The sequence below is a fragment of the Kribbella sp. CA-294648 genome (assembly GCF_050943845.1).
Lineage (GTDB): Bacteria > Actinomycetota > Actinomycetes > Propionibacteriales > Kribbellaceae > Kribbella.
In genome coordinates this window covers 4,357,561-4,414,299 of record NZ_CP191981.1, presented here as the reverse complement: position 1 = coordinate 4,414,299, position 56,739 = coordinate 4,357,561, and the positions used below count along the sequence as shown (strand labels likewise).

The following is a 56,739-nucleotide window of genomic DNA, read 5'->3' as shown; positions in this document are numbered from 1 at the left end:
GCGCCTCCGCGACGACGCTGTTCTGTACGTCGATCACGACCAGCGCCGAGTTCGGCCGGTCCCCCAAAGTCGTCATGTCCGTCTCCTTCACCCCGCACGCTCAACTGTCCGCCCATGCTAGAAAGCAGCACCGACAGTTTGCGGCAAAGTAGTCAGCTGGTGAGCAGTTTGTTTGCGAGGATGGGGACATGCGGGCTGACCGGTTGGTGGCGACTCTGTTGCTCATGCAGGCGCGGGGGCGGGTGACCGCGGCCGAGCTCGCCAAGGAGCTGGAGATCTCGGTGGCCACCGCGCGACGCGATCTGGAGGCGTTGTCGACGGCCGGCATCCCGGTCTATCCACAGCCGGGGCGCAATGGTGGATGGTCGCTGCTGGGCGGCGCCCGGACAGATCTCAGCGGTCTCAACGCGACCGAGGCGCAGGCGTTGTTCCTGCTCGTCGGGCCGGCTGCGTCCGTCGCGCCCGAGGCCAAGGCCGCACTCAGGAAGCTGGTCCGCGCCCTGCCGGACACGTTCCGCGCGGACGCTGAGGCGGCGGCCGAGGCGGTCGTCATCGATCCGGCGCGCTGGGGTGAGCACACCAAGGAGCGGCCCGAGATGGTGCGTCACCTGCAGGATGCCGTGGTCCGCCGGGTGAAGGTCAGACTCCGGTACTCCGGCCGCGGGCGCGCCGAGTCCGAGCGGCTGGTCGATCCGCTCGGGCTGATCGACAAGGATGAAATCTGGTACCTGATCGCGGGCACCGAGAAGGGTCAGCGCACCTTCCGGGTGGAGCGGATCAAGGAGGCCGAGCTCACCGAGGTACGGGCTGAGCGGCCGGCTGACTTCGATCTGTCGGAGGCGTGGAGCCGGGTGGTCGAGGAGATGGAGCAGCAGCGGTCGCTGATGGCGGCGACGCTGCTGATCGAGGAACGCTTCCTCTGGGTGATGCAGGACCGGCACGGGCGGCACGTCGAAGTGGTGGGTCCGGTCGAGGACGGCCGGATCAAGCTTCGCCTCACCGCGCCCACTCCGCTGATGATCGCGCAGCACCTGGCCGGCTGGGGCGGCATGATCGAAGTACTGGATCCGCCGTCCGTGCAGGCGGAGCTGGCCCGGCTCGGCAAGGAGCTGGCGACTCGCTACAGCGGGACCGTGTAGATGATGAAGCCGCGGTTCTCGGCGACCTGGTCGTAGAGCCGGCGGGCCGTCGCGTTCGACTCGTGGGTGGCCCAGTAGACGCGTCCGCAGTGCTGTTCGCGGGCCCAGTCGGTGACGGCTTCGATCAGTGCGCGGCCGACGCCACGGCCGCGGGCCTGCGGAGCGGTGAAAAGGTCTTGCAGGTAACAGGAATCCGGCGAGGTGGTGCTCGCGTGGGTGAGGAAGTGCGCGATCCCGACCACGTCGCCGTCGATCCTGGCGGCCAGGGCGTGCATCCGGGTGCCGGCGGTGAACTCCGCCCATGAGTCGTCGAAGAACTCGTCCGGCATGGTGCGTCCGTAGAACTCGTTGTAGCCGGCAAAGAGCTGTTGCCAGGTACTACGGTCTGCCGGTTCGAGCGCGCCGATGGTCACGATGCCGGGATTGTCGGTCACTTGTGCTTCCTCTGAGGTTCGGTGACGGATGGGGACCGCTCGATGACGGGTGGTGGGCGTCCGGTCCGGTCGGCGGGCGGTTTGGTCACCGTTTCATACCGGCGGGCCGGGCCGACCCGGGGTGCTGAGTAGGGTGCGGTGTTCGGTTTTGTCCCAAATCGAGTAACAGGATTCTTCGTGACCACTACCCCTCCCCAGCCGCCGCAGCAGAACCCGTTCCAGCCCGAGGGTGGCGGCTACGCTCCCCCGCCCGGCCCCCCGCAGTACCAGCCGCCGGTTCAGCCGGGCCAGCCGCAGTACGGCCAGGCCCCGCAGGCGCCGTACCAGCCGCAGCAGGGTCAGCCGTACCAGCCGGGTCAGCCGCCGCAGCAGGGTCAGCCGTTCCCGGGGCAGCCTTTCCAGGAGCAGCCTTTCCAGGGGCAGCCGCAGCAGCAGTTCCCGCAGTACGGGCCGGGTGACCAGCAGGGCGCGCAGTACCAGCAGCCTCAGCAGGCGCCGCAGTACGGGCAGCAGCAGCCGGGGCAGTTCCCGCAGGGGCAGCAGTTCGGTCAGGGGCTGCAGTGCCGGTTCTGTGGTGGAGTGCCGGCCGTCGACGCCACTGTGCGCGGCCACCAGGGCTTCGTGATCGTGATGCGGTTCCTGAAGCTGCAGGGCCCGTTCTGCAAGACCTGTGGTGTCGCGACGACTCGTGACATGACGGGCAAGAGCATGGTGCAGGGCTGGTGGGGTATCGGCTCGCTGATCATCAACCCGATCACGATGCTGATGAACCTCGTCACCTTCTCGAAGTTCAGGAACCTGCCCGAGCCGGCGCCGGGTGCGCCCGGCCGGCCGATGAACCCGGGCAAGCCGCTGTTCAAGCGCCCGGTGGCGCTCGGCCTGCTGATCCCGATCGCGGTGTTCGGCCTGATCGTGTTCAGCAACCTGAACAAGGCGTCGTCGGCCGACGTCGGCTCGTGCGTGTACAACAAGGGCACCTCGGCGAAGCCGAACGTGAAGGTCGTCGACTGCACGTCCAGCGACGCGAAGTACAAGGTGGTCGGCAAGATCCCGGGTGTCGCCGACAGCAGCGCGTGCGCGAGGTACGAGGAGTCGACGGTGTCGTACACCGACGAGCGCGGCTCCTCGAAGTACACGCTCTGCCTGGCACCTAACTAACCAGTACTGCGCTCCGTCCCGGGGCGGAGCGCAGTCGCCGGTCAGACGTAGTAGCCCGCGAGCGGCACCAGCGCCTCGTCGTACAGGGCTGGGCCTTCCATCGGCACCGGTGGGAAGCCGCCGCCGGGTTTCAACGCGTTGATCTGGTCGCCGGACAGCGCGTAGACGACCCGGCCGAGTCCCGACCGCTCGATGGCGCCGGTGCACATGCCGCACGGCTGGCAGCTGGTGTACATCGTCGTACCGGCTGCTGTCTCGGCGTCCAGCTCGCGAGCCGCCCACTTGGCCAGTTTGAGCTCGGGGTGGGCGCTGATGTCGCTGTCGGTGATGCTCGTGTTGTGGTCCTCGGCGATCACCGTGCCGTCCGGGCCGACCAGCAGCGAGCCGAACGGCGGGTTGCCGGACTCTCGGGCGGTCGCGGCCAAGGCGATCGCGCGGCGCAGGAAGTCCTCTGCTTCGGGGGTCACGAGTGCTCCGTTCCTCGGTGGTTCCAGGACGCCGCGACGGTCGCGAGATCCTTCCAGGCGTACTCCGGCCGTTCGGTTTCGGCCGGGTCGCCAGCGAACGGGTCCAGTACTACGGACGTGGCGCCGAGCGACCGCAGTTCGTCGAGGTCACCCAGCACCTGGTCGATCGACCCCTCGCCCGCGACCCGCTCTTCGTCGGGCAAGGCGGAAGCGGTGAGCCGCAACACGATCCGCGGCGCGAATGCCGGGACGGGCCGACCTTCTTCGGCGGCGAGTTCGGCCAGCCGGTCGAGTTTGGTGCGCATCCAGTCGACGCGCTGGCGCAGCGGGTGCCATGCGTCGCCGAGCCGGACCGCGCGGCGCAGCCCGGCGTCACTCCCGCCGCCAACCCAGATCGGGATATCGCCACTGCGGTAGTCGGCGTCGTTCTCCCACGCTTGGCGCACGTCGCGGATCAGCTCGTTGGTCAGCCGCCCACGCCGCTCGAAGTCGACGCCGAGCGCCTCGAACTCCTGCCGCGCCCAGCCCACCCCGAGGCCGAGCACGAACCGTCCGCCGCTGAGCTGGTTCAGGTTGGCCGCCATCCGGGCCACCAGCAACGGATGCCGGTACGGCGCGATGAGCACCGTCGTCCCGAGCCCGATCCGGGTGACCCCGGCCAGCCAGCTCAGCAGGGTGAAGGGTTCGTAGAAGGGCGCCGGGTACTGCGTGGCGACATCGGGGGTGATCGCGACATGGTCCGACACCAGCAACCGGTCGTACCCCAGCCCTTCGACGGTCCGCGCCCAGTCGCGCAGCCGCCCCGGATCTGTACCAGGCCCGAAATTGGGCACATTCACACCAAGTTCCACCCCTTCAGGCTATCCAGCCGAAAGGGTCGTCCTGAAGGGATTTCCCAGCGAAAAGGGGCGGCAAGGCCGTGGATTCCCCGGTAGATTGGCCGGATGACCGAGAGCTTGGATCAGACCGACTGGGCCATCCTGGTCGAGCTGCAACGCGACGGCCGCGTCCCACTCACCGAACTCGGCCGCCGGGTCAACCTCAGCGCATCGGCGACCACCGAGCGGCTGAAGCGACTGGAGTCCACCGGAGTGATCCGCGGCTACCGCGCCGACGTCGACTTGGCCAAAGTCGGGTACGCCGTACTGGCCGTAGTACGGCTGAAGTATCCCGGCAACAAACACGAGCCGTTGAGAAAGCTCCTGCGCGAGCGAAACGAAATCCTCGAATGCCTCCGCACCACCGGCGACGACTGCTACACCCTCAAGGTCGCAGCCGGCTCGATGGAACACCTGGAACAGCTGGTCAACGAACTAACCGAGTTCGGCACCACCACCACAAACCTCGTCTACAGCCAAACCCAGCCCTACCGCGGCCCGCAGTCCCCACCCCCGGAGGTGTAGTTAGGCGGGCGGTGCCGGGTTACTCGTCAGGTCGAGCCGGATAGCTTCGGCGGCGGCCTGAACGCGGGTCCGTACACCGAGCTTCTCGAAGATGTGCGTGACGTGCACGCTGGCAGTCTTGGGGCTTATATAGAGCGTCGCACCGATCTCGCGATTTGTCCGCCCGGCCACGAGCAAGGCAAGCACCTGACGCTCACGCGCGGTCAGCGTGGGGTGCGGGTCTGTGCTGGCCTCGCGATGCTCGGTCACAGAGTCGTCGAGATGGATGCGGGCGATCTTCGCCAGCTCCTGAATCTGGCCGAGCAGGGGTGCCGCGCCGAGCTGCTCGGCGATCTGCCGCGCCGCTTCCAGCTCAGTGGTCGCCCGGCCGCGGGCGCCAAGTCGCCCGGGCTGAGCCAGCAGAGCCTCGGCTGCCCTCAGTCGAGCTTGCGCCTCCCAGTACGGCCGACCGAGTGACGCCCATTCCCGTGCGGCGGTGAGCCACGGTGCCGGGTCGGGCCTGCCGCGGAGCCGGGACCGTTGACCGTCGACGATCGCAGCCACCGCTGCGGCCTCGACCCCGGATACCGCCCGCCGAAGGAGCATCACGAGTCGATCGAAGCCGTCGGGTGACTGCGACGCGACCGCTGCTTCGAGGCCGATACGTAGGAGCCCTCCGGCCACCAGTTCGTCTTCGGTGTCGTGGCTGAGCTCGGCGGCGTCCAGCGCAAGGGCCAAGGCCTCGTGCGGGCGTTGCTGAAGTAGCCGCAGCTGGGCCTCGGTCTCTGCGTAGTCGCGCTTGTCTTGCGGCTGATCGTCGACCGTGAACAACTCCTGTCCTCGCTGCAGTTCGACGGCGGTCTGTAGGTTCCCGCGTGCCATGTGGATCAGCGCGAGCTGGCTGTCCTTGAACGCCGGTCCGGACGGAGGCCGGCCTCTGTCATCGCGGGTCAAAGCCTCATCCCATCGGCCGGCCATGTAGAGGTTGTAGACGGCGTTCGACTCGAGTATGCCCTCAAGCCAATGCTCGTTGACCATCAGGCGCCGGAGCTCGGACTGGATCGTGTCCGCTACGGCCACGACCTCGTCGGTGTCGCCGCGCAGACCATGAGCGTAGGTCAGCGCCATTGCCGCCCAGGCCAGATCCTCGGGCTCGGCGAGGTCGCGAGCGATCGTCAGCGCGGCCTGCGCCTCGTCGAGTGCATCTTCGATCCGGCCCTCGTTTGCGGCAACACCTCCTAGCGTCGCCCGAGCCTGTCCGACCGTGCGGATGTCGTCGGCTCGGGTGGCGTGCTCCAGCGCCATCCGGGCGGCCATAGCCATCTCGGCTGAGCGGGCGTACGGCCCTAGGAGCATCGCGTGCGCGACGCACACCCGGCCGAGCACTCGATCGTCACCGGCCGGCGCCAGGCGCCGTGCGCGCTCGACGTCCGCCATCGCTCCGGCAAGGTCATCGGCCAGCGCGCGCAGCCTGCCCCGCATCAGCAGGGCCTCAAGCGTGCCCACCTCGGCGTCGGAGTCGTCCACCGCTACCTCGAGCAAAGCGAGAGCCTCCGCATGCCGGCCGGCTCCGCCCAGCAGCGACGCCGCCCGCTCGGCGAGCACCAGGCGCTGCGGCCCCCGGTCATCGGCAAGGTCCGACGGCCGCCACAGCGACGAAGCAACGGAGTACCAGTGGCCAGCCTCCGAATACGCGAACGCCTTCTCGGCGACCCTGGCCGCTGCTAGAGCCCACCTGAAGGTCGCGTCTCGAACGCTCGCGCGACGGTACTGCTCCGCGACCTCGGCGACCTGTGCCGCGTTGCCATCGGACCGAATGAGCCCTGCCAGGTACCTGGCAAGTCGCGCATGCAGGTCGCGCCGCTCAGACGCCAGCAACTGTTCATAGGCCACCTCGGCGATCACTGGGTGCCGCGCGGTACAGCCGGCCGCCGGGTCGCGAATCACCAAGCCCGAGTCGCAAGCCTCTCGTACGGCGTCGGCGTCGCCATCTACCGCCGCCAGCAGATCGTCGTCGTCGAGGGTTCGAGCCAGCGTCCCAGTCGCGGCGACGACCGTCCGAGCCGCTGGCGAGAGTGCTTGCAATCGTGCGAGCAGAATCTTTCGCAACGAGACGGGTACCGTTAGGTCACCGCTGACCAGCTCGGCGTTCAGGTAGGGGTTGCCTGCGCTGCGCTGGTAGATGGCAGCGATCGTCTCCGCCGTACATCCGGGTTGAAGACTGCTTACCTGCTCCGCTGTCTCCCGAGCTGTCAGTCGGCGCAGTGGCATGTCGATCACGGCCGGATAGCGAAGCAGTTCCGCCAACCAGGTCAAGCGGTCGGGAGGGCCAGTCTCGTCCCGCCATGTCAGCAGAACCAGCAATCGCCGCTCAGGCAGGTTGCGCGTCGAATGGGCAAGGAAGTCGAGTGTGGACCAGTCCGCCCAGTGAACGTCCTCGACCAGCAGGATGGTGCCTTCTGGCGCGTCGCTGTCGAGCACGCCGGCGAGGGTTCGCATTGACCATGCGTGGGCCGCCGCGGCCGACGGGAACTGGCCGGATGCTGTGGATTGACTCAGCGCAGCCGTCACAGTGGCGCCGAGGCCGCTATAGGCAGTCGCACCGGACATCGGCGCACAGGCGCCGCTGAGGATCCGTACGCCGCTACTGGAGTGCTCGTCCAGAACCGATCGGACGAGCAGCGTCTTGCCGATGCCCGCCTCGCCCCGCACCACCACGGCTGCTGAGCGCTCCGGCAGATCCGCGATCAATCCTCGCAGTGCCGCAGCCTCGAGCCCGCGTCCGACCAGCAAGCCAGCCATGCCCTCCATCATGTGCCCGCGATCGAAGCGCCGCCAGAGAGTGGCCGACCCCGCAATCTCACCGCGCCGTGGCCGACTAAGGCACGGCCGGTCCAAGGAGCGGCGATGTAAGGCGAAAAACGGCCAATGTGAGCGCGACTGCCCGATGCCGGTGGCACTCCTTATACCGGACAGTCGGGAATGTCCAACAAACAAAGGAGTGGATCCCAATGGCCACCAAGACCGTTGCCAGGGTCGCCGCCATCGCCGCAACCATCGGCATCGCCGGCCTACCGCTGGCCATCGCCGCGCCGGCCAGCGCCATCAACAAGCCCGAACCCGGCGGGAACGCCCACAAAGAATCACCGGCTCTGCTCGCAGACAGCGACCGCAATCTGGACTTGGCGCAGCTCGGCGCCGGAACACTCGCCGGGATCGCCATGACCGGAGCCGGGTTCGCCGTAGTTGCTCGGCTGCGCCACCACAAGCCATCAGCAACTCAACCAGCATGAGGACTTCGACGGCCCGCAGTCGCCGCCGCCGGAGATCTAGTCGAAGAGGGTGGTGGTGACTGGGGTGCCGAGTTCTACTGTGCGGCTTACTGTGCAGAGGCGGTCGTGGGACATTTTGACGGCTCGGGGTAGGGCTTCGCGGGCCTTGTCGCCGGCTTCGCCTTCGGGGAAGGTGATGGTGAACTCGACGGCGAGGTTCTCCAGGCGGTTGCCCTCTTCGGGGTCGCGGAGTTTGTTGCCACGGACGACCGCGCGGAACTCGGTCGGTTCGGCGCGGCGGCTGGTGACGATGTCCACGTCGATCGCGGAGCAGGTGCCGATCGCGGCCAGCAGCAGTTCGACCGGGGTGAAGTCGGTGTCCTGGCCGGAGCCGACCGACAGGGTGCCGCCGCGGACGTTGCTGACCTCGTACTTGCTGTTGGCGGTGCGCTCGAACTGCACCTGCCGCAGGGTGTCGTCGCTCATGTCCTCACGATCTCATAGCGGTACAACGGTTGCCGGCGGCAACCGTCAGAGGGTGGCCAGTGCCTCGGCGACCGGGGTGTCGCCCTCGATCAGTTCGAGGGTCCGGCCGATCGCGGCCGGGGTCTCGCACAAGCCGGCCAGGACGAGCGCGACGTCGTCGCGGGTGATGTTGCCGAAGCCGGTCTTGTCCGTGAGCAGCACGCGGCCGGTGCCGGGGTCGTTGGTGAGCGCGCCGGGCCGCAGGATGGTCCAGTCCAAGTCACGGGCCCGCAGGTCGTCCTCGGCAGCCTTCTTCGCCTTGAGGTAGATCGTGAACGTGTCGTCCGGATCCAGGTCCGGGTCGTCGGCCCGGTCCGCGTTGATCGAGCCGACCTGCAGATGCCGCCGTACGCCGGCCCGCTCCGCCGCGTCGGCGAGCAGGGCGGCCGCGCCCCGGTCGACGGTGTCCTTGCGTTCGTTCCCGCTGCCCGGTCCGGCCCCGGCGGCGAAGATGGCGACATCCGCACCGGCCAGCACCTTCGCGACTTCCTCGACGTCGGCCGACTCCAGATCCAGTACGGCGGCCTCGCCACCGGCCGCGGCGATGTCGCTCTCGTGCGCGGGGTTGCGCACCAGCCCGACCACCGAGTGCCCGTTCGCCGAGAGCAGCTTCGTCAGCCGCAGCGCGATCTGTCCGTGTCCACCAGCTATCACGACTCGCATGAAACCGAGCCTAGGTCACAGGTGGTTGGGAACGGAGGACCGGACGGAGCGCGTCGAGCACGCTTGCGTCCTCGATCGTTGACGGAACAGGTTCGTCACGGCCGTCGGCGATGCCGCGCATCGTCTTGCGCAGGATCTTGCCCGACCTGGTCTTGGGCAGCGCGTCGACCACAGCCACGTCACGGAACGCGGCCACCGGCCCGATGTCCCGGCGTACGGCGGCAACCAGTTCCTCACGCAGCACCTCGGGCGAGATGGTCGCGCCGGCTTTCAGTACGACGAGCCCGCGCGGCAACTGGCCCTTCACAACGTCGTGGACCCCGATCACCGCACACTCGGCCACAGCGGGATGCGCCGCGAGCACGGCCTCCATGCTGCCGGTCGAGAGACGATGGCCGGCCACGTTGATCACGTCGTCGGTCCGGCCCATCACGAAAACGTAGCCGTCGGCATCGAGATACCCCGAGTCTCCGGTCAGGTAGTAGCCGTCGTACCGGCTCAGGTAGTTGTCGATGTAGCGCTGGTCGTCACCCCACAACGTCCGCAGCGCACCCGGTGGCAGCGGCAGCTTGATCGCGATCGCCCCCTCCTCCCCCGCGGGCAACCGGCTTCCAACCGCGTCAAGAACCTGCACGTCCCAGCCAGGCAACGGAACAGTCGCCGAACCGGGCTTGACCGGCAACGGCTCCAACCCCCGCGGATTCGCGACGATCGGCCAGCCCGTCTCGGTCTGCCACCAATGGTCGACGACCGGTACGCCGAGCTTGTCGTGCGCCCAGTGATACGTCTCCGGGTCAAGCCTCTCGCCGGCCAGGAAGAGCGTGCGGAACCCGTCCATCCCGTACTTCGCCAACTCCACCCCGTCCGGATCGACCTTCTTGATCGCCCGCAGCGCGGTCGGTGCGGTGAACAGCGCCTTCACGCCATGATCGGAGATGACTCGCCAGAACGCGCCCGCGTCCGGCGTACCGACGGGCTTGCCTTCGTAGAGCACGGTCGTGGCGCCGATGAGCAGGGGCGCGTAGACGATGTAGGAGTGGCCGACGACCCAGCCGACATCCGAGGCGGTCCACCAGACGTCGCCCGGCGAGATGTCGTAGACCGCGCCCATCGACCAGGCCAGCGCGACGGCATGCCCGCCGTTGTCGCGGACGACGCCCTTCGGTTTACCCGTCGTGCCAGAGGTGTAGAGCACGTACAGCGGATCGGTCGCCGCCACCGGGACAGGATCGGCGGGGACCGCCCCTGAAAGCGCGCTGTCCCAGTCAAGATCGCGCTCTCCGAGCTTGCCCACAGCGAATTCGCGTTGCAGCAGCACGGTCCGCTCGGGCTGATGGGTCGCGAGTTCCAGCGCCGCATCGATGATCGGCTTGTACTCGACCACCCGCGAAGGCTCGATCCCGCAGGACGCCGCGACGATCACCTTCGGCGTCGCGTCGTCGATCCGGGCCGCGAGCTCCTTCGGCGCGAACCCGCCGAACACGACCGAGTGGATCGCGCCGAGCCGGGCACAGGCCAGCATCGTGATGACGGCCTCGGGGATCATCGGCAGGTAGACGATCACCCGATCGCCCTTGCCGACGCCGAGCCCACGCAGCGCACCCGCGAACAGCGCGACCTCGTCCCGCAACTCGGCGTAGGAGTAGCTGCGCGCAGTACCGGTGACGGGTGAGTCGTAGATCAGTGCGGTCCGGTCCCCGTGCCCGGCCTCGACATGCCGGTCGAGCGCGTTGTACGCCGTGTTGAGCTCCCCGTCGGGGAACCAGCGGTAGATCGGCGCGGCCGTGGCGTCGAGTGCCCGGCTGGGTGGCCTGGTCCAGCTGACCGCGCCGGCCGCCTCCAGCCAGAACCCCTCCGGGTCCGCCAGGCTGCGGCGGTGACTGTCCTCGTACGCGCCCATGGCGTCGCCTCCGTCTCATCGTGAAGCTCGAACCACGGTAGTCCTCCCCCGCGTGGCAGGGTGGAACACATGACCGTGACTCGTGATGACATCCAGCTCGCCGCCCGCCGGATCGCCGGCCGGGTCCGCCGTACGCCGGTACTGCGGGTGTCGCCCACGCTGACCTTCAAGCTCGAGCTCCTGCAGCACGTCGGCTCGTTCAAGCCGCGTGGCGCGTTCAACCGGCTACTCGCAGCCAAGGAGCAGGGCACGCTGACCGGCCAGGGCATCGTCACCGCGTCGGGCGGCAACGCGGGTCTGGCGGGCGCGTACGCGGCCCGCGAGCTCGGCGTACCGGCGCGGATCTTCGTACCGGTCAATGCGCCGGCCGCGAAGGTCGCGCGATTGCGCACGCTGGACGCGGATGTGGTGCAGGTCGGGAACGAGTACGCCGAGGCCTACGAGGCGGCCGCCGCCGAGGCGGCGGAGTCCGGCGCTTTGCTGTTGCACGCGTATGACCAGCCGGAGGTGCTCGCCGGTCAGGGGACGATCGGCCTGGAGCTGTTGGAGGACCTCGAGTTCGACAAGGCCCTGGTCGCAGTCGGTGGCGGCGGCCTGATCGGCGGCATCGCGACCGCCCTCGGCGACCGCGCTCGGGTCGTCGGGATCGAGCCCGAGCTGGCCCCGACTCTCGCGCGGGCGCTCGACGCCGGCGAGCCGGTCGACGTACAAGTCGGTGGGCTTGCCGCTGACTCGCTTGGCGCGCGGCGGCTCGGGGCGCTGGCGTTCAGCGCCGTCGAGGCGAACGGCGTCTCCTCGGTGCTGGTGTCGGAGGAGTCGATCGTTGCTGCCCGCAACGAGCTGTGGCGGGAGTTCCAGCTCGCCGTGGAGCATGGCGCCGCGGTGACCTACGCCGCCCTGCGCAGCGGCGTCTATCAGCCGGCGCCCGACGAGCGCGTCGTCGCGGTCATCTGCGGCGCCAACACCGACCTGTCGACGATCAGCTGAGCCGCAGAACGATGTAAGGAATGGTCGCCCCGTCGAGCACATAGCGCTCGACCTCGACGAAGCCGTGCCGCAGCGCGAACCGCAGTCCGTCCTGGTTCGTCTCCAGCACGATCGTCTCCACCGAGTCCGACAGCGCCTGAGCCTGCGTCAGCTCGGCGTTGTAGAGCTGCTCCCCGAAGCCTTGCCGGCGGTAGGCGGGCAGGACGCGAACGATCACGATGGCGGCGGGTGTCTCGTCGGACGGCGGGCGCACGGTCGAGCAGCCGACCAGGGTGTCACCGTCGTAGGCGACCGTCAGCCGGTTGCGCCCGGACCGCTCGCGGACGTCGTCCAGCGACAGTGGATCGGTCGGGATGATCTCGTTGTGGACGTACTGCCAGTCCAGCAGCTCGGCGTCGGTCGAGGGCCGGATCACGCGGAGGCTCAAATCACCGGTTCCTTGCGCTTCGGTTTGTCTTCGGTCAGTACCCACGCGGCGAAGATACCGGCCACCGCGCCGAACAGATGTCCCTGCCAGGAGATGCCGTCCTGTGGCAGCAGGCCGCCGAGCAGTGCACTGCCCCAGACCATGACGACGATCACGCCGATCGCCACCTGGCCGAGCCGACGGTTGAAGACCCCGCGCGCGATCAGGTAGGCGGCGTACCCGAAGACCAGGCCGCTCGCGCCGATCGTGATCGTGTTCGGCGGGGAGATCAGCCAGGTGCCGAAACCGCCGATCGTGGTGACGATCGCGGTCACCGAGAACAACCGCATCGCCCCGCTGACGGCGATCAGCGCGCCGAGCGTGACGAGTGGCAGCGTGTTCGAGATCAGGTGCCCGAACCCGAGGTGCAGGAACGGCGAGGTGATGATGCCGAACAGGCCGTCGGGGCTGCGGGCGATGATCCCGTACTGGTCGAGCTCGCCGTTGAGGGCGGTGTCGACGGTCTCGCTCAGCCACATCAGCCCGACCAGCAGGACGAGCAGCTTGAGTCCGCCGCTGATCTTGGAGCCGTCGACGACGCCGCGGGTGCGTCGCGCTGGGGTCGGGTAGCTCATGGATCAACTCTGCCCGATCCGGTCAAACCGCACCGCTCGCGCCGCGCGTGCCGCCCGCCCCGCGTTCCGGCGCGCCGCGATTGCAGGAAGCTGCAACAACTGTCCGCTGTGCGGGCGTGGCGCTGCGTGATCGTAGCCGCTCCGTCACACTGGATGACAAGGTCGCGTAGCTCGCCGTAGTGCGATGGGGGGCGCTGGTGGGCCGCCCGTACGACCAAGAGATCCGGAGGGGACTGCCCGTACATGCCGATCGCCGTCTACATCCTGGGCCTGGCCATCTTCGCCCAGGGCACCTCCGAGCTGATGCTGGCCGGCCTGCTGCCGGAGATGGCGGCCGACCTGGGAGTGTCGATCCCGGCGGCAGGACTGCTGATCTCGGCGTTCGCGGTGGGCATGCTGGTCGGCGCTCCGGTCCTGGCCGTGGTCACGTTGCGCTGGGCGCGGCGGACCGCGTTGCTGGTGTTCCTCGCCTTGTTCGCGCTGACCCACGTCGCCGGCGCACTGACCCCGAACTACGAGGTCCTGCTCGTCACCCGCGTGGTCGGCGCCTTCGTGTACGCCGGGTTCTGGGCGGTGGCAGCCGTCACGGCGGTCGGGCTCGTCCCGGTCACCTCGCGGGCCAGAGCGATGAGCGTGGTCACCGGCGGACTGACCATCGCGACCATCGTCGGGCTGCCGGCCGGCACGGTGATCGGTCAGCACTTCGGCTGGCGGGCCGCGTTCTGGACGGTCGCCGTGCTGTCGATCTGCGCCATGGTGGGCGTGCTGGCCACGATCCCGCTGGGCCGTCCCGACCCTGGCAAGACGCCGCGGATGGCGGCCGAGCTGCGCGCGATGGCGAATCCCCGGCTGTGGCTGTCCTACGCCACGACCGCGCTCGTCACCGCCGCGATCCTCGTCGTCTTCAGCTACTTCGCTCCGCTGCTCACCGAGGAGACCGGCCTGCGCCCCGGCGCCGTACCGGCCGTCCTCGCCCTGTACGGCGTGGGCTCGCTGATCGGCATCACGATCGGCGGCCGGTACTCCGATGCGCTGCCGTTCCGGACCCTGGCGATCGGGATCAGCGGGTTGTGCGCGATGTCGACCGTGCTCGCCGTCTGGGCGGCCACACCGGTGGTCGCGATCGCGGCGATCTTCCTGCTCGGCGGCTTCGGCTTCGCGGTGAACCCGGCCCTGAACGCGCGGGTGTTCAGCCTCGCCGGTGCCGCGCCGACCCTGGCGACCGCGATCAACTTCTCGTCGTTCAACGTCGGCATCACGATCGGCCCGTGGATCGGCGGGATCGCGATCGACGCCGGCGGCGGTTACCGGGTGCTCGGCTGGCTCGCGGTCGCCCTCGGCCTCCTTGCCCTGGGCACCGTTGTCCTAGCCGCCCTCCTCCCCCTCCACCCCGTGGGCCGCCCCGCCCCGGTGGACACCACCGCTTAGCCCACCCTCTCAGGGGCTAACCCCTGAGAGGGTGGGTTGCCCAGTTGGATTCTGGCTGGGCAACCCTGCGTTCCCGGGGTTGACCCCCGAGAGGGCACCGGCTAGTTGACCGGCCCTCTCGGGTCGAGGTGGGTCGGGTCGAAGTCCGCCTTGCGGTTGAACACGTACTTGTTCAGCAGCCAGGTGATGCCCCACAGCACGACGCCGATGACCATCAGCCAGCCGGCGATCTTGTAGTCCTGCTTGGCCCGGCCCGACAGCGGGCTGGCCAGGTAGACGCAGAGGACGAGGCCCAGCACCGGCAGCGCGGTCGGCGCGTGGAAGTGCTTGTGCTCGACCCGGTCGCGGCGCAGTACCAGGACGGCCACGTTGACGATCGCGAACACGCACAGCAGCAGGAACGCCGTGGTGCCGCCCAGCGCGGCGAGGTCGGCGTACCCGATCAGCAGGAAGGCCAGCAGGGTGGTGAAGATGATCGCCACCCACGGCGTCCGGCGACGATGCAGGACGCGGCCCAGCGGGCCGGGCAGGACCTTCTCGTGGGACATTCCGTAGAGCAGCCGGCTGGCCATCAGCATGTTGATCAGCGCCGAGTTGGCGACGGCGAACATCGTGATCCAGGCGAAGATCTGGAGCGGGAAGTCCGGTGCGCCGGCCTGGACCACCTTCAGCAGCGGGGTGGCGCCCTTGTTCAGTTCCTCCGGGGAGACCAGGGCGACCGCCGAGATCGCCACCATCACGTAGATGAGGCCGGTGACGCACAGGCCGATCAGCATGATCTTGGGGAAGATCTTGACCGGATCCTTGGTCTCCTCGGCCATGTTGACCGAGTCCTCGAAGCCGACCATCGCGAAGAACGCCAGCGCGGTCGCGGCCGTCACCGCGCCGAAGGCCGAGTCGCCCTCGGGGGTGTTGAACTCGGTCAGCCGGGCGGTGTCACCGTCGCCGTGGGCCAGCGCCCAGACGCCGATCGCGATCACGATCAGCAGACCGGTCAGCTCGATCAGGGTCAGCACCACGTTGGCCTTGACGCTCTCGCCGACACCGCGAAGGTTGACGATGGCAATCAACGCCATGAACGCCAGCGAGGTGATCATCAGCACCGAGCCGCGCTCGGGGTCGATCTTCAGCGCGGAGAAGAAGTTCGCCGCGAACGCCTTCGACGCGCTGGAGGCCGACGTCAGACCCGAGCACATCACCGCGAAGGTGAGCAGGAAGGTGAGGAAGTGGATGCCGAACGCCTTGTGCGTGTAGACCGCCGCACCGCCGGCCTTCGGGTACTTCGTCACCAGCTCCAGGTAGCTGGTCGCGGTCAGCAGCGCGACGATGAACGCGCACAGGAACGGCAGCCAGACCGCGCCGCCGACCTCGCCGGCCACCTTGCCGGTCAGCGCGTAGACCCCGGTGCCGAGGATGTCGCCGACCACGAACAACAGCAACAGCCCGGGCCCCATCACCCGTTTCAGCTCGGGACGGTCCTCGGTCGCGGTGGGTGCGCTAGCGCTCGCGCTTTCGCTCATCATGCCTCCCAGGGCACTCGACTGCCGGCAAGTCGATCACAGTCCGGGGTGCACTGATACCGTTCTGCGACGATCGGCGATCGTACACCGCCTTTTCATCGTCCCACCGCACCCCGGATCTCGCGTTCCGAACACGCTAGCGATCAGCGGTCGCTACGTCACGGGGATCGCGCCGATCACGGTCTGCTCGATGCTGCCGCCGGTCGCGTCCGTGGCCGATGCCCGCAAGGACAGGCTCTTGCCCGGCAGGACCGACCACGGCGGAATCACGGCTGTCGGTCCACCGGCGACCGGCACCACGACCGCCGGCGTCCAGTGGCGCCCGCCGTCGACGGAGTACGAGAGTTTGGTGCTGGTGATCCGGGACGGTGTCGAGCGGAGCAGGTGGCTCACGGTCAGCTTGATCGGCAGGGGGCGCCAGGCCGTGGCGCGGCCATAGCCGTCGACGTCCGGGTCGTAGCCGATCTGCAGCAGCGAAGGCACAGTGCCGCTCGCCTTCGTCGGGTCAGGTGGCGGTGCGGAGTCGAAGTTCCACACCGTCGACGCTTCGCCCGACCTCGGGTACTTCGAAGCGTCCAGGCTCCAGCTCTGCTCGAGCCGGAATCGCCCACTCCCGTTGGGAATCCGGAAGTAGCTGGACCCGTTGGCCGTCTCCCCCACCAGGACGCCATCGCGGTACAACGCCAGCTTCCTGCTCCGGTACGCCGAAGTCGGCAGCTTCCCGTCGTGGAACGCGTCCGCGACCCCGCCATCCGCGAACAGATAAGTAGGTGTGTGCGACGCCGCGAACACACTCGGGTGGATCGCCGAACCGAACGACCGCTCAACCCTCGCTCCCGACGGGAACGGTGACATGGCCGGATCGCACAACCGCGTCCCACTGGCAGGACTGAAGGTCAGACACTGATTCCACTCGGCAGCAGGATCGGCCGTCAGCAGTTCGACCCGCTTCGACGGTACTGCGACCGGACGCCGGGTGACCCAGCCGATTCCGGTGGCCCCCGTCGACCAGGCCCGCTCGACCGTTTCCGTACCGCTCCCAGCGAAGGTGCCGAAGGTGTTCTCCACCCGAGCCATCCGGTTGAGTGCGCGCCGGTCAAGTCTCGGGCTCAACGGCAACGAGAACCTGTCCTTCGGGTAGAGCAGCTCATACACGGCCGGGTCGTTCGCACCGACCTTGCCAATCGGCTCCAGCCGCCAGCGCGTGCTCGCCTCGAACGACCCACTGCTCGTGCTCGTCGTCGGCTGGATGAAGACGGTGCCCGCGGCGATCTGTTCCGGGGTGAAGAAGTAGAAGTCGCTCAGACCCCGCGTCGCGCTGTGCCGCGAGATCCCGATCGCGGACTCGATCACCGAGGTGCCGACCTTCTCCACGGTCGGCGCGGTCAGCACCTTCGCGTTGCGGGCATCGACGACGTACGTCGTGTCGGCGGCGACCAGCACGTCCGCGGTACCGGCGAGGGCGAAGGTCTCGGGCTGGTCGCCATCAGCTGGGGTGGTGACGCCGGAGAAGATTCCGTAGTGCCCGCGGTCCATCCGGATCGAGCCGGTTCCGTTCGCATCCAGGTGGAGTGCGGCCGAGCCGCCGGTGTCGTAGTTGAAGACGGACGCCTGGCCGCCCGCGTACGGCGTACCGGTGCGGTCGAGGACTTTGACTGTGAGGTCGTAGCGTTCGGATTCGTCGTAGGTGCCGAAGCCCAGGCGGAGCAGGCGTTGCTGGTCGGTGCTGGTGAAGTCGATGCCGCCTTGCCAGATGCCGTCGGGCAGGACGCCCGGGTCGACCGTGATCGTCGTACTGGCGGTGCCTCCGGCGGGAATCGTCAGAGTTGCCGGTGTTGCGACGACGGCACCGGCCGGTGCCGACTCGAACCTGTCGTTCTGCTGCTGGTCGGTGACCGAGACGGTCGTGGCAGTGTCGCTGGTGTTCGTCAGGGTCACGACACGGCTGCGCACGGATTTGTCGGGGTAGCGCAGGTAGGCGAAGTCGACGGACGCGGTGGCGGCGGTGAGGCCCGTGCCCGTGGCGCGCTGGAGGTCGAGGCGGCCGGCGCCGTGGGTCCAACTGTTGTAGATCGGTGTCGGGTCGGCGGTGTTGGTGAGCTGGGTCTTGAGTTGCTGCCAGGTCCGGTCGGGTTGTTGCTGCAGCAGCAGAGCGGCCGCGCCGGTGACGATCGGGGTCGCCTGCGAAGTACCGGACATTGCTGTGTAGAGGTCTCCGTCGCGGGCTCCTGCTTTCGCGCCGAGGATGCTGACGCCGGGTGCCGTCAGATCGGGCTTGAGCCGGTACGAGCCTCGGGTCGGGCCCTCGCTCGAGAACCCTGCCTGCTTGTCATTGCCGTCGACCGCGCCGACTGTTAGCGCGGAGGCCGCCACACCGGGGCTGCCGATCGTGTAGGGGTTCGCGCCGAAGCCGCCACGGTTACCGGCCGCCGCCACGAACAGCGTGCCGGTCTGAGCCGTGAGTTGTTCCAGAGCGACCGCGACCGGGTCGTCGCCGTTGACCGGTGCGGAGCTGAGACTGAGGTTGACCAGGTCGGCGCCCTGACCGGCCGCCCACTCCATCCCGGCGATCACCCACGACTCCTGACCGAACCCGTCATCGGCCAAGACCTTGCCGGAGATCAGCTCGGCGGCCGGCGCAATGCCCTGGCGCGCACCGTCGGCCCCAGCGCCGTTGCCGACGATCAGCGACGACACATGCGTGCCGTGACCGTTGCCGTCGGCAGGCGTCGCTGTCTGCGTGAAATTGCTCTGCGACGTCACCTTGCCATCGAGCGCCGGGTGCCCTGCATCGACACCGGTGTCCAATACTGCGACCTTCACGCCGCGACCGTCGAGCCCTTTCGCCCGGGCCGCCGAGGCCTTCACCTGCTCCAGGTAGCGGTCTTCCGTGATGCCTGATTGTGACGATAAAGCGGTCGCGGTGACCGGTCGGTCGAGCCACACTTTGCGGATGGCGGTGCGGCGGGTGGCGAGTCGGGCACCGAACCCTGCCGCCGATCCCTTCGGCAGCACTCCGGCCGTGGCGCCGATACTCGCTAGGGCTCGGCCACTTTGCACCGTGGCCGAGCGGCTGTTGTCCCGGACGATGACGGGAAGGTCCGCGCGGTGCGCGTCGTCGTACCGCATCTCGATCAGGCCGGTGACGTCGAACAGGGCCGGGTCGAGCACCTCCGGGACGAGAGCCGCGACGTCCTTGGGGATGACGGAGACGCGGCCGGCGTCTCGTAGTACGGAGAAGCCGCCGGCACCGGTGGCGCGCGGTTCGACCCGGACCGACGGCCGGCCGGTCTGGTCGGGCGGGCCGATGGTCACCCGGTCGCCGGTCACCAGCGTCACCGAAGCCGGTGAAGTCGGGGATGTCGGGGAAGTCAGTGAAGTCCCCGCCACCGGCGGGTCGGCTGCAGGGGTCGCCTGCTCGCTGCCCAAGGCCTTGGACGGAGCCGCCGTGAGGAGGATGACGGAGCCCGTCAGGACAGCAAGCAACGCCGGGGCGGGGAACTTCACGGGACAGTCGTATCGAACCGAGGGTTGTCCACGCCACGAGATAGCGTGTCGGATGCCGGACATGTCAGGAACCAGTCAGGAGGACGGGTGCTGGAAACGATCGGGGTGGCCGAACCGGACGAGCTGGCTTATCGCGCCTTGCTGGCCAGTCCCGGCTGCTGCGTGGACGAGCTGGCCAAGCAGCTCGGCCGCGAGCTGGACGACGTCCGCGCAACGGTCGAACGGCTGGAGCAGCTCGGCCTGCTGACCACCGCCGGCGACGAACCCGTGCGGCTGCTGCCGACCCGGCCCGATGTCGCGATCGACGCACTCGTCGCCGTACGCCGGGCCGAGCTCGACCGGGTCCGCGCGGAAGCCCGGGTGATGATGTCCGAGCTCCGAGCCCAGGAACAGCACCGGCCGGAGAACCTGGTCGAGGTGATCGTCGGCCAGGAAGCCATCGCGGCGCGCTTCGCCCAACTGCTCAACGGGACGCAGGAACAGTTGCTGGTACTGGACCGGCCGCCGTACGCGTCCGAGATCGAGAAGTCCGACAACCGGGTGCGTGGCCTGCTGCGCGAAGGCGTCGTCGTTCGGGGGATCTATTCGCCCGACTCCCTCGACGTACCGGGTGGTGTGGACGAGGCCTACAGCGCGGCTGATGCCGGTGAGACGTCGCGGGTGCATCCGCAGGTGCCGATGAAGCTGGCGGTGTTCGACCAGACCGCCGCGCTGCTGCCGCTGTCGGTCGACCAACTCGTCGACAGCGCACTCGTCGTCCACCCCTGCGCGTTGCTCGATGCGTTGATCGAGATGTTCACGCTGCTGTGGGACCAGGCGGTGCCAGTGGTGCCGACACAGATCGACGGGCTCGACGCGCGGCTGATGACGTTGCTCGCGGCCGGCTTCAAGGACGACGCGATCGCACGGCAGCTCACACTGAGCAGCCGCACGGTCGGCCGCCGGGTCGCCGAACTGATGGAGACGCTCGGCGCCCGGACCCGCTTCCAGGCCGGCGTCCACGCACAACGACGCCGGCTCCTCGAAGGCGCCTAGTACTACAGCCGGAGTTCGTGATGTGCCGACCGGCCAGCCCGGTGATCCCGTGCTGGCCCTTCGGGGAGGACTATCGCTGGATCTGCGGTGGATTTTGGCCCGATCCGGGCACATCTTCCTCCCCGGTCGTCAGGGGCGGCTTGGGGATACGCGGAGGCGCGGGTCGGCCGGTGGGTGGCTGGGCTGTCGCCAAGGTCGCGACATCTGTGGCGTGGACCGGGCGTGCACCGCCCGATTGCGTGGTGTTAGGTGGCAGGCCCGGACCGCCAGCACTCACTAACCCGCCGTTTCCTCCCGCGAGCATGCCGGTGCACGCTTGGCCGGGTCCGATCAGTAGATGTTTGTGAGTGGCGGCGGTCCGGGGATCGCGAACTCCGGCTGTAGTACTAGAGCGCTGGCAGTCAGCAGGCGTTGAGCATCTGCTGCAGTGCTGTCTTCTCGGTCGACTGCAGGGACAGGCCGTAGGTGTACTTCACCCAGATCCATTCGCGGGCATAGATGCAGTGCACCGACGTGTTGGTCGGCTTCCAGGAACCTGGATCGCGGTCGCCCTTGGACCGGTTGCTCGATGCCGAGACTGCGATCAGCTGGGCGATCGTGAGGTCGTTGGCGAACTGCTGACGCCGTGCCGTCGTCCACGTGCTCGCGCCGGACTTCCACGCCTCCGCCAGCGGCACGATGTGGTCGATGTCGATCGCCGAGTCGTCGGTGATGTAGACGCGGTCGTACACGCTGTACCACTTGCCGGCCGTCGGCTCACAGTCACTGTCGACGGTCACGCCGGTGCCGTCGCGCTTGAGCACCTCGTCACGGGTGTCGCAAGTGCCCGACACCGTGCGCCAATGCGGGAACTTGTCCCGGCTGTAGCCGGTTGTCGTGCCTTCTGCCTTCACAGTCAGCGAGTTGAGCTGAGTCTGCGCCGTACTGGCCGAGGGTGGGGTCGGTGGGTAGGCGAGCGCCGGCTGGGTACCGACGACCCAGGCAGTCGTCGCGGCGACGACAGTGATCGAGCATGCGACAAGACGACGCATCTTCAGGCCTCCGAGGTTGGGCGGTGCCCCCCTGACTTAGCGCTGCCTCAACCCTTCCCCGTCAGGACTACCGCGGAAACCAGCTCCTGGTGAAGGCCTGATGAAAGCTAGTCGTGCTCGACGACGGTCAGCGTCCAGCCCGCGCCGGTCCGCTCGAGCTCGGCGTTCCAGCGTTCCGAGATCAGCTTGTGCAAGGCCTTCGGCGTACCAGGGTCCTTGCCGGACTCCAGCAGATGACGGGCCACCAGGCCGCGGGTGTGCTTCGCGTTGTGCGAGACGACCGAGCGGACTCCCCCGCGTTCACGGACCACCGAGACCGCCACCCATTTGGCGGCCTGCTCGCCCGATGGGCGCCACGCCGCGGCGTACGTCGACGAACGGCAGTCCACGATGACCGACTTGCCCGCGGCGGCCTCGAGCGACGCCGCCAGCGGTTCGCGCCACACCGAGGCGAGCGGCCCGAGCCCGGGCAGCGTCGTACCCATCGACAGCCGGTACGCCGGTACGCGGTCCCCCATCCGCAACGCACCCCAGGCTGCCGACGCCACCAGCAGTCGCGAGTTCGCGCGACGCTTGGTGCCGGCCGGCAGGGTCGAGTAGCCGAGTGCGTCGTACAGGACACCCGAGTACAGCTCAGACACCGGCACGGACGGCTCGGTCCGCCACCTGGTGTTCCGCTCGACCTCATCCTTCAACGACGGACCGACACCCAGTACGTCGTACGCGTCGGCCGAGGAACTCACCTTGGCCAGCGTCTCCAGCACGGACTCGCGGACCGCGTTGAGCTCCGGGAACGACAGGCTCGGCAGGTCGACCGCGTTGCCACGGGAGCGGCCGGACTTGCCCTCCGACGGCGGCAGCAGGATCAGTGTCACGTCAACTCGTCCAGGATCGCCAGGTCCTCGGCCGTCGGCAGCCACAGACCGGCGCGCACGTTCTGCTCGACCTGCTCGGGCCGGGTGGCGCCGGCGATCACCGACGAGACGGCCGGTTGCGCGGCGAGCCCACCGATGGCGACGTCCAGCAGCGTCAGGTCGCGCTCGGTCGCGAAGGTCTCGAGCGCCTCGATCTTGTCGAAGTCGGCACGGGCCAGCCGCTCGGGCATCTTCGCCAGCCGGGAGTCCTCGGGCGGCTGCTCCCCGCGCTTGTACTTGCCGGTCAGCAGACCGGACGCGAGCGGGAAGAACGGCAGGACGCCGATACCGAGGTGCTCGCAGGCCGGGATCAGCTCCTCCTCGGCCTCGCGCGACAGCAGGTTGTAGTGGTTCTGCGCGCTGATGAAGTGCTCCGAGCCCGCGGTCCGGGCGGCCCAGTCGGCGTCCACCACCTGCCAGCCCGCGAACTGGGAGCTGCCCAGGTAGCGAACCTTGCCCTCGGCAACCAGCTCGGACAGCGCCGCCAGGGTCTCCTCGATCGGGGTGACCTCGTCGGGCGTGTGCAGCTGGTAGAGGTCGATCCAGTCCGTGCCGAGCCGGCGCAGACTGGCCTCGACGGCCTTGCGGATGTAGCGCCGTGAACCGCGCACACCCCAGTCCGGGCCGTTGTCGCCCTTCATGTCGCCACCGAACTTGGTCGCGATGACCGCCTCGTCCCGGCGGCTGCCGAGCGCCTTGCCGAGGATCTCCTCACTCGAGCCCCGGTCGCCGCGATAGACGTCGGCGGTGTCGAACAGGGTGATCCCGGCGTCCAGCGCCGCACCCACCACCGAGTCCGCCTGGCCGGCGTCGATCCGGCCCCCGAAGTTGTTGCAGCCCAGGCCCACCACACTCACGGTGAGGCCGGAGTCACCCAGCTGGCGGTACTCCATCTGGGTCATGGGGCCTCCCGGCCTGGACTGAGGAGCGAAGCGACGAGGGAAGGCCGGGAGCTTGAGCCCCATGACCCGCCGCGCCGGAGGCGTGGCATCAATACCGTCATGGCTGAACTGTATCTATGCGCTGCCGGGACTGTGGGACGACCGCATAGAGTTCACCGCATGCCGAGCCTTACCGTCGACGGCGCCCGTACCCGGGCCGCCGCAATCACCGTCCACTCGTACGACGTCGATCTCGACCTCACCCAGGGCGAGCGCACGTTCGGATCGACCACCCGGATCGTCTTCTCCGCCGCCGGGCAGTCCAGCTGGATCGACGTGAAGCCCGACGAGCTGCTGTCCGTCACGCTGAACGGGACACCGGTCGACCCGGCCGGGCTGAGTGACGGACGGCTCGCGCTGACCGGCCTCGTCGCGGAGAACGAGCTGGTCGTCGTCGCGTCGATGCTGTACTCCAACGACGGCGAGGGCCTGCATCGCAGTGTGGACGCTGCCGACGGGCTCACCTATCTCTACGCGATGTCGTTCCTGGACGCCGCGCCCCGGATCTTCGCCTGTTTCGACCAGCCCGACCTCAAGGCGCCGTACCGGGTGAAGGTCACGGCTCCGCCGGAGTGGATCGTGCTGGGCAACGGCGCCGCGACCCAGGTGTCGCCGGGCCGCTGGGAGCTGGCCGAGACCAAGCCGCTGTCGACGTACTTCGTCACCCTGGTCGCCGGGCCGTACCACCAGATCCTCGGTGAGCACGACGGCATCCCGCTCGGCCTGGTCTCCCGGCAGTCGCTGGCCGAGGCGCTCGACCGCGAGGCCGAGGACCTGTTCGAGGTGACCGGGCAGGCCTTCGACGAGTTCCACCGGCTGTTCGGGTACCGCTACCCGTTCGGTGAGTACCACCAGGCGTTCGTGCCCGAGTTCAACGCCGGCGCGATGGAGAACCCGGGCTGTGTGACGTTTCGCGACTCGATGGTCTTCCGCTCCGCGGTCACCGACGGCGAGCGCAGCGGCCGGGCCCGGACCGTCGTCCACGAGATGGCGCACCAGTGGTTCGGCGACACCGTGACGATGCGGTGGTGGAACGACCTGTGGCTGAACGAGTCGTTCGCGGAGTACATGGCCTACCGGGTCTCGAGCACGGCGACGCGGTACACCGACAACTGGATCGACTTCGCCTTCGTCCGCAAGTGGTGGGGCCTGCAGGCCGACCAGCGGGCCTCGACCCACCCGGTCGCCGCCGACGCGGTCAAGGACGCGCTCGCCTCGCTCGACGACTTCGACGGCATCTCCTACGCCAAGGGCGCGGCGGTGCTCAAGCAGCTCAACGCCTACCTCGGTGACGAGGTGTTCCTGAACGGCGTGAAGGCGCACATCAGCTCGAACGAGTTCGGCAACGCCACCTTCGCCGACCTGGTCACCAAGTGGACCGAGGCCGGCGCCGTCGGCCTCGAGGCCTGGGCGCAGAACTGGCTCCGTACGCCGGGCCTCGACACGATCACCGCCGAGCGGACGGCCACCGGCATCCGGTTGCACCGCACCGCCCCCGCCGCCTACCCGGCCGACCGCCCGCACCAGCTGACCATCGCCGGGTACGACGAGTCCGGGCGCGGCACCTCCGTACCGGTCCTGCTCGACGCGAACGAGGTGGAGGTCGAGCTCGACCCGTCGATCGCGGTCGTCGTCCCGGACGCGGCCGACGACACCTGGGCCAAGATCCGCTTCGACGCGGCCAGCCTGGCGAAACTGCCGGCCGTGATGCCGAAGATCGAGGACGGCGTCACGCGTGCGGTGATCCTGAACAGCCTGCGCGACGCGACCGCCGACGCGGAGCTCGATCCGCGACTGGGCTTCGACGTGGTGCTGGCGGCGCTGTCCTCGGAGACCAGCGACATCGCCGTCGACACGATGGTCACCTGGGTCCGCGGGCGTCTGCTGGGTCAGTACCTTCCCGTCGAGCCGTATCGCGCGCGGCTGGCCGCAGTACTGACCGAGCGGCTGCAGTCGGTGCCGGCTGGGAGCAGCCTGCAACTGGCCGTCGTACGGGGTGCGGTCGGGCTCACCGACGACGCCGAGCTCCTCAAGGCGTGGCTCGCGGGTGACGGCGTACCGGACGGGCTGGCTGTCGATGCCGATCTGCGCTGGCTGATCACGTTGCGGCTGGCCAAGCTCGGAGCCGTCGACGACGCCGGGATCGACGCCGAGCTGGCTCGCGACACGTCGTCGGAAGGCGTCGTGCACGCGACCCGGTGCCGCGCCGCGCTGCCGACGGTCGCCGCCAAGGAACGCGCGTGGGCCCAGATCATGACCGACGCCGACATCGCCAACTACGAGCTGTACGCCGCGTGCGAGGGCTTCTGGCAGTACGACCAGCTGGAGCTGACGGCGCCGTACGTCGACCGGTACTTCGCGGAGATCGCGGGGATCGAGAAGCTGCGCTCGGGCTGGGTGGTCGCGCAGGCCGCCACCTTGTCCTTCCCGGTGTACTCGATCGACGAGCGGACGGTCTCGCTGGCCGCGAACCTGGTCGCGGACGAGGACGTCCAGGCCGGGATCCGGCGCGCGGTCGGGGATCGCCGCGACGATCTGATCCGGGCGCTCGCCGTCCGGGCCGCGTATCCGGCGAACTGAACGGCGAACCAACCGGGAACTGACCGCTGAACTGATCGGTTTCCGGGGGTTCGATGTCGTGCTCACCGCCCGTTGTGACTAGTGTGACTGGTGTGACGACAAGGACCCTCCTGAGCAGGCAAGATGGGGTTTTGTGACGTAACCTCCACAATGACCGGCGGGCACGGCGCGCCGGTCTTGGTCGAGGCGCAGGTATCGGGAGAGACTGTCGAGAACCGCACAGGAGAACAAAGGCAATGCGCGAGGCGAGGCTCGTTGGCCTGAGCCAGGATGGCAAGCAACTCATCCTGGCGATGGAACCGACGGGTGAGGAGTTCGCCGTCCCGGTCGACGACCGGTTGCGTGCGGCCCTGCGCGGCGACCGTGCCCGACTCGGCCAGCTGGAGATTCAAATGGAGAGCGCGCTCCGCCCGCGAGACATCCAGGCCCGGATCCGGGCCGGAGAAAGTCCCGAGGCGGTCGCTGCCGTCGCGCAGATGCCGATGGAACGGGTGATGGCCTTCGCCGGTCCCGTCCTGGCCGAGCGGGACCATGTCGCCAGCCTCGCCCAGCGCGCCTCGGTACGTCGGCGCGGTGGCGGCGACGCCCCCACCCGCAACCTGGGTGCCTGGGTGACCGAGCGCCTGCGGATCCGTGGCGTCGACCCGGCCTCGGCCGAGTGGGACGCCTGGCGCCGCGACGACGGCCGCTGGGCCGTGCGGGTGTCGTACTTCGCCGAGGAGAACGACGAGAAGGTCGCCATGTTCGCCTACGACGCCCCGGGCCGGTACGCCGTACCGGACGACGACGAGGCGCGCTGGCTGGTCGGTGAGCAGGCGCAGGTGATCGCGCCGCAGCCGAGCTCCGAGCGGCGACTCACCGCGGTGGCCGACTTCGATCTGAGTCTCGCGCCTGATCACGGCGCGGACAGCTACGAGGCCGGCTTCGAAGACACGATCAGTCTGCCGCGCGGGCGTGCGGCCCAGGCGGATCGCGACGCCAACCGGGACACCGGGCGTGGGTTCGGCCGCGACCCGGAGTACGGGATCGCGCGGGATGTCGAGCGCGGGCCGCGCCGGGTGCACTCGGTGCCGAGCCCGGACGAAGAGCCGACCCTGATCGACGTACCGATCGAACCGCCCCAGACGCTCCGTCCGGCCGTGCGTGCGGTCGAGCGTCCTCCGCACCGCCCGGTCGAGGCACCCCCGCTGTCCCCCGAGGAACGCGCCGCCGCTCCCGAGAACCGCTTCACCGAACGCCGCATGCCCCCCGGTGGACACCCCGAGGCCCGGCAGCCCGACCGCGATACCCGCCAGCCTGACGCTCGCGCGCCCCGCCAGGCCGGCCCGGTCGAGCCTCGCCAGCCCGAGTCGCGCCAATCCGAGTCGCGCCAATCCGAGTCGCGCCAGCCCGAGTCGCGTCAGCCGGAGATCCGCCCGGCGGAGACCCGTCGTACCGAAGCACCGGCCACCGAGGCGCGCCAGCCCGAGCCGACCCGGCAGGAAGCAGCCAGCCCTGCCACGCCGCGCCCGTCGGCCCCAAGGCCGGCTGCCTCACAGTCCGCCCCGTCCGCGCCGCCGAAGCCGGCCGACCCGCGGCCCGCGATCCCCAAGCCCGGAGATCCCCGCCGCCAGCCCGCGCCGGAGCCCACCGCGGACACCCCGGCCGCCGCCGAGCCCGCGGCCGCAGCGCCGCCTGCCGAGGAAAAGAAGAAGCCCGCCAAACGAGGCTCCAAGCGCGCCAGCGTGCCCAGCTGGGACGAGATCATGTTCGGCAAGAAAGCCGACTGACCACCGGCCGTTGCCGGTGCACCGATCAGAAGTCCTCCGCCCCGTCGTCAGTTCTGTCAGACCTGATGGCACCGGTGGAAGGATTGACGACGATGACCGACGACAGACTGCTGGGTGACGACGAGGCCGCGTTCATCGCGGCAGCCCGCTCGGACGACACTGTGCGGTTCGCGCTTCTCACGGAGCGCTATCGGCGTGAGCTGCGGGTGCACTGCTACCGGATGCTCGCGAACTACGAGGACGCCCAGGACCTGACGCAGGAGACGTTCCTGCGAGCGTGGAACAAGCGGGAGTCGTTCAAGGGCCACGCGGCCCTGCGGACCTGGTTGTACCGGATCGCGACGAACGCGTGCCTCGATTTCCTGGACAAGCGCAACGACCGCACCCCCATACCGGCCGAGCTGCCGGACGCCGGCTCCGAGGTGCTGTACCTGCAGCCCTACCCAGACCGGATGCTTCCCGAGGACCCGCAGGACTCGGTGGTGGCGCGGGAGACGATCGAACTGGCGTTCATCGTCGCCGTCCAGCACCTGCCACCGCGGCAGCGGGCGGTGCTCATCCTGCGCGACGTCCTCGGCTGGCCGGCGGCGAAGGCCGCCGACGCCCTCGACCTGACCGTCGCATCGGTGACCAGCGCACTGCAGCGGGCCCGGGTGACGATGCGCGAGCAACTGCCCGACCGCCGCCTCGACTGGCGGAGCCCCGCCACCCACGAGCTGTCGAACGACGAGCGCGGCGCGGTGAAGTCTTACATCGCCGCCCATGAGCGCAACGACCTCGACGGTCTGATCTCCCTGCTGCGCGACGACCTGCGCTTCGCGATGCTGCCCGAGGCGGGCACCTTGACCACGACCGCCAAGGATGCGGTGGACGGCTGGGTCTCCGGTGGGCTCTTCCAACCCGGCCACGACGACTGGCGAGGTATCAGCACGACGGTCAACCGGATGCCCGCCGCCGCGCTGTACCTCCGCACGCCCGCCGACCCGGAGTACCGGCTGTTCGCCGTCGCGGCCCTGCGCATCGTCGACGGGAAGATCGCCGAGCTCACCGGCTTCGACGCCGCCGGCAAACCCTGGCTGGACCTGCCGCCCACGCTGTGATCACGTGGCTCAGCGCCTCGTCTCGTAGCGGGTCAGCACCACGCCGCCGGGAAACGTCCGCGTCTCCACCAGGTTCAGGTTCACCCAGCGATCCATCACTGTGAAGAACGGCGTCCCGCCGCCGACCAGCACCGGATGGATCGCCAATTGGTACTCGTCGACCAGTCCGGCCCGGATGGCGGCCGCGGCGAGCGTCGCACCGCCGATGCTCATCGGGCCGCCGTCCTCGGCCTTGAGCCGGGTGATCTCCGCGACCGCGTCGCCGGTGACCAGGCGGGTGTTCCAGTCGACCTTGCCGACCGTCGAGGAGAACACCACCTTCGGCGTGTCCTGCCAGTTCCGGGCGAACTCGATCCGCGCCGCGGTGGCGTCCGGCTGCTGGTGGTAGGTCGGCCAGACGGCGCTCATCGTCTCCCACAACTTGCGCCCGTACAGCGTCAGACTGCTCGCCCGCTCCCGGTCGAGCCACCACTGGAACAGCTCGTCGCTCGGCACACTCCAGCCGATGTCGTCGCCGGGGGCGGCGGTGTAGCCGTCCAGAGTCACGTTCATGCCGAAGATCAGTTTTCGCATCCTGCCAGCCTCCTGTGAGTAGGTGTCACACGTACAGACGGGCTCGGCGCGGAAATCTTATCGGTGCGCGTCTGCGGTGTGGCGGGCTGTTGTGGACGCGTGTCTCAGAGTACGGGCGGGGTTTGGCAGGGCGAGTGGGTTCTGCCATGATCTTCGGCATGCAGATCATGCTGTGTTGTAGCTGTTGTTGTCGCTGACGCGCGCCGTCTGAGGCGCGCGAGGCCCTGTCCATTCCCAGGCCCGCCCGCCGACACCAGCCCACAGGATCTTCGCTGACATGAACCTTGCCTCTTTGGCCGACCTGCTCGCGTCCCGCGGTCTGCGCCTGCTGCCCGGCTCCCACACCGTCCCGGTCGAACTCCTGGTTCAGTTGCCGGACGCAACAATCGCGCGCTTCACTGCCCGCGGTACGACGCTGCGGCTGCGCCACTACTCCCCCGACGCCCTGACGTCGATCGTCATCGCCGCCGAATGCGGCTGCGGCGACCACCATCCGCAAACCGGCCCCAACCGCGTCACCCTGAGCGCCTTCGCCACACCGCTGTCCGAACACGTCCTGGATGGCGAGCTCCTGTTCGGCTGGACCACCCACGAAGCCGGCGCCCTCCGCCTCGCGGACGCCATCCCCCACTTCTTCACCCTGCTCCCCTTCCTAACCCCCGCCCGCACCCTCGCCGTCGTCGCCTGACCCGAGCACCTTCTCGGGTAGCGGGACCGACGGGGTCGACTTCGCGACGTAGGCCAGGCCGTCGTATTCGTGGGTCAGGACGGTGGGGGCGAACTGGAGTTTGTAGGTCCAGCGCTGGATGTAGGAGCCGAAGCTGCGGAACATCTGGGGTTCGGACAGCCAGGCTTTGACCGCTGCCGGTGCGTCGTCAGAGCCGCGGAGGTTGAGGAAGTGGTCGCCTGGGGTGGCTGCGGCGAGTTGGCCCTCGAGGGCGTTGAAGCCGCCTCGGTCGATGTTGTTGGCAACGACCGGACCATCCATCGGACCGGGCCAAGGGCCGGGGCGCAGGCGGCGGGCCCGGAAGGCGCCTTGCCCGAAGAGCAGGGCCAGCGCGTAGTACTCCGCTCCGAACCGCTCCCGCAAGTGCTGACCCATCGGCCGCAACTCCGCACTCTGCCGGCTGGCCGGGAGATGCCCGTTGTGCGCCCAGACCGCGATGCGCCGCGAGGGATCCTCATCAGCGACCTTCGCGACCGCTTCTGCCATGTACGCATCGCGTACGGCGAACAACGTCTCGGCGGGATCCTTGTGCTCCTTCGCCCGGCAGACCAGGTCCCCCGCCCGCTCCAGGATCCGCGCGTGCCGTAGTACCTCCTCGTCAGCTCCCTTGGCCGCGAGGAAGGCGATCAGGTGCTCGGCCTCCCGAACCACCAGCCGCGACGGATCAGGAGCCGACCCCGGCTGCGCGTCCGCCAGGAAACCGAACCCCTCCTCGAACGCCGCCAGCCGGTCAGGCACCGACTCGGCCAAGAACTCCCGTACTACGGAAACCGACGCCGCACAGCGTTGCGGATCAATCCCCACAAACCCGACCTGCTCGTCGGCCGGCTGGCCGGAGTTGTACGAGCGCATCCACTCGACCAGCGCGACAACCTCCTCGGTCCGCCAGGTCCAGAACCCGAGCCCGGCCACGACGCTCGCCGCGTCCCCCACCCCGTCGCGCACATACGCATCAACGGCCGGCGCAGCCGATTCGCTGGCCTCCATCGCGAGCACCGAATACCCCAGCTCGGTCACCAGATACTCGAACAACCGGTGCTTCAGCTGGAAGAACTCCCGCGTCCCATGCGTCGCCTCCCCCAGCCCGACCACCCGTACGCCGTCCAGCGCCTTCCCCACCGCGGCGAGATCCTCGCTCCCAGATCCCGCCACCAAACTCGTCAGCGGAGACGCGGTCGCGGACAGCCACTGCTGGATCTCGGCCAAGCTTTCGTTCGCCACCCGAAAAGCCTATCCAGCCGCTGCGGTCACTCACTCTTGAATAAGTAACACGCATGGTTTAACTTACACGCACCCTGCTCCTGGGCCCGCCACCTGGAGGTTTCCTGTCATGTCCTCACGACGCCTGCTAGCGGGACTCCTGCCCGCGCTCCTGCTGGGTGCCGCGCTCCCAGCCCACGCGGCATCGATGTACCCGAGCGGCGTCGGCGCCGATCTCGGCGCCAATCCCACCACGCTCGGCGTGGAGCCCACCGCCGGCGCGGATCCGGCCGGCCTGCGGACCGGTACCGAACAAGGCCGCACCTACTGGCGCACCAACCAGGCAGCCAACACGACCTACTTCACCTTCGACGTCGACAGCGACTATGTCAGCGAACTGAACACCGACGACGTCGTCGTCACCGTCACCTACCTCGACACCGGCAAGGGCACACTCCAGCTCCAGTACGACGCAGCCGCCGACCCAGCCGCCCGCGCCGACGACGTCCAACTCAAGAACACCGGCCAGTGGCAGACCGGCACCTTCGCGCTGAACGACATCGAGTTCGCCAACCGCCTCGGTGGCGGCGACCTGCGAATCCAGGGCAGCGAGGACATCACCGTCGCCGGCCTGCGCATCAGTACCGCGGGAGCCTCCGTCGAGCTCGGCGCCAACCCGACCCAGAACGGCATCTCGCCGCGAGCAGGCGACCGCCCGGAGAACCTCATCACCGGCGTACAGGACGGCCGGCCCTACTGGCAGACCGACCGGACCGCGCCGGCGCCCGGCACGAACTTCTTCTACCTGAACGTGTCCGACACCTACCTCTACGACAACCGCAACCTGGTGCTGGTCAGCATCGACTACTTCGACGAGGGCAACGGCCAGTTCGGGCTGCACTACGACTCCCCCGGCGAGACGATCCCGGAGAAGTTCAAGAACTCCGAAGTGATCACCTACGGCAACACCAAGACCTGGAAGACCCACACCTTCGCGCTGCCCGACGCGGTGATGACCAACCGCTCGAACGGCGCCGACTTCCGCATCCACAACGGCGACGGCGCGGTCGACCTCAAGGTCGCGGCGGTCCGGGTCGCGAAGGTAGCAACAACTCTCGACGTCACAGAGGGCTTACTAGACCTGATCGACGAGGCGGCGCGGGTTCAGAAGGCCGCCCGGGAGGGCTCACGTGACGGCCAGTTCCCGATCGGCAGCCGAGCGACCTTCCTGCAAGCCATCGACGACGCGCGCGCAGTCGCGGCCACGCCCGGCGTCACCGACGTCCAGGTGAAAGCCGCCCTCCAGACCCTGCAAACCAAACTCGACGCCTTCACAGCATCAGTAGTCGACACAAATTTCGCACCAGCCGGTACTGCGAGCGCCAGCGGTGGCACCGCCGCGTCGAACGTCAACGACCGAAACCACCAGACCGTCTGGACAAGTGGAGCGGGCGACTCCTGGCTCCAACTCGATCTCACGACGCCGCGCGCGGTCAACGACGTCCGCGTCGAGTGGGCGCAGACCTCCTCACCCGACTACACCGTGCAGGTCTCGAACGACGGCACCACCTTCACGACGGTAGGCCGGACCGGATCACCAGGCGCCAACCAGGTCAGCAAAACCCGCTTCGCAACCGTCGAGGCACGCTACGTCCGGGTGGTGATGACCGGTGCCGACAACTTCACGGTGAAAGAACTGCAACTTCGTGAGTCACCGGTCGTGACACCGAAACCCAAGCTGGTCGACACGATCAACCCGACCGAGGACGGCGTGATCGCCGACTTCGACGCCACCCGGTACGGCGCCGACCGCACTGGCCGCAAGGACTCGACCAAGGCCATCCAGCAAGCGATCCATGCCTGCCAGGACGCCGGCGGTGGAACCGTCTGGCTCCCGGCCGGCAAGTACCTGGTCAAGGACACCATCGAAGTACACGCCTTCTGCACCGTGCGCGGCGACCGGCACGACCCGGACCTGGACAGCAAGCGCGCCTACGGCACGGTCGTCGTCGCAGACCTTGCCTCAGGCAACGATGGACCGTCGCTGTTCCGGATCGGCGGCTCGGCCGGCGTGGCCGGCGTGACCACCTACTACCCGCGGCAGAGCGCGACCACCCCGATCCCGTACGGCTACACCTTCGAGATCCCCGGCGGCGCCTGGATCGGCAACGAGAACTACATGATGTCGACCGTCTCGGACGTCACCCTGCTCAACTCGTACCGCGGGATCGGGATCAGCACGATGCCCAGCGATCGCGGCAACGCGCCGAACTCCGGCCAAGTGCACGAGTCGACGACGATCCGGAACATCCGCGGAACCGCCCTGTTCGAGGGAGCCCGCGCCTACAATGGCGCGGACGTCGGCACCTGGGAGAACGTGACCTTCAGCAACGTGTACTGGGCCGCCGCGCCGTCGGCGTACCGGCCGCCTGCTCGCGCCGCGCTGGACGAGTGGACCCGAGCCAACGGGACCGGGCTGGTGCTAGGTGATCTCGAGTGGGACCAGTTCCACAAGATCACGCTCTCCGACTACAAGGTGGGCATCCGGATCGTCGCGGGTCAGCGCGCGCAGTTCACCGGCAGCTTCCTGCAGCCTGACATCCGGCGTACCGGAACCGCGCTGAAAGTGGACGTGATGGACGACCGGTGGGGACTCACGCTCGCGGGCGGGCGGCTGGAAGGCGAGCAGGCCATCCAGAACGACTCCCGCGGTTATGTGAAGGTCACCGGCACCGCACTCACCGGTTCTGTCGCCGGAATCGTCCACCGGATGTCAGGCACCGCGCCGAGCTACACCCAGCGAGCACTTCCCGGACCGGCCCGCAGAGCCCTGTACGTCGTCGATGCGCCGCATGGTGTCGGCTACCTGCCAGCGGGCGATGCGACCAGCGCAGTACAGAGGACGCTCGACAAAGCCGGCCGTGAGGGTGGCGGGATCGTCTATCTGCCGGCCGGGTGGTACCGGATCAACGCCCGGCTGAGCGTGCCCGCGAAGGTGGAGTTGCGGGGAGCTTCCGCAGTACCGAACCGGGACCAGGGCGGGCTCAGTGGCGGCACGGTCCTGCATGCCTTTGAGGGAAGGGCAACTGCCGCACCGGACACGGCGACCGCGCTCGTGACGCTCGCCGGCAAGAGCGCCGGCCTCCGCGGACTGCGGGTCTTCTACCCCGAACAGAACCCGGGCAAGGCCGAGGGGATCGTGCCCTACCCGTACGCCGTGCGCGGCATGGGCGCGGCGACGTACGTCGTCAACGCGGGCTTCCCGAACGCGTGGAACGGGATCGACTTCACCACCTACCGCAACGACGGGTTCGTCGTCCGCAAGGTGGCCGGTGCCTTCTTCGATCACGCGATCGCGGTCGGCCGGAGTACCGGTGGAAGGATCGAGGGCGTGCTGTCCAACGGCAACGCGGTCACCCGGATCGGGTACCAGCAACCGCACTGGATGAACGAGCGCGGCATCTTCGAGCTGGTGATCGACAAGTACATGCGCAAGACGGCGAAGATCGTCACCGTCGACGGCGCGACTGGGCTGACCTTGTTCAACGTCTTCGCCTACGGCTTCCGCGACGGGCTCGTCGTCAACGACGGTCAGGTGGACGCGTTCAACCTGGGCACCGACAACCTCGGCGAGGGCGGCTTCACCGTGAAGGTCGTCCGCGGTGACGTCGAGGCGACGAACCTGGCCCGCTACAACGGCGCGACCAGCACCGGACCGGTCACGCTGCACAACGTGATGGTGATCAACGTCGTGCAGCGGCGGGTGTCCGTCGTGGCCGTCGGCAACGGCACCGTGAGCATCGCCGGGAACGAGTCCGAGCCGGGCACGTACGAGGTCGGCGCGCAGGTGACCGTGACGGCCAGACCAGAATCGGATAGCGTTTTCCGGAGCTGGACCGTGGACGGCGTGGTGGTTTCGACCGACGCGTCGTACAGCTTTGCCGTCTCCGCGGACCAGGTGCTGACGGCGAACTTCGCCGCGCAGTAGACCGCCGACGAAAGGGCGAGATGTCCGACTCGACGAACCACCACCAGGTCGCCATCGTGGGCTGCGGCATCATCGGCCGCACCCACGCCGACACCATCGCGGCCCGCCCGGATGCCGCCGTCACCGCGTTGGTCGACGGCGACACCGCCGCCGCGGAAGCACTGGCCGCCAGGCTGACGGAAGCCGGGCAACCGGAGCCGAAGGTGTACGGCGATCTCGGTGCGGCCCTGTCGGGCTCGGACATCTCGCTCGTCGCGATCTGTACGCCGAGCGGCACGCACGCGGCGCTCGCCGAGCAGGCGCTGAACGAGAAGAAACACGTCGTCATCGAGAAGCCGCTCGACGTCGACCTCACCAGGGCCCGCCGCCTCGGTGCGGCGGCCACTCGGGCGGCCAGTCATGGAGTCGTGTCGTCGGTGATCAGCCAGCACCGGTTCGACCCGGGCAGCGCGCGGGTCTCGGAGGCGATCAAGGCCGGCCGCTTCGGCCAGCTGACCTCGGCCGTCGCCACCGTCGCCTGGTGGCGAAGCGACGAGTACTACGCGTCCGCCGGCTGGCGTGGCACGTGGGCTCAGGACGGCGGCGGCGCGCTCATGAACCAGGGCGTGCACACAGTCGATCTTCTGCTGTGGTTCATGGGCCGGCCGGTTCTCATCCAGGCGCAGGCGCTCCGGGCGGCACACCACGACATCGAGGTCGAAGACACCGTGGTGGCCACGCTGACCTTCGAGAACGGCTCGGTCGCGACGCTGCACGCGACAACCGCGGCCTTTCCCGGAGGCCGCACCCGCGTCTCGGTCCACGGCACCGAAGGCGGAGCCGAACTCGAGGACGACGCACTACGCCGCTTCAACACAGACGGCTCGGACGACGACCAGCCCGTCGAACCGGAGCGCCCCGGCGGCCACGTCGTGCAGTACGCGGACATCTTCGATGCCATCGGCAACGGCGTGCAGCCCGGCATCACAGTCCACGACGCCATCGACGCCCTGGCGACCGTCCGGGCCGTCTACATCGCCTCCACCCTGCAACGCCCGGTCAAGTTCCTCGACGTTCTCGAAGGCCGCTACGACGACGTCGACGTCAGCCGCGGAATCCGCCTCCCACCCAGCTGAGTCAGGGTGCAGGTTCGCCAGGATCGCGCGTGTTGAGAATCCGCTGGTACAGATGGCAGGTCTGCCAAACCCCCGCAATATGCAGGTAGTCAGGAGCGGTACCGATCTGGTTGAAGCCACACTTGCGCAGTACCCGCTGCGACGCCTCGTTGCTGACCAGCGTGCTCGCCTCGATGCGATGCAGCCGAAGCTCTCGATCCGCCAGCTCGGCCACAGCTTGTACTGCGGTCGTCGCCAAACCCTTGCCGAGCAGGTCCTTGTCGATCCAGTAGCCGAGGCTCGCACTCCGGAACGGGCCGGGGACGATGTCGGTCAGGGTGATCGCACCGACCACCCGGTCGCCCTCGAAGAGGAACCACGGCACGACCTCGCGGTTCTGGAAGCGGACCAGCTGCGCCTTCAGTCTGTCTTCCTGGCCGGCCGTGGTGAACCAGCGCTCGGAGCGGACGGGCTCCCACGGGGCGAGGTGTTCGCGGTTGCGGACCTGCGCTTCGGCGAAGGCGGCCGCGTCGGCCAGCGTCGCCACCCGCAGCTCGATGCCGGTGGTCAGGGTCTGATCGAGAGTCACTTCGGCAGCCTACGAGCCTGGCTCGAGCCGCCGACCCGTGGGGTGAACGCGTCGTGGAAGATCGTCGAGGCAGCACCCACCGCGGCCGCGTCGGCCTGCAACATCGACTCCTCCACCGCAACCGTCCGGGTACCTTTCGCGATCGGGTAGGAGTTCACCGCCCGGCTGATCTCGGACAGGAACACCCCGGCGATCTCCGGCGCGAACGCCGGCCCGCCGAGCACGATCAGATCGATGTCCAGCAGGTCGACCAGCCCGACCGCGCCCTGCGCGATCACCGAGGCCACCTGGGTGACCGCCTTCTGGGCCGCCTCGTCACCACTCGCGGCGGCTTTGCAAACCGCCTTGTAGCGCTTCGCTTCGTCGGTCGCGTCCGGGTCGTTCTCGACATAACCGAAACCGGCCGCGATCACCGGCAGGGACGCGGTCGGGTTGCACTCGGCCAGCATCCGCGGACCGCCCTGCTCGTCCCACTCGCCCATCTTCAGCGCGCACAGCTGGCCGAACTCGCCCGCGTTCGCGGTCAGGCCGCGATAGATCGAGCCGTTGAGGATCAGCCCGCTGCCGACCCCGGTGCCCAGGTAGAGATAGGCGAAGTCGCGGGCCCGCGCCGACCGGCCGATCCAGCGTTCGCCGATCGCCGCCGCGGTGCCGTCCTTCTCGACCAGCACCGGATGGTTCAGCTTGCCCTGCAACAGATGCCGGATCTCCAGCCCACGCCAGGCCGGTTGCAGCGGCAGGTCGAGCAACGTGCCGTCGGCATTGATCGGGCCTGGCACCGCGACGCCCACACCGAGCATCGATGCGGTGTCCACCTGGCTGATGCTCAGCGCCGCCGTCACGGTCGCGGCGGCCAGATCGACCAGCCGGACCGCATCCAGGTCGGCGGCCAGATCGACGGTCTCGCGCCGCACGATGGTGCCGTCGAGATCGACCACCGCGACGGTCAGCAGCTCGGGGTCGATGTGGATGCCGACCGCATGGGCCGCGTTCGACCGCAGCCGGACCGGAGTACGGGGTTTGCCGAGGCGTTCGGCGCGTTCTTGTTTCTCCTCGACCAGCAGGCCCTGCTGCAACAGGATGCGCAGGATCCGCGACACCGACTGCTGGGTCAGGCCGGTCCGGCGGGAGATCTCGGTCCGGCTGATGATGCCGGCCAGCCGGATCGTCTCGATGATCACCGCCTCGTTGAAGGAGCCCAGGTCGTACTGGTTCGCGCCGGACCTGGTCGGCTCGTCGAGCACCGCCGACTCACTCTCAGGCGTGACCATCGCCGACCTCCTCGTTTCTTACTTTCCCCGTTGATGAAAAGGCACCCCGGACTAGCCGAGATCGTACCCCGCAGCGCTGCACGCACCGGCGGATTCACGGCGCCTCCAACGCCCCGTCCAGCCGCCGTGCGCCGGCCGCCCACTCGTCGTGGCCGGACAGTTCCGCGGGATAACGCGCCGCGGCTTCCAGGTCGAGGTCGATCCCCCAGCCCGGCGTCTCGTTCGGCCTCAGCCAGCCGTCGAAAATGCGCAGTGTGCCCGGGAAGACCTCGTGCACCGCCTCGTCGTAGAGGTGACCCTCTTGGATGCCGAAGGCAACAGAACTGACGTCGAGCGCCACATTGGCCGCGGCCCCGATCGGGGAGGTGTCGCCCGGGCTGTGCCACGCGGTCCGTACTCCGCACAGCTCGGCAAGGTCAGCGATCTTGCGCGCGGGCGTCAGCCCGCCGATCCCGGAGATGTGCGACCGGATGAAGTCGACCCCACCGTCGCGAACCAGCCGGACCGCATCGCCCATCGACGTGGTCAGCTCCCCCACCGCCAGCGGCACCGGCGAAGCGGCCCGGACCTCGGGCAGCCGGTCCCAGTGCTCGGGCGGCAGCACGTCTTCGAGGAAGAACAGCCGATACGGCTCGAGCGATCGAGCCAGCAACACCGCTTCCTTCGGCGTCAGGCGCGAGTGCACATCGTGGAGCAGTTCGACGTTGTCCGGCAGCGATTCGCGGGCAGCGGCGAAGAGCTCAGGCGTAGTACGGAGGTAGTCGCGGGCACTCCACCCGTTCCGGTACGGCGCATCCGGGTACAGCGTCGCGAGTCGCGGTGCGCCGTAGCCGCCACCGCCTGGCGTCGATACCTGCAGCCGGACGTGACGCCACCCCCGCGCGACGAAGCCCTTCGCCTGCTCCAGCGTCTCCTCGATCGTGATGCCACCGGCGTGGATGTAGGTGTCGGCGGCGGCCCGGACCTTGCCCCCCAGCAGCTCGTGGACCGGCAGCCCGGCGCGCTTGCCGGCGATGTCCCACAGCGCCTGGTCGATGCCGGAGATCGCGTTGTTGGTGACCGGCCCGCCCCGCCAGTAGCCGGAGAAGCCGGCCAGCCGGACCAGATCCCCGATGTCTCCGGGGTACCGGCCGATCAGCAGCCGGGCGAGATGCTCGTCGACAAACGTTTGAACGGCCTTCCACCGTTGCGTGAAGGTAGCGCACCCGAGCCCGTACAGCCCCGGCTCGGTGGTGTCGATCTTCACCACCACCAGCGGGATGCCCTGCGGCGCGGTCACGATCGCCCGCACCGCACGGATCCGGAGGTCGTCGCGGACCGGCCAGGGCTGGGCGAAGGTGGCGGGTGTTTCTTGCGGCATCAGTTCTCCGGTCCGTCCGTCGGAAGGGAAAGGGTTGGCAACTCGAGTTCGTGCCGCGCCTGGAAGCCGAGCACGGTCCGGGCCGCGGTCAGGTCGATCGGTACCTCACGGCCGGCGAACCGCCGCAACCTCGGGACGCCGGGCGCGAACGCGTCGAGCAGCGCCTCGGTCTCGTACGGCGCACTCGTGGTGCCGGCGGCAACAAAGAAGGTATGTGCCCCCGACAACGATGCCGTCAGCCCCAACTCGATCGCGTAAGCCGCATCCCGCGTATCGAGGTAGGCCCAGGCTTCCCGTACTCCGCCCGCCGGGTCCTCCTTGAGCCAGTCGGACTGACGTTGCAGCGCCTCGGGCGAGTTAACGTGCGGGAAGCGGAACGCCACCACGTCGATGCCCCAGCGCCGCCAGGCCATCCGGCAGGTGTTCTCGTCGTTCTGTTTCGACAGCGAGTACCAGTCGGCCACATCGGCCGGGATCTTCTCGTCCAGCGGGTAGTAGGCCGGCCGGATGTCGTTCGGATTGAACGGCACCCCGAACGCGTTGATGCTGCTGGCAACCACTGCCCGTTTGATGCCGAGGGCACCGGCCTGGGCCAGCACGTTGAAGGTGGACACCACGTTGGTGGAGTAGACCTCGTACGGCGTACCGGCTCCGGGGTGGGGCAGGGCGGCCAGGTGGACGACAGCGTCGACCTCTTCGAGCGCCGTCGCGACATCCGCCTCCGACCGGGTGTCACCGACGACGATCCGGTCCGCCTTCAACCCGTCGTCCTCGACGTTCGTCAGCGCCGTCACCAGCGCCCCCAGCTCACTCAGGTGCCGCGTGACCACCGACCCGATCCGCCCAGCAGCACCCGTCACCAGCACCCGGCGATCCGCCAGACCCCACACTCTGTTTTGTTCTGTCACTACTCCTTGATACCCCCTGACATTCCGACGCCCCGCAGGAACTGCTTCTGGAACATCAAGAAGAGCACGACCGGGATGAGGACTGCCAGGAATAATGCGCTCATCTGCAAGGAGATCTCAGTGGTTTCGGCCACTCTGGGCAGCGCGACTGAGATCGGTTGCATGTTCGGGTCGGGCAGGACGAGCAGCGGCCACAGGTAGTCCTTCCAGGAGCCGATCACGGTGAGCAGCGCGACGACGCCGAGGATCGGCTTGGAGAGCGGCAGGATGAGTGCGGTGAACAGCCTCAGGTTGCTCGCGCCGTCGATCCGCGCCGCCTCGATCAGCTCGCGCGGGATCGCGTCGAAGTACCGCTTCATCACCAGGATGTTGAACGCGCCCGCGGCCTGCGGCAGCCAGACGGCCCAGAACGTGTTCTGCAGGTTCACCCCGAGCACCGGCATCTTGAGGATGGTCAGGTAGAGCGGCACGAGCGAGATCACGCCGGGCAGGAACAGCGTCGCCAGCACCGCGCCGGTGATGACCGGACCCCATTTCGGCCGGAGCACGCTCAGGACGAACGCGCCCGTCGTACAGACGAACAGCGTGGACAGCAGCGACCCGATCGCGATGATCGCCGTGTTGCCGAGGTACGAGCCGATCTGGACCCGGGTCCACGCGTCCGGCATGTTGTGCCACTGGATCCCGCTCGGCCACAACTGCATCGGTCCCTGCAGAATGTCCTGGCTCGTCGACAACCCGGACTTGAGTAGCCACAAAAGTGGACCGACTCCAGCGATCACCACACCGATGAACAGCAGGACCTGGATAGCGGGCAGTCCGTACTGGATCAGTGGCCGCCGCCGGTCGGCCGCCGAGATGATCCCGCGCTCGTCGGCGGTCATGGTGTGCTCCAGCGGCGGGTGAGGAAGTGGTAGACGATCGACAGCACGCACAGCACCAGCGCGAGCAGCACGCTGAGCGCGGTGGCGGCACCGAAGTCGCCGTTGATGAAGGCGTAGCGATAGATCAGCAGCAGGATCGTGGTGGTCGCGTTGTCCGGACCGCCGCCGGTGAACAGGAACGGTTCGGTGAACACCTGGAACGTCCCGATCAGCTGCAGCAGCATCATGATCAGGATGATTCCGCGGATCTGCGGCAGCGTGACGTGCCAGACCCGCCGCCAGATCCCCGCCCCGTCCAGCTCGGCCGCCTCGTACAACTCGGTCCGTACGCCGGTCAGCGCGGCCAGGTAGATGATCGAGGTGGCCCCGGCACCGGCCCAGGTCGCCTCGAGCACGATGGCCGGCATCGCCAGGTCCGGCGAGTTCAGCCAGGCGAACGGGCCGATCCCGAACCAGCCGAGGACCGCGTTGAAGACGCCGGACTCGCCGGGATCGTAGAAGAACTTCCACAACAGGATCGCCGCCACCGGCGGGACGACCGCCGGCAGGTAGGAGAACACGTTGTAGAGCCAGCCGGTCTTGCGCAGCTCGCTGATGAAGACCGCCAGGAACAAGGGCACCGGGAAACCGAAGATCAGCGCCAGCAGTGCGAAGTACAGGGTGTTGAGCGTTGCCTGCGGCAGTTGTGGGTCGGTCAGCACGTAGCTGAAGTTGGCGGTGCCGACCCACTCGGGCGTGGTGACCAGGTTGTTCTTCTGGAACGACAGCACCAGACCGCGCACTATCGGGCCCCAGGAGAAGTACAGGAAGATCAGTACCAGGGGCAGGGCGAAGAGGATGCTGCTCAGTCCGCCGGAGCGGTACCAGGTGACCGGACTCCGGCGGGACCGAGTGGCGAGTGATGCGGTGGCGACACGGGTCAGGACAGCCATCGGACTACCGGGCCAAGCGCGCGTCGATCTTCGAGGCGGCGTCGGTGAGTAACTTGTCGATGTCCGCGTCCTTCTTGGTCAGCACCTGCTGGACCACCGGGTCGAGCAGCGCGTAGACCTCCTGGCCCTTCTTCACCGGCTCGGGCAGGAGCTTGAGGGTCTTGGTCGACTCGACATAACCCTTGAACTGCTCGACCGGCACGTTGTTGTAGGGCTCACGCCACTTGTTGTACCGGTCGTAGGTCTCCTGGCTCAGCGGAGTGATCCCGGGCCGGCCGACGAAACCCTTGTCGGCGATGGTGTCCTTGGCGTTCTGCACCGCCAGCGCCTCGGTGGTGTACTTGTCGAACTCCTGCGACTTGATCCACTTGAGCGCGGCGACGATCTCGTTCTTGCTCGCCTTCGGGTTGATCATCTTGATCGACCCGCCGGTCAGCGTGCCGTGCGGCCCACCGTCCTGCGGCAGCGCGCCGTGCCCGTAGTCGGCGGGCTTCATCCCGAAGTTCTTCACACACATGTCGTAGGCGTCCGGCGCCTGCATGATCATGCCGATCTTGCCGGCGGCGAAGTCCTGCCGGGCCTCTTCCTGGTTGTAGAGGAAGTTGGTGCCCATCGTGTTGTCGGTCCAGCGCAGGTCCTTCAGCAACTGCAGCGCCTTCTTCGTCGGGGCGTCGTTGAAGGTGCTCTTCTTGCCGTCCGGGCTCTGCACGGTGCCGCCCATGCTGTAGGTCATCGTGGTCAGCATCCAGCCACCGGTGTTGTCCTTGGTGAGCTGCGCGTACCCGGCCTTACCGGTCTTCTCGGTGATCTGCTTCGCGTACTGACGGACCTCGTCCCAGTTCGCCGGCGGCTTGTCCGGGTCCAGACCGGCCTGCTTGAACAGTGCGCGGTTGTAGGCCAGCCCGACCGAGAAGGCCTCGAACGGTACGCCGTAGATCCGGCCCTTGTCGTCCTGGACCATCTTCAGCGTCTCGGGGTTGAGGTCCTTGGTCAGGTCGACCAGCTTGAGCTCGTCGGTGATGTCCGGCAACTGCTTGTTCGGGATCATGTTCAGCGGCTCGGTGAAGCTGATGCTCATCACGGTCGGCAGCGAGCCGCCGGCGACCTGCGCCTGGAAGGTCTGCGCGTCCCACTCGGTCTCGGTGGCCTTCACGGTGATGTTCGGGTGCGCCTCGGTGAACTTCTTGATGTTGCGCTCGAAGGCGGCGACATCGGCCGGCTTGTCCGGCTTGGGCTTGTTGCCGACCGTGATCGTCACCGGCGACTTCTCGTCGATCGCGCCGCCGCTACCGGTCGCCGCCGGGGTGCTGCCGTCCGCGCAGGCCGCCGCCGTCAGCAGCAGCGCCGCCGAAGTCAGGGTCGCGACGAACCGTGCCGTTCTCGTCATCGGAACTCCTCAGGTTTCCGGGGACACCCCGGCAACTGAGCGGTCCAGGGTGTGGTGTGGGCCACAGGAGCCCAATTCCTGAGTAAGTTAAACCATGCGTGTTACTTTATCAATGGCCGGCCAGAGCTTCAGCGCGGAGGTGAGGTGAGCGGCTAGCCGAAGTTGCGGACGCGGAACTGCATGACGCGATAGGGCCAGCCGGCGTCGGTGTGCCACTGGCTGACCGAGAGGTGCAGGTCCGACAGAGTGGAGCCCGGGATGATGTAACCGCCATACAGCTGGGCCACGTGGTTGTCGTTCTCGGCGCCCCAGGCGCCGCCGTAGATCAGGGTCTGCCGGTACGCCGTGTAGAGGTTCGAAGTCGGCGTGTCCATGATCATCCCGTCGATCCGGTAGTCACCCGCGTTGAACCAGGTGAGCACCCACTTGCCGCCGAGCGGCCGCAGACACATCTCGCCGAAGCTGCCGTTGAGGATCGGCGTGGCCGGGCTGCCCCAGGCCCAGACACCGTCGCGATAACCCCACGGCTGGTACGCCGCCGGGTTGGCGATCTGGTTGCTCCGGACCCGCTTGAGGATGATCGGCTTGTCCCGCTGGAAGCCCGTCGAGTAGACGTAGACGTAGCCGTCGTTGCCCTCACCCCAGGTGAGCAACTGGAACAGCCCGCCGTCGAGGTCGGCCGGGAACTTCGCACCGGTGTGATACCAGCTCGCGCCCGAGTTGTCCGAGCGCCAGATCTCTGTCCACACAACGGTTCCAAGCCCTTTGTTCGCCATCGCGTGCAGGTACATCGACCCGCCGATGGTGATCACGTCCGACGGCAGCACGGTCGAGAAGGTCGGGTTGTCATGCGGGTAGTCCCACAACTGCTGCGCGGCCGCTCCCCCGACGGCACCTGACCACTTCACGCCACTGTTCAGGTCGGTCGTCGTCGACCACAACGCCACCGGCGACCGCCACCAGCCACCGCCGACCCTCGGCTCCTCGAACGTGTCGCCGAACATGAACAGCATCCGCCCGTCGGGCGTCCGCACCGGAATCCCGAGGTCCGTCGCCTGCATCCGGAACCGGTCGGTCAGTCCCGGCCCGGTCAGATCGGCCACCTTGTTCGTCAGGACCGCCTGTACTCCGCTGCCGCCGGCCGTGGCGAGGCTCGGAGCGGCGAGCAGCGCGCCGGCACCTGCCGCCGCTGCTTTCAAGAACGTGGATCGCTTCACAGTCGGTTCGGGTGTCATCGGACTCTCCTCGGGCGGTGGGAAATCGATTTCTCGTTCACCATCGTGGAGTGACACACCGAAGTCAAGGACTTACTGTCCGGAGACGTTTCCAGGATGTTCGAACCGCTTGAACAACGGCCGCTCCTGGCTCAGGTCAGGAGCGGCCGGTGGCGATCGGACGGTTCGGGTCGGTGATCCATTCGGACCATGAGCCGACGTAGACCGGCGCCTCGATGCCGGCGATCTCGAGGGCCAGCGCCTCGTGGGCCGCGGTGACACCGGAGCCGCAATACGTGCCGACCGGGACCGATCCATCGGCACCCAGAGCGGCGAAGCGGGCGCGGAGGTCGGCAACGGACAGGAACCGACCGTCGGCGGTGACGTTGGCAGTGGTCGGGGCGTTCACCGCCCCGGGGATGTGACCGGCGACCTTGTCCATCGGCTCGACCTCGCCCGCGAAACGTTCCGGCGCACGAGCATCCAGCAGTACGCCGGTGGCGGCCAGTTCGGCAGCGCCTTCCGCATCCAGCATCGGGATCTGCCCCGTGGTGGCGACGAAACCGCCGTCGCCGTCCTCGGGGATCTCGGTGCCGACCTCTCCCCCAGCGGCTCGCCACGCCGCGAGACCGCCGTCGAGGACGCGGACGTCGCGCAGACCGAAGTACCGGAAGACCCACCAGGCGCGGGCGGCGGCCATCGAGTTGGCGGCGTCGTAGACCACCACCGGGGTGTCCGCCGAGACGCCGGCCCGGCGCAGCGCCGCCTCGACAATGGTTGCCTCAGGCAACGGGTGACGACCGCCGTCGCCGGGTGGACCGGCCAGCACGGTGTCCAGGTCGACGAAGTACGCGCCGGGCAGGTGGCCGGCCAGGTAGGCGTCGCGGCCGGGCGGGCCCATCAGGTTCCAGGTGACGTCGATCAGTACCGGCTTGGGGTCAGCCGCCAGCAACGACTCGGCAGAGATCAGCGGGTTCACAGCGCGCCTCCGAACGGCAGTACTTCGGGTGACAGGGTGGCACGAGCACGAGCCGCGGTCAGCCGGCGCCGGTGGTGGCGACGGCAGAGCACCTCGTAGGCGACGTCCGCGGCGTTGGTGACCATGTCGCCGACCACCAGCTGCTCGCCTTCGGTCACCATCTCACCACCGACGGTGCGAGCATTATGCGTGGCGCGCTCGCCGCACCAGCACAGCGCCTCGACCTGAAGCAGCTCCATCCGGTCGGCCAGCTCGACCAGCCGCGCCGAACCCGGGAACAACGTCGCCCGGAAGTCCGTCAGAATCCCGAAACAGAACACATCGATCTGCAGCTCATCAACCAGCCGGGCCAGCTGCTCCACCTGCTCCGGCTGATAGAACTGCGCCTCGTCGGCCACCACGTAATCGATCCGCCCACCCTGGGTCAGCTCGTCGACGACGTACTGCCAGAAGTCGAAGTCCGGTTTCACCTCGATCGCGTCGGCCTCCAGCCCCAGCCGCGACGACAGCGTCGACTCCCCCGCCCGGTCATTACTGGTGAAGATCCTCCCCAGCCGGCCACGGGCCGAGTGGTTGTGATCCATCTGCAGTGCCAACGTGGACTTGCCGCAGTCCATGGTCCCGGTGAAGTAAAGCAAGTCAGCCACAGGCCCCCATCCTGCCAAAGCAGCTACACCGTCAGCTACGCCGGGGTGCGTCGGCTTTTGTTCTGGACCTTCGGCGGGGTCTACTTGGATGTGCGCAAAGGTCTGATGGTGATTCTCACGCTGTGCGTGAGCCTGGTTGCTACGACTGTGCAGTCGGTGGCTGTCCCGACGCGGGTCGAGGCTGGGTTGCGGGCTTACTTCGTGATTACGGCTCCTAAGCAGACCGCTGCGGTGGCCGCGGCTGTTGCGGCTAATGCCGGGACGGTCTACGCGGCGTACGACGCGATCGGGGTGCTGGTGGTGCACTCCGCCAATGCGGGCTTCGCCGGTGCGATGCGGTCGGCGCCTGGTGTGCAGAAGGTGGGCGCGACCCGGACGTCGGATCTGCCGCCCGCGGTGGCGAACCCGGCGATTCCGGCAGCCTCGCCCGCGGTGCCGAGCAACTCGCCCGAGATCGCCCGGCGGGACATGACGATGATCGGCGCCGACAAGGCCTGGGAGGTGAACCCGGGGTCGAAGGCGATCACCGTCGGAGTACTGGACACCGGTGTCGACGATCAGCACCCGGATCTGGCCGCGAACTTCGACGCGAGCAAGTCGGCGTCGTGCGCCTACGGCAAGGCGGACACCCGGCCAGGAGCCTGGCGACCGGTCGCCGCGCACGGCACCCACGTCGCCGGCACAATCGCCGCGGCCAAGGACGACAAGGGCATGGTCGGCGTCGCACCCGGCGTGAAGGTCTCGTCGATCCGGGTCGCCGAGCCCGAGGGCAAGCAACTGTTCTTCGCCGAGAACACGGTCTGCGCGTTCGTCTTCGCCGCCGACAAGGGCATCTCGATCACCAACAACAGCTACTACGTCGACCCGTGGATGTTCCTCTGCCCGACCGACCCCGACCAGGACGCGATCCAGGAGGCCGTACGGCGTTCTGTCGCGTACGCCGACTCCAAGGGCGTGGTGAACGTCGCCGCGGCCGGCAACGAGAACTACGACCTGGCCGCGAAGGCCACCGACGTCACCAGCCCGAACGACTCCAAGCCCGGTGTCCGCTCGATCACCGACCAGTGCATCAGCCTGCCGACCGAACTGCCGAACATGATCGTCGTCGCGGCCCTCAGCCCGGACGGCAATCGAGCAGGCTTCTCCAACTACGGCGAGGGCAAGATCAGCATCTCCGCGCCTGGCGAAGCCGTCTACTCCACCGTTCCCGGGGGCGGCTACCAGTCGATGGACGGCACCTCGATGGCCGCGCCGCACGTCGCCGGGGTCGCCGCGCTGGTGCGCAGTACGAATCCCAAGCTGACGCCGGCGCAGGTTCGTGCCCAGCTCGCCACCCAGGCCGATGACATCGCGTGCCCGGCCAGCGCGGGTGCCCGGTGCAAGGGGACGGACGCGGTGAACTCGTTCTACGGCGAAGGCATGGTCGACGCCGCGAAGGCGGTCGGTGCGAACTCGAAGGCGCCGACGTCGGGCGTGGCGATCACCAAGCCGGCCGAGCAGCTCGGGTTCGGTGGTGCGCCGGCCATTCCGCTGTTGCTCAAGGGCACCAGCAGCAAGGGCGAGGTCAGCTACACCGCCACCGGGTTGCCGCCAGGCTTGAGCATCGACGCCCAGCGCGGCTGGATCACCGGCGTACTGACGCCTGGCTCGGGCCGGTACAAGGTGACCGTGACGGCTCGGGACGCCGAAGCGAAGACAGCGCAGGCGAGTTTCTACTGGAACGTCTGGAGCTTCTAGACCCCGGTGTCGATGAGGAGCGGGATCGCCATCTCGTCCTGGGTGAGCGAGCCGTGCAGGCCGATCAGGCCCGCCTCCTGCGGATAGCGACGGCTCGCGACCAGGGCGACCGGGCCGAGCGAGGCCACGATGACTTCGCCCAGTCGCGGTGCGACGCGTTCCTCGACCGCGCCGAACCAGCCCTGCCCGATCGCTTCCTCGCGGCTGAGCACCAGGGCCTTGTCGCCGACGCGCTCCCGGTACGTCGCCAGCACGTTGTCGGTCGCGCCGTCGACGCAGTACAGGTGCCGGAAGCGGGACTCGCCACCGATAAGCCGTACGCCGTCGGTCAGTGCAGGGTCGGCGTCGAGATCGAGCCGGTCCTCGGCGGCGACGTCGATCATGCCGTGGTCAGCGACGACGATCAGTACTGCGTCGCGCGGCAAAGCCGACCTGACCCGGGCGGCGAACGAGTCAGCGGCGGCGAGCTCCTTGCGCCACTGCCACGACTCACTCCCCTGCCCGTGACCGGTGTAGTCGAGCTGGGAGTCGTAGACGTAGACGAGTGACTTGTCGCCCTCGCGGCTCGCGAACCTGGTCGCGTCCAGGCGATCCTCGACCGTGTCGGCGCCGCGATGCTTGCTGCCGCGGAAAGCTGCCGCGGTCAGCCCAGAGCTGTCGAAGCGCGCCTTGCTGACGTTGCGGGTGGCAACTCCCGCCGCGGCGACCCGCTCGAACACGGTCCGGTGTGGTTGCCAACGGCGCGGATCGACCGGAGCGTCCCACTGCAAGGCGTTCAGCAGCGCGCCGGTCTCGGGCACGATCGACGTGTAGCCGACGATGCCGTGAGCACCCGGCGGCAGTCCGGTACCGAGGCTGGTCAGGCTTGCCGCCGTCGTCGACGGGACTCCAGCGGTCAGGCTCCGGCCGGTCAGCGACGACAGGTACGGCGCGGTCTCCGCGTTGCGCTGGAGCAGGTTCCAGCCGAGGCCGTCGAGCAGCAGTACGGCGTACCGGGGTGCCGGGGGCAGGTCGAGCAGGTTCTGCTCGCCGGGGACCCCGAGTGCACCGGCGACCGAGGGCAGCACGTCTGCGAGTGACCCACCGCCGTAGGCGGGCAGGATGGGCGCCTGACCGGACAACGGCTCTACCTGCTGGTCGTTGCGAACGACAGCGCCGAGGCGAAGTCAAGCACCTGCTGGATGCCGGCCGGGCCGTCCGCCGCCGCGGAGATCCGCAGCGAGATGTCGTCGGCGGCCACCGAGCCGGTGTAGCCGTGGTCGGCCTCGCAGTTCGGGTCGGCGCAGACGGCGGGCTCGAGGTCGATCCGGTTCACCATGCCCCAGCCGATGGTCAGCACCACCTCGCCGCCGGCCGCGGCCGGATCGGCGCTGCCGCCGGACGCCTTGGAGGCGTAGCCGGCCGGGTTCGGCACGACGCGGTTCACCACCACCGCGTTCACCCGGTTCAGCGGGATCGCCTCGGTCGAGGTGGACGCGTACGGCGCGCGGATCAGGTCGTCGGCGGCGTGCTCGTCGGTGTGCCCGACGATCAGCCGGCTCGGGGTGAGCGCCAGGATGGTGATGTGGCGCCGCACCTCGTCCCGGTCGAAGGTCGGCTCGTGCTGCAGCACGAAAGCCCGGATCGGTTCGCCGGCGATGGCCACGGCGAGGGAGTCCGAGACGACATCTGGGTAGTAGCCGCACCGGTCGATCGCGTCGCGAAGTTCGGACGAGGCGTCCGCCAGCTCCGGGACCGGCGCATTCAGGTCACGCATGACCTCATCCTTGCATGCGCCGGGCCCGGAACCCGATCCGTGCCTGTGGACAACCGGTCAGCCCACGCTCGCTTTGCGCAGTACCGGCGCTCCGGCGGCGCCTGCGACGCCGACCAAGACCAGGCCGACGACGACCTGCCCGACCAGGAGGACAACACCCGAACTGCCCTCGGTGAGCACCTGGCCACCGCTCAGCGCCAACCCGCACAGCGCACCGAAGCCGACCACCGGAAGTCCGACTCCGACCACCGGTACGACGGCCGCCAGTCGGGCGGATCGCTCGATCACCTTCAGCGGTACGCCGGAACGTCGCAGCGCCTTCGCCGGGCCGGCCTGGTCGAGAGCCGTCCCCACCGCGCCGGCCGCCGTCGACGCGGCACCCGTGACGAAGACGAGTCCGAGCAGCAGGGCCACGCCGAGACGCAGGTCCTTGTACATGGCCGCGTCCTGCTCGTCCTTCTCGGCGGCGGTCAACGGGACCTTGCCCGGCACAACGTCGTACAGGACCGTGCGGACCTTCTCGCGGTCAGTGGTCGAGACGGAGATGTTCACGATCTGGTCGGAGGTCGTCACCTTGCTCTTCAGACCGGCCTGGGCGAGCCGCTTCTTCGCGGCCTCGGCGACGACGACCGCCTGACCCTGCTTGGTGTAGAGCTCGAAGGCGGCATCGGTGCCGTCCTGGGTCGCGCCGTAGGGCATGAACAGGGCGAGGAAGCCGGTCACGAACCCGCTCAGGACCAGCGCGGCGACCGGGCGGAATGCACCCTTCGGGTCATCGGCGAGCCTCCGACCGGCCAGCAGGGCGATCGGGCCCTTCGCAGTACGGGCCATCACCTTCCCGATCACCTGTACGGCGAACGGGCCGACCACGCGGACCGCGAGCGCGGCCATGCCGATTCCGATCAGCAGCGGGATGACCGCGCCGCCCATCCCGAGAATCGCGAGCATGACCGGGCCGATCACCAGCAGGCCGAGACGTAGCGCGCTGGTCGCCTTCCGGGTCTGGCCGCGGACGACACCGAGCGGCGTGATGCTGACCCGGCCGAGCCCGATCAGTGCGCTCAGCACCGACAGCACCGGTACTGCGCCCAGGACGATCGCCGCGACCCACCAACTCGGGGTGAGGTCGGAGACGTACCAGCGGCCGCCGCCGAGCGGGATGCGGGCGATGAGCGGGGTGAGCACGATGTAGCCGATCAATCCGGCGATCGCGCCGAGGAACCCGAGCACTGCTTGCTCGACGGCACTCAGCCAGAGCACTTGGCTCCGCGTCGCGCCGGCGAGCCTCAGCGCGGCCAGCCGATGCTCACGACGCTTGGCCGCGACACCCGCGGCCTGACCGACCAGGCTCAGCAACGGGAAGAGCACCAGGGTGATGCCGAAAGCAACAAAGACGAGCAGGATCGCCATTCGCTCGTCCAGGGCGGTGCCGCGCCAGGAGTCCAGGTACTTCGGATCGTCGGCCGGGCCGACCCCCGGTGAGTTCTTCTCGACGCCGTGGACGATGACCCATTCGTCGGCCGAGGACAGTCCTGCCGCACTGATCACGCCGGTGGGCTGGTCGAGGCCGAAGCGCTTGGCGAGGTCCCCGGACCAGTGCTTGGCGACCTCGGGCGAGACGAACACCTCGCCCGGTTGAGGAGTCTTGGGGAAGCCCGGCGGAGGCGGCAGCTCGGCGTTCTTCTCCGGATTGTTGATCGCGAGGTCGTAGCGGTAGAACGGAACGCCACCGACCATGTCGTCGATCTGGTTGACGGCGCCGACCGCCGTCTTGACGTCACCGTCGTTGGTGCCGCGCCAGCCGATCCGGTCGGAGCGATGGGTCAGGCCGAGCGACCCGGCGATCAGGAAGGTCACCAGCAGGGCGACGATCGCGGTGGCGCCGAGGGCCGCCAGGTTGGCCGCGCGTCCGCCCGGTCCGGGCCGGCGAACGAAGCGCAGGCCGAGGTCGGTCATCGGATTCATCGCTCGCTCACCCGGCCGTCGACGATCCGTACGACGCGGTGGCAGCGGGCGGCGACCGCGTCGTCATGGGTGACGACCACGACGGCCGCGCCGCGATGAGTGGCTGCTCCGACCAGCAGGTCAATGACGTGGGCACCGGTGGCGGCGTCGAGCGCACCGGTCGGTTCGTCGGCGAAGACGGCCTGCGGCTCGCCGACCAGGGCTCGGGCGATCGCGACGCGTTGTGCCTGGCCGCCGGAGAGCTCGCCGGGGCGACGGCCGACCTCGTTGGCCAGCCCGACCTGGGCGAGCATGGCGCGAGCGCGACCGATGGCATCGCGACGGGAGACGCCGTCGACCATCAGCGGGAGCGCCACGTTCTCGTCGGCCGGCAGCTCGGCGAGCAGCTGGTTGTCCTGGAAGACGAAGCCCAGCCGGCGCCGGCGCAGTACGGTGCGGGCGGCGTCGTTCAGTTGGTCGACCCGCTCGCCGCCTAGCCACACCTCACCCTGGTCGGGGCTGAGGATGCCGGCCAGGACGTGCAGCAGCGTGGTCTTGCCGTTGCCGGACGGGCCCATGACCGCCAGCGCCTCCCCCGCGCGGACGGACACGTCGACACCGGCGAGGCCGACGACCTCGCCGTAGTACTTGACGAGGCCGCGACCGGCCAGCACAGCCGGCTGCTGGGGATTGGCTTGGAGGGAGTTGCCTTGCTGGGTCGGCACTGGCTGGGGCGGGACTGGCTGGTACTGGGTTTGGGGACCTGAGTGGCTCATACCCGGTAGCTTTCCGGGATCACGTGGCTGGATCGTCGGCCCGGGGACCGGTCTGTGGCGCGTCTTTCGACAGCCTGGGACGGACCGGCGTACTACTCCGGTCGTACGTCGGAAGCGACCGTCGACGGGTAGGCATCGCGGTAGCTGAGCATCTTGCCGGCGGGCGTCTCGACAGTCTCGGCCGCGAGGACCGCGCGGACAACGGCGCGGGAGAGCGTGCGAGCCCCGGCCGCGAAGATCGTCTCCAACTGCAGGAGGGCAGCCGGATCGGTGACGCTCAGGCGAGCTGCCTGGCCGGTCGAGAGCGCGAAGATGCTGTCACCGTCGACCAGGGTGTGGATCGGGTCGATCGCGCGGGCCAGCCCGTCGTGGGCCACCATCGCCATCCGTTTGGTGGTGGCCTTGTCCAGCGACGCGTCGGTGGCGACGACCGCGATGACCGTGTTCATGCCGGGGATGCGGCCAGGCAGGTCAGGCGCTGGTTCGGTCGGGGTGCGGAGACCGGCGAACTCGTCGCCCAGCCCGTATCGCGCGCCGTACAGCCGGCCCTGGGCGTCGACGGCCGAGCCGGCTGCGTTCACGATCACCAGCGCGCCGACCGTCGTACCGTCCGCGAGCCGGACGCTCGCCGAGCCGACCCCGCCCTTGAGCCCACCCACCCGCGCGCCCGCGCCCGCACCATAGTTGCCCTCGGCAACTGGTCCGTCCGTGGCGGCCGCGAACGCCTGCCGGCCCCAGTCGCGATCCGGCCGGGCCTGGAAGCCGCCGCCGCGACCGAGGTCGAAGATCACCGCGGTGGGGACGATCGGTACGACGTCATGGTCGCCGGGGCCGACCCGGATGCCCTGGCCGAGCTTCTCGAGGGCGGCCATCACACCGGAGGCCGCATCGAGACCGAACGCGCTGCCGCCGGTGAGCACGATCGCGTTCGCGCCGGGATTGGAGTTGACCGGGTCGAGCAGATCGGTCTCACGAGTTCCCGGAGCACCACCCCGTACGTCGACACCGGCCACGGCACTCGCGGGCACGTGCACAACCGTCGTACCGGTGAGGTACGGCGCGTCGGTCCGCTCGTACTGGCCGACCAGGATCCCTGGGACGTCGGTGATCGCGTTGTTCGGCCCCGGTTGCTCTGCAGTCATGGAGAAGTGTTTAGCAAAGAAATCCAGTTGCCGCCGACATTACGTTGGTAGGCATGAACGCGGACCTTCTCTGTGGATCACTGGCCGAGCCATCCCGGCTGCGCACGTACTCCGCCGTCGTTCTCGGCGCCCGCACCCCCGGCGAGATCGCCGACGCCACCGGACTCCACGCCGGGGTGGTCGGCAAGGCGGCGCAGCGGCTGATCAGGGCCGGCCTGCTGACGGCCTCCGCCGAAGGGCTGACCGCGGTCGAAGACGTGTTCAAGGACGCAGTGCGTTCCGGCCGGCCGGAACGCGAGCCACTCGACCCGGACCCGTCCCGCGACGCCGTACTCCGCGCCTTCATCCGCGACGGCCGGCTGACCGGCTTCCCGACCTTCCCGGCGAAAACCCGCATCGTGCTCGAGTACCTGGTCAACTCCTTCGAGCCCGGTCGCGACTACCCGGAGGCAGAGGTGAACGCCATCCTCAACACCTGGCACGAAGACCACGCCGCCCTCCGCCGCGACCTGGTCGACTTCCAGCTCCTGACCCGCACCGACGGCATCTACACCCGCACTTAGACGTCGCGTGTTCGGAGCAGGAGTCCGCCGGCGGCGAGTGCGGCGGCGGACCACCCGGCGGTGACTCCGAGCGTGGCGCTCGTCGGTGCGAGCTGTTGGAGCAGTTGTTGCCACTGCGGGTTGGCGATTGTCTGCCCGAGGATCGGCGGCAGGTAGAGCAGTCCGAGGATGGCTCCGATGCTGGTCGCGGAGTCCCGCACGATCACTGCGATGCCCAGGCTGAGCAAAGCGATCAGGATCAGGTAGAGGACCGGCCCGGCGGTCGCGTGTCCCACGGTCAGCTCCGCCTGGCCGGGCATGATCAGCCGGCCGGCCAGCAGAGAGCCAAGGACGGCGATGGTGCCGGCCAAGGCCACGACGGCGGTGAGAGTCCCGGCCTTGGCCGCGAAGACCGTGAGCCGACGCGGGACCGCCATCAGGCTGGTGCGGATCATGCCCGTGCCGTACTCACCGCTGATGACCAGCACAGCCAAGATGACGACCAATGCCTGACCAAGCTCGACACCAAGGCGGCTGACCTTGGTCAGGTCGCCACCGCAACCGGCGGACTCGCAGGCCATCAGTGAGGCCGCGCCTGCGGCCATCGCCACTGTCGTCGCGATCATGCCGAGCAGTAGCCACAGCGGACTGGCCACGGTCCGCAGCTTGGTCCATTCCGCGTGCAGTGCGCGCCTCATGCGTCTCGCCTTTGGAGCAGGACGGTTGCAACCGCCAGGGCTGCTATTGCGTAGCCGGCCAGCACGGCGAGTCCAGCCAACGGCGCCAGTGGGTAGTAGTCGTTGTAGGGCGTGTAGGGGTTTGCGACCTGTGGGTACTGCACGAGCGTTTGCTGTACGGCGAAGGCAGCAGCCGGCGTGACCCGGGTCAGCCAGTTCGCGGCGCCGGCGGGCATGAACGGGTTGGCGACCAACAGGTACGGCAGCACGATGGCCGCGATGACGGTGGTGACGGCGCCTGCGCTGGTTCGGAAGATGGCGCCGACGGAGAGGGCGAGGATCGAGGCTGCGGCGAGCAGGGCCGCAGTACCGAGGGCTACTCGTAGTTCGGTCGAGGTGTGCACAGGGAAGATATAGACGCCGTTCGCGCGGGCCAGCCGCGCGCCAAGTGGGATTGCGACGAGCGCTCCCGCCAGCCCGGCGACGAAGGTGATGGCACTCAACACGATCGCCTTGGCCAGCAGGACCCGCGGCCGTCGTGGGCCGGCGGTCAGGGTGACGTGGATCAGCTTGTTCCGGTACTCCGTGGTGATGAACAGCGCAGCCACGACGACGACCGCGATCAGCGCGGCGAAGGTCCCGGTGAGGAGGTTGGCGAGCGTCCCGGCGGTCGGCAGGGAATAGCGGGCGGCGGGCGCAATGTCGCCGGCGCCGGTGATCGTGAAGGTGCCGCCGGATTCGGTGAACGATCCCGCCGTGGGAGGTGGGTATCCGGCGAAGGTGGGCGATCCGGCTCCTACCTGATCGCCGGTCCAGTGGCGGTCTGTTCCCTGGAGGTCGGTGAAGGTGGCCGTTGACACGCTGGCCGTCGTACCGCGGCCTTCGACGGCCTGGGGAGATGCGACGAACAGCCCGGCTAGTGGGGTTGGGCCGAGGTCCACGTGCACGGTGCCGACCTTGGTCCAGTTGATTCCGTCGGCGGAGGCGTAGCCGGTGATCGCGTCACCTGAGCGCTCGAGTTGCAGCCACTTCGCCGCGGTCGGGCCAGGTCGATCTGCGAGGTAGTTGGTCTGCATCCGTACGCCGTGGCTGCCGGTCACCATGATCGCGGCGTACGGCGATCCCTCGCGCAGGCTCTGCTTGACGATCAGCCCGGCCTTCGCCCAGGGCACGACGGTGGGTCCCTGCGGAACACTGCTCTTGAGTGCCGCTACCGCGACAGTGATGCTGCCGTCACTGGTCAGTGGCTGGTGGACGAAGTAGAAGCTGTCGGTCACTGGTTGGCCCCCCGGTCCAATCGGCACGGCCGGGGCGCCTCGCTGGTCGCTACTGATTCCGGCGAGCAGCGCGACGAGCACCACCATCAGCGCCGCGGCCGCCATACCGACCAGCCAGCCCCGGACGGTGCGGAACTTGGTCCACTCCGCATGCAGCAACTCGAGAAACCCAGCTCGGCCGTTGCCTTGGGACCTGTACGGCGTCACGCTGCGGGTCACCGCGCTTCCTCCTTGCGCGCCGTGGCGCGGAACTCGACCGCGTCGCGGGTCAGCTCCAGGTAGGCGGCCTCCAGGGTGGCTCGATGCGCCGACACCTCGAAGAACGGGATCGCGCTCTCGGTG

The 56,739-nt window shown here is 68.6% G+C and carries 50 protein-coding genes (2 of these 50 cut by a window edge); 15 read left to right on the top strand and 35 right to left on the bottom strand.

The window, feature by feature from the left end; all coding sequences use genetic code 11:
• Positions 1-76: the start of a cysteine hydrolase family protein gene (locus ACQPYM_RS20940; RefSeq protein ID WP_433002156.1), read on the bottom strand. It extends 494 nt beyond the left edge of the window; the window shows 76 of its 570 coding nt (coding positions 1-76); the start codon lies at positions 74-76; its stop codon lies beyond the left edge, outside the window.
• Positions 77-188: 112 nt separating this feature from the next.
• Here ACQPYM_RS20940 and ACQPYM_RS20935 point away from each other — a divergent pair, with 112 nt between their 5' ends.
• Entirely contained in the window at positions 189-1,139 is a 951-nt protein-coding gene (locus tag ACQPYM_RS20935; protein ID WP_433002153.1) for a helix-turn-helix transcriptional regulator, read from the top strand.
• Here the strand turns inward: ACQPYM_RS20935 and ACQPYM_RS20930 are convergent.
• On the bottom strand, positions 1,121-1,573 hold the full coding sequence (locus ACQPYM_RS20930; protein ID WP_433002150.1) for an N-acetyltransferase family protein: 453 nt from the start codon (positions 1,571-1,573) through the stop codon (positions 1,121-1,123). The two genes, ACQPYM_RS20935 and ACQPYM_RS20930, sit on opposite strands and share 19 nt — an antisense overlap.
• Before the next feature lie 177 nt (positions 1,574-1,750).
• Here ACQPYM_RS20930 and ACQPYM_RS20925 point away from each other — a divergent pair, with 177 nt between their 5' ends.
• A complete protein-coding gene (locus ACQPYM_RS20925; RefSeq protein ID WP_433002147.1) occupies positions 1,751-2,731 on the top strand; it encodes an LppU/SCO3897 family protein in 981 nt (326 codons plus the stop codon).
• Positions 2,732-2,772: 41 nt separating this feature from the next.
• Here ACQPYM_RS20925 and ACQPYM_RS20920 read toward each other — a convergent pair whose 3' ends face one another.
• Both ACQPYM_RS20920 and ACQPYM_RS20915 read right to left on the bottom strand, forming a co-directional pair.
• A complete protein-coding gene (locus tag ACQPYM_RS20920) occupies positions 2,773-3,198 on the bottom strand; it encodes a nucleoside deaminase (RefSeq protein WP_433002144.1) in 426 nt (141 codons plus the stop codon).
• Positions 3,195-4,049 (bottom strand): LLM class flavin-dependent oxidoreductase, encoded by an 855-nt coding sequence (locus tag ACQPYM_RS20915; protein ID WP_433002141.1) that lies wholly within the window; start codon positions 4,047-4,049, stop codon positions 3,195-3,197. The genes ACQPYM_RS20920 and ACQPYM_RS20915 overlap by 4 nt, the downstream gene beginning before the upstream one ends.
• 93 nt (positions 4,050-4,142) lie before the next feature.
• Between ACQPYM_RS20915 and ACQPYM_RS20910 the strand changes: the two genes are divergently transcribed.
• On the top strand, positions 4,143-4,601 hold the full coding sequence (locus ACQPYM_RS20910; protein WP_433002138.1) for an Lrp/AsnC family transcriptional regulator: 459 nt from the start codon (positions 4,143-4,145) through the stop codon (positions 4,599-4,601).
• Here the strand turns inward: ACQPYM_RS20910 and ACQPYM_RS20905 are convergent, their stop codons facing one another.
• Complete coding sequence (locus tag ACQPYM_RS20905; protein ID WP_433002135.1) at positions 4,602-7,382, bottom strand: helix-turn-helix transcriptional regulator; 2,781 nt, start codon at positions 7,380-7,382, stop codon at positions 4,602-4,604.
• Between the two features lie 209 nt (positions 7,383-7,591).
• Between ACQPYM_RS20905 and ACQPYM_RS20900 the strand changes: the two genes are divergently transcribed.
• The gene (locus ACQPYM_RS20900) at positions 7,592-7,873 is read left to right on the top strand and encodes a hypothetical protein (RefSeq protein ID WP_433002132.1); all 282 of its coding nucleotides are present in this window, start codon (positions 7,592-7,594) and stop codon (positions 7,871-7,873) included.
• 36 nt (positions 7,874-7,909) lie between these two features.
• Here ACQPYM_RS20900 and ACQPYM_RS20895 read toward each other — a convergent pair whose 3' ends face one another.
• Genes ACQPYM_RS20895 through ACQPYM_RS20885 form a run of 3 tightly spaced genes read right to left on the bottom strand, consistent with a single transcriptional unit; the run spans position 7,910 to position 10,940 of the window.
• Positions 7,910-8,338 carry an OsmC family protein gene (locus tag ACQPYM_RS20895; RefSeq protein WP_433002129.1) on the bottom strand — a complete coding sequence of 143 codons (429 nt, stop codon included), beginning with the start codon at positions 8,336-8,338 and terminating at the stop codon, positions 7,910-7,912.
• 45 nt (positions 8,339-8,383) lie between these two features.
• On the bottom strand, positions 8,384-9,040 hold the full coding sequence (locus ACQPYM_RS20890) for an SDR family oxidoreductase (RefSeq protein ID WP_433002126.1): 657 nt from the start codon (positions 9,038-9,040) through the stop codon (positions 8,384-8,386).
• A gap of 10 nt (positions 9,041-9,050) precedes the next feature.
• Positions 9,051-10,940, bottom strand: coding sequence for a propionyl-CoA synthetase (locus tag ACQPYM_RS20885; RefSeq protein ID WP_433002123.1), 1,890 nt, complete (start codon positions 10,938-10,940; stop codon positions 9,051-9,053).
• Between the two features lie 69 nt (positions 10,941-11,009).
• Between ACQPYM_RS20885 and ACQPYM_RS20880 the strand changes: the two genes are divergently transcribed.
• Positions 11,010-11,927 carry a threonine/serine dehydratase gene (locus ACQPYM_RS20880; protein ID WP_433002120.1) on the top strand — a complete coding sequence of 306 codons (918 nt, stop codon included), beginning with the start codon at positions 11,010-11,012 and terminating at the stop codon, positions 11,925-11,927.
• Here the strand turns inward: ACQPYM_RS20880 and ACQPYM_RS20875 are convergent.
• Together ACQPYM_RS20875 and ACQPYM_RS20870 are read right to left on the bottom strand one after the other, a co-directional pair.
• Positions 11,920-12,354, bottom strand: a complete 435-nt coding sequence (locus ACQPYM_RS20875) for a GNAT family N-acetyltransferase (protein ID WP_433002117.1) — start codon at positions 12,352-12,354, stop codon at positions 11,920-11,922. The genes ACQPYM_RS20880 and ACQPYM_RS20875 overlap by 8 nt on opposite strands.
• The gene (locus ACQPYM_RS20870) at positions 12,351-12,968 is read right to left on the bottom strand and encodes a rhomboid family intramembrane serine protease (protein WP_433002114.1); all 618 of its coding nucleotides are present in this window, start codon (positions 12,966-12,968) and stop codon (positions 12,351-12,353) included. The genes ACQPYM_RS20875 and ACQPYM_RS20870 overlap by 4 nt, the downstream gene beginning before the upstream one ends.
• Positions 12,969-13,211: 243 nt before the next feature.
• Between ACQPYM_RS20870 and ACQPYM_RS20865 the strand changes: the two genes are divergently transcribed.
• Positions 13,212-14,396 carry a Cmx/CmrA family chloramphenicol efflux MFS transporter gene (locus tag ACQPYM_RS20865; RefSeq protein ID WP_433002111.1) on the top strand — a complete coding sequence of 395 codons (1,185 nt, stop codon included), beginning with the start codon at positions 13,212-13,214 and terminating at the stop codon, positions 14,394-14,396.
• Between the two features lie 101 nt (positions 14,397-14,497).
• On the opposite strand, the gene ACQPYM_RS20860 is transcribed toward ACQPYM_RS20865, so the two are convergent.
• Both ACQPYM_RS20860 and ACQPYM_RS20855 read right to left on the bottom strand, forming a co-directional pair.
• Positions 14,498-15,916, bottom strand: a complete 1,419-nt coding sequence (locus ACQPYM_RS20860; RefSeq protein WP_433002108.1) for an APC family permease — start codon at positions 15,914-15,916, stop codon at positions 14,498-14,500.
• Positions 15,917-16,069: 153 nt separating this feature from the next.
• Entirely contained in the window at positions 16,070-19,423 is a 3,354-nt protein-coding gene (locus ACQPYM_RS20855) for a S8 family serine peptidase (RefSeq protein WP_433002105.1), read from the bottom strand.
• An 87-nt stretch (positions 19,424-19,510) separates the two neighbouring features.
• Between ACQPYM_RS20855 and ACQPYM_RS20850 the strand changes: the two genes are divergently transcribed.
• The gene (locus ACQPYM_RS20850; RefSeq protein WP_433002102.1) at positions 19,511-20,458 is read left to right on the top strand and encodes a transcriptional regulator TrmB; all 948 of its coding nucleotides are present in this window, start codon (positions 19,511-19,513) and stop codon (positions 20,456-20,458) included.
• A gap of 401 nt (positions 20,459-20,859) precedes the next feature.
• On the opposite strand, the gene ACQPYM_RS20845 is transcribed toward ACQPYM_RS20850, so the two are convergent.
• The 3 genes from ACQPYM_RS20845 to ACQPYM_RS20835 form a co-directional block, all read right to left on the bottom strand.
• On the bottom strand, positions 20,860-21,489 hold the full coding sequence (locus tag ACQPYM_RS20845; protein WP_433002099.1) for an HNH endonuclease family protein: 630 nt from the start codon (positions 21,487-21,489) through the stop codon (positions 20,860-20,862).
• A gap of 107 nt (positions 21,490-21,596) precedes the next feature.
• The gene (locus ACQPYM_RS20840; protein ID WP_433002096.1) at positions 21,597-22,364 is read right to left on the bottom strand and encodes a YaaA family protein; all 768 of its coding nucleotides are present in this window, start codon (positions 22,362-22,364) and stop codon (positions 21,597-21,599) included.
• Positions 22,361-23,305, bottom strand: coding sequence for an aldo/keto reductase (locus ACQPYM_RS20835; protein WP_433002093.1), 945 nt, complete (start codon positions 23,303-23,305; stop codon positions 22,361-22,363). The genes ACQPYM_RS20840 and ACQPYM_RS20835 overlap by 4 nt, the downstream gene beginning before the upstream one ends.
• Before the next feature lie 159 nt (positions 23,306-23,464).
• Between ACQPYM_RS20835 and pepN the strand changes: the two genes are divergently transcribed.
• The 3 genes from pepN to ACQPYM_RS20820 all read left to right on the top strand — a co-directional run bounded on the left by pepN (position 23,465) and on the right by ACQPYM_RS20820 (position 28,793).
• Entirely contained in the window at positions 23,465-25,924 is a 2,460-nt protein-coding gene (pepN, locus tag ACQPYM_RS20830) for an aminopeptidase N (protein WP_433002090.1), read from the top strand.
• A 236-nt stretch (positions 25,925-26,160) separates the two neighbouring features.
• Entirely contained in the window at positions 26,161-27,693 is a 1,533-nt protein-coding gene (sepH, locus tag ACQPYM_RS20825; RefSeq protein ID WP_433002087.1) for a septation protein SepH, read from the top strand.
• A 92-nt stretch (positions 27,694-27,785) separates the two neighbouring features.
• A complete protein-coding gene (locus ACQPYM_RS20820) occupies positions 27,786-28,793 on the top strand; it encodes an RNA polymerase subunit sigma-70 (protein WP_433002084.1) in 1,008 nt (335 codons plus the stop codon).
• Between the two features lie 9 nt (positions 28,794-28,802).
• On the opposite strand, the gene ACQPYM_RS20815 is transcribed toward ACQPYM_RS20820, so the two are convergent.
• The gene (locus ACQPYM_RS20815) at positions 28,803-29,366 is read right to left on the bottom strand and encodes a dihydrofolate reductase family protein (RefSeq protein WP_433002081.1); all 564 of its coding nucleotides are present in this window, start codon (positions 29,364-29,366) and stop codon (positions 28,803-28,805) included.
• 277 nt (positions 29,367-29,643) lie between these two features.
• Between ACQPYM_RS20815 and ACQPYM_RS20810 the strand changes: the two genes are divergently transcribed.
• A complete protein-coding gene (locus ACQPYM_RS20810) occupies positions 29,644-30,054 on the top strand; it encodes a hypothetical protein (RefSeq protein WP_433002078.1) in 411 nt (136 codons plus the stop codon).
• Here the strand turns inward: ACQPYM_RS20810 and ACQPYM_RS20805 are convergent.
• Complete coding sequence (locus ACQPYM_RS20805) at positions 30,019-31,314, bottom strand: erythromycin esterase family protein (RefSeq protein ID WP_433002075.1); 1,296 nt, start codon at positions 31,312-31,314, stop codon at positions 30,019-30,021. The genes ACQPYM_RS20810 and ACQPYM_RS20805 overlap by 36 nt on opposite strands.
• 109 nt (positions 31,315-31,423) lie before the next feature.
• On the opposite strand from ACQPYM_RS20805, the gene ACQPYM_RS20800 reads away from it, so the two are divergent.
• Positions 31,424-35,281 carry a glycosyl hydrolase family 28-related protein gene (locus tag ACQPYM_RS20800; protein WP_433023150.1) on the top strand — a complete coding sequence of 1,286 codons (3,858 nt, stop codon included), beginning with the start codon at positions 31,424-31,426 and terminating at the stop codon, positions 35,279-35,281.
• Positions 35,282-35,301: 20 nt separating this feature from the next.
• Positions 35,302-36,396, top strand: coding sequence for a Gfo/Idh/MocA family protein (locus tag ACQPYM_RS20795; protein WP_433023148.1), 1,095 nt, complete (start codon positions 35,302-35,304; stop codon positions 36,394-36,396).
• Position 36,397: 1 nt separating this feature from the next.
• Here ACQPYM_RS20795 and ACQPYM_RS20790 read toward each other — a convergent pair whose 3' ends face one another.
• From ACQPYM_RS20790 to ACQPYM_RS20745, 10 genes are all read right to left on the bottom strand, one after another.
• On the bottom strand, positions 36,398-36,964 hold the full coding sequence (locus ACQPYM_RS20790) for a GNAT family N-acetyltransferase (protein WP_433023146.1): 567 nt from the start codon (positions 36,962-36,964) through the stop codon (positions 36,398-36,400).
• A complete protein-coding gene (locus ACQPYM_RS20785; protein WP_433023144.1) occupies positions 36,961-38,235 on the bottom strand; it encodes an ROK family transcriptional regulator in 1,275 nt (424 codons plus the stop codon). Before ACQPYM_RS20785 ends, ACQPYM_RS20790 begins: the two co-directional genes overlap by 4 nt.
• 94 nt (positions 38,236-38,329) lie before the next feature.
• Positions 38,330-39,595, bottom strand: coding sequence for an enolase C-terminal domain-like protein (locus ACQPYM_RS20780; protein WP_433023142.1), 1,266 nt, complete (start codon positions 39,593-39,595; stop codon positions 38,330-38,332).
• Positions 39,595-40,503 (bottom strand): NAD-dependent epimerase/dehydratase family protein, encoded by a 909-nt coding sequence (locus tag ACQPYM_RS20775; RefSeq protein ID WP_433023140.1) that lies wholly within the window; start codon positions 40,501-40,503, stop codon positions 39,595-39,597. Before ACQPYM_RS20775 ends, ACQPYM_RS20780 begins: the two co-directional genes overlap by 1 nt.
• A complete protein-coding gene (locus ACQPYM_RS20770) occupies positions 40,503-41,387 on the bottom strand; it encodes a carbohydrate ABC transporter permease (protein WP_433023138.1) in 885 nt (294 codons plus the stop codon). Before ACQPYM_RS20770 ends, ACQPYM_RS20775 begins: the two co-directional genes overlap by 1 nt.
• Complete coding sequence (locus ACQPYM_RS20765) at positions 41,384-42,319, bottom strand: carbohydrate ABC transporter permease (RefSeq protein WP_433023136.1); 936 nt, start codon at positions 42,317-42,319, stop codon at positions 41,384-41,386. The genes ACQPYM_RS20770 and ACQPYM_RS20765 overlap by 4 nt, the downstream gene beginning before the upstream one ends.
• Before the next feature lie 4 nt (positions 42,320-42,323).
• Positions 42,324-43,706 (bottom strand): ABC transporter substrate-binding protein, encoded by a 1,383-nt coding sequence (locus tag ACQPYM_RS20760; protein WP_433023134.1) that lies wholly within the window; start codon positions 43,704-43,706, stop codon positions 42,324-42,326.
• Between the two features lie 152 nt (positions 43,707-43,858).
• Entirely contained in the window at positions 43,859-44,941 is a 1,083-nt protein-coding gene (locus ACQPYM_RS20755; protein WP_433023132.1) for a DUF4185 domain-containing protein, read from the bottom strand.
• A 136-nt stretch (positions 44,942-45,077) separates the two neighbouring features.
• Positions 45,078-45,899 (bottom strand): sulfurtransferase, encoded by an 822-nt coding sequence (locus ACQPYM_RS20750; protein ID WP_433023130.1) that lies wholly within the window; start codon positions 45,897-45,899, stop codon positions 45,078-45,080.
• Complete coding sequence (locus tag ACQPYM_RS20745) at positions 45,896-46,546, bottom strand: thymidine kinase (RefSeq protein ID WP_360274138.1); 651 nt, start codon at positions 46,544-46,546, stop codon at positions 45,896-45,898. Before ACQPYM_RS20745 ends, ACQPYM_RS20750 begins: the two co-directional genes overlap by 4 nt.
• Positions 46,547-46,591: 45 nt before the next feature.
• Here ACQPYM_RS20745 and ACQPYM_RS20740 point away from each other — a divergent pair, with 45 nt between their 5' ends.
• Positions 46,592-48,283, top strand: coding sequence for a S8 family peptidase (locus tag ACQPYM_RS20740; RefSeq protein ID WP_433023128.1), 1,692 nt, complete (start codon positions 46,592-46,594; stop codon positions 48,281-48,283).
• Here ACQPYM_RS20740 and ACQPYM_RS20735 read toward each other — a convergent pair.
• The 5 genes from ACQPYM_RS20735 to ACQPYM_RS20715 all read right to left on the bottom strand — a co-directional run bounded on the left by ACQPYM_RS20735 (position 48,280) and on the right by ACQPYM_RS20715 (position 53,901).
• Positions 48,280-49,404, bottom strand: a complete 1,125-nt coding sequence (locus ACQPYM_RS20735) for an alkaline phosphatase family protein (protein WP_433023126.1) — start codon at positions 49,402-49,404, stop codon at positions 48,280-48,282. The genes ACQPYM_RS20740 and ACQPYM_RS20735 overlap by 4 nt on opposite strands.
• 5 nt (positions 49,405-49,409) lie before the next feature.
• The gene (locus ACQPYM_RS20730) at positions 49,410-50,039 is read right to left on the bottom strand and encodes a DUF5998 family protein (protein ID WP_433023124.1); all 630 of its coding nucleotides are present in this window, start codon (positions 50,037-50,039) and stop codon (positions 49,410-49,412) included.
• A 57-nt stretch (positions 50,040-50,096) separates the two neighbouring features.
• Entirely contained in the window at positions 50,097-52,004 is a 1,908-nt protein-coding gene (locus ACQPYM_RS20725; RefSeq protein WP_433023122.1) for an FtsX-like permease family protein, read from the bottom strand.
• On the bottom strand, positions 52,001-52,759 hold the full coding sequence (locus ACQPYM_RS20720) for an ABC transporter ATP-binding protein (RefSeq protein ID WP_433023120.1): 759 nt from the start codon (positions 52,757-52,759) through the stop codon (positions 52,001-52,003). Before ACQPYM_RS20720 ends, ACQPYM_RS20725 begins: the two co-directional genes overlap by 4 nt.
• Positions 52,760-52,851: 92 nt before the next feature.
• The gene (locus ACQPYM_RS20715; protein WP_433023118.1) at positions 52,852-53,901 is read right to left on the bottom strand and encodes a P1 family peptidase; all 1,050 of its coding nucleotides are present in this window, start codon (positions 53,899-53,901) and stop codon (positions 52,852-52,854) included.
• A gap of 53 nt (positions 53,902-53,954) precedes the next feature.
• On the opposite strand from ACQPYM_RS20715, the gene ACQPYM_RS20710 reads away from it, so the two are divergent.
• Positions 53,955-54,464, top strand: a complete 510-nt coding sequence (locus ACQPYM_RS20710) for a DUF2087 domain-containing protein (protein WP_433023116.1) — start codon at positions 53,955-53,957, stop codon at positions 54,462-54,464.
• Here the strand turns inward: ACQPYM_RS20710 and ACQPYM_RS20705 are convergent.
• The 3 genes in view from ACQPYM_RS20705 to ACQPYM_RS20695 are tightly spaced (each overlapping or abutting the next) and all read right to left on the bottom strand, a layout consistent with a single transcriptional unit that may run on beyond the window.
• Positions 54,461-55,141: an ABC transporter permease gene (locus ACQPYM_RS20705; protein ID WP_433023114.1), complete on the bottom strand. Its 681-nt coding sequence runs from the start codon at positions 55,139-55,141 to the stop codon at positions 54,461-54,463. The two genes, ACQPYM_RS20710 and ACQPYM_RS20705, sit on opposite strands and share 4 nt — an antisense overlap.
• Positions 55,138-56,616, bottom strand: a complete 1,479-nt coding sequence (locus ACQPYM_RS20700; RefSeq protein WP_433023112.1) for an ABC transporter permease subunit — start codon at positions 56,614-56,616, stop codon at positions 55,138-55,140. The genes ACQPYM_RS20705 and ACQPYM_RS20700 overlap by 4 nt, the downstream gene beginning before the upstream one ends.
• On the bottom strand, positions 56,613-56,739 hold the 3' portion of the coding sequence (locus ACQPYM_RS20695) for an ATP-binding cassette domain-containing protein (protein ID WP_433023110.1). The gene runs 809 nt beyond the window's last position; only the last 127 of its 936 coding nucleotides appear in the window; the start codon falls outside the window, past its right edge; the stop codon is at positions 56,613-56,615. Before ACQPYM_RS20695 ends, ACQPYM_RS20700 begins: the two co-directional genes overlap by 4 nt.

What these genes read in the sequence shown, in the direction of transcription:
- ACQPYM_RS20935 (WP_433002153.1), top strand. Translation starts at nt 189, where the DNA reads ATGCGGGCTGACCGGTTGGTGGCGACTCTGTTGCTCATGCAGGCGCGG.
- ACQPYM_RS20910 (WP_433002138.1), top strand. Translation starts at nt 4,143, where the DNA reads ATGACCGAGAGCTTGGATCAGACCGACTGGGCCATCCTGGTCGAGCTG.
- ACQPYM_RS20905 (WP_433002135.1), bottom strand. Translation starts at nt 7,382, where the DNA reads ATGGCTGGCTTGCTGGTCGGACGCGGGCTCGAGGCTGCGGCACTGCGA.
- ACQPYM_RS20900 (WP_433002132.1), top strand. Translation starts at nt 7,592, where the DNA reads ATGGCCACCAAGACCGTTGCCAGGGTCGCCGCCATCGCCGCAACCATC.
- ACQPYM_RS20895 (WP_433002129.1), bottom strand. Translation starts at nt 8,338, where the DNA reads ATGAGCGACGACACCCTGCGGCAGGTGCAGTTCGAGCGCACCGCCAAC.
- ACQPYM_RS20890 (WP_433002126.1), bottom strand. Translation starts at nt 9,040, where the DNA reads ATGCGAGTCGTGATAGCTGGTGGACACGGACAGATCGCGCTGCGGCTG.
- ACQPYM_RS20885 (WP_433002123.1), bottom strand. Translation starts at nt 10,940, where the DNA reads ATGGGCGCGTACGAGGACAGTCACCGCCGCAGCCTGGCGGACCCGGAG.
- ACQPYM_RS20880 (WP_433002120.1), top strand. Translation starts at nt 11,010, where the DNA reads ATGACCGTGACTCGTGATGACATCCAGCTCGCCGCCCGCCGGATCGCC.
- ACQPYM_RS20870 (WP_433002114.1), bottom strand. Translation starts at nt 12,968, where the DNA reads ATGAGCTACCCGACCCCAGCGCGACGCACCCGCGGCGTCGTCGACGGC.
- ACQPYM_RS20865 (WP_433002111.1), top strand. Translation starts at nt 13,212, where the DNA reads ATGCCGATCGCCGTCTACATCCTGGGCCTGGCCATCTTCGCCCAGGGC.
- ACQPYM_RS20860 (WP_433002108.1), bottom strand. Translation starts at nt 15,916, where the DNA reads ATGAGCGAAAGCGCGAGCGCTAGCGCACCCACCGCGACCGAGGACCGT.
- ACQPYM_RS20845 (WP_433002099.1), bottom strand. Translation starts at nt 21,489, where the DNA reads ATGCGTCGTCTTGTCGCATGCTCGATCACTGTCGTCGCCGCGACGACT.
- ACQPYM_RS20835 (WP_433002093.1), bottom strand. Translation starts at nt 23,305, where the DNA reads ATGACCCAGATGGAGTACCGCCAGCTGGGTGACTCCGGCCTCACCGTG.
- pepN (WP_433002090.1), top strand. Translation starts at nt 23,465, where the DNA reads ATGCCGAGCCTTACCGTCGACGGCGCCCGTACCCGGGCCGCCGCAATC.
- sepH (WP_433002087.1), top strand. Translation starts at nt 26,161, where the DNA reads ATGCGCGAGGCGAGGCTCGTTGGCCTGAGCCAGGATGGCAAGCAACTC.
- ACQPYM_RS20820 (WP_433002084.1), top strand. Translation starts at nt 27,786, where the DNA reads ATGACCGACGACAGACTGCTGGGTGACGACGAGGCCGCGTTCATCGCG.
- ACQPYM_RS20815 (WP_433002081.1), bottom strand. Translation starts at nt 29,366, where the DNA reads ATGCGAAAACTGATCTTCGGCATGAACGTGACTCTGGACGGCTACACC.
- ACQPYM_RS20810 (WP_433002078.1), top strand. Translation starts at nt 29,644, where the DNA reads ATGAACCTTGCCTCTTTGGCCGACCTGCTCGCGTCCCGCGGTCTGCGC.
- ACQPYM_RS20800 (WP_433023150.1), top strand. Translation starts at nt 31,424, where the DNA reads ATGTCCTCACGACGCCTGCTAGCGGGACTCCTGCCCGCGCTCCTGCTG.
- ACQPYM_RS20795 (WP_433023148.1), top strand. Translation starts at nt 35,302, where the DNA reads ATGTCCGACTCGACGAACCACCACCAGGTCGCCATCGTGGGCTGCGGC.
- ACQPYM_RS20785 (WP_433023144.1), bottom strand. Translation starts at nt 38,235, where the DNA reads ATGGTCACGCCTGAGAGTGAGTCGGCGGTGCTCGACGAGCCGACCAGG.
- ACQPYM_RS20780 (WP_433023142.1), bottom strand. Translation starts at nt 39,595, where the DNA reads ATGCCGCAAGAAACACCCGCCACCTTCGCCCAGCCCTGGCCGGTCCGC.
- ACQPYM_RS20770 (WP_433023138.1), bottom strand. Translation starts at nt 41,387, where the DNA reads ATGACCGCCGACGAGCGCGGGATCATCTCGGCGGCCGACCGGCGGCGG.
- ACQPYM_RS20765 (WP_433023136.1), bottom strand. Translation starts at nt 42,319, where the DNA reads ATGGCTGTCCTGACCCGTGTCGCCACCGCATCACTCGCCACTCGGTCC.
- ACQPYM_RS20760 (WP_433023134.1), bottom strand. Translation starts at nt 43,706, where the DNA reads ATGACGAGAACGGCACGGTTCGTCGCGACCCTGACTTCGGCGGCGCTG.
- ACQPYM_RS20755 (WP_433023132.1), bottom strand. Translation starts at nt 44,941, where the DNA reads ATGACACCCGAACCGACTGTGAAGCGATCCACGTTCTTGAAAGCAGCG.
- ACQPYM_RS20730 (WP_433023124.1), bottom strand. Translation starts at nt 50,039, where the DNA reads ATGCGTGACCTGAATGCGCCGGTCCCGGAGCTGGCGGACGCCTCGTCC.
- ACQPYM_RS20725 (WP_433023122.1), bottom strand. Translation starts at nt 52,004, where the DNA reads ATGAATCCGATGACCGACCTCGGCCTGCGCTTCGTTCGCCGGCCCGGA.
- ACQPYM_RS20720 (WP_433023120.1), bottom strand. Translation starts at nt 52,759, where the DNA reads ATGAGCCACTCAGGTCCCCAAACCCAGTACCAGCCAGTCCCGCCCCAG.
- ACQPYM_RS20715 (WP_433023118.1), bottom strand. Translation starts at nt 53,901, where the DNA reads ATGACTGCAGAGCAACCGGGGCCGAACAACGCGATCACCGACGTCCCA.
- ACQPYM_RS20710 (WP_433023116.1), top strand. Translation starts at nt 53,955, where the DNA reads ATGAACGCGGACCTTCTCTGTGGATCACTGGCCGAGCCATCCCGGCTG.
- ACQPYM_RS20705 (WP_433023114.1), bottom strand. Translation starts at nt 55,141, where the DNA reads ATGAGGCGCGCACTGCACGCGGAATGGACCAAGCTGCGGACCGTGGCC.